This window comes from Nonomuraea muscovyensis (genome assembly GCF_014207745.1).
Classification (GTDB): Bacteria; Actinomycetota; Actinomycetes; order Streptosporangiales; family Streptosporangiaceae; genus Nonomuraea; species Nonomuraea muscovyensis.
On sequence record NZ_JACHJB010000001.1, the window covers coordinates 1923982 to 1980338 of the forward strand.

The following is a 56357-nucleotide window of genomic DNA, read 5'->3' on the forward strand; positions in this document are numbered from 1 at the left end:
AGAGGGCCACGCCTAGGACGAAGATCTTCCGCAGTCGCATCGGGCGCCTAACTTCGAGGGGGTGATCGTCTGGCATTTAGCACGATATCGGGATGATCAACGGCATTCAATGAGATCAATGCCTTTGGTAAGACTGTTCTGACCTGGAGTGGCCGTCCCAGTCACCGCCGGATATTCACGCGACAATCGCGCGCCCTGACCGGCAGAATGAGCCCGTTTGGGCTGGATAGGGGGCTGCCAGGTGCACGGTTTTCTTCGCGATCTCGGGCTGTTGCGGGACCGGCGGTTCACGCTGCTGCTGGCGGCGCGGACGATCTCGGTCCTCGGCACCGCGTTCGCACCGGTGGCGCTCGCGTTCGGCATCCTCGACCTGCCCGGCGCCGACGCCACCACGCTGTCGGTCGTGCTCACCGCCGAGGCGCTGCCGATGGTGCTGTTCATGCTGGTGGGCGGGGTGATCGCCGACCGGTTGCCACGGCACCGGGTGATGATGGTGAGCGAGCTGGTCAACGCGCTGGCGTTCGCCGCCCTGGGCGTGATGCTGCTCAGCGGCTGGACTCCGCTGCCGGTCATGGCCGCGGCCGCGGCCGTCAGCGGGCTGGCCACGGCGGTGATGTATCCGGCGCTGACCGGGATCATCCCCGAGGTGGTGCCTGCCGACCGGCTGCAGACCGGCAACGCGCTGCTCGGCCTCGGAGCCAACACCTCACGGGTGCTCGGGGCGGTGCTGGGCGGAGCCACCGTGACGCTGGTGGGCGGCGGGTGGGCGCTGGCCGCCAGCGCCGTGCTGTTCGCGATCGGCGGGGTGCTGATCGCGGCGCTGCGGATGACGCGGGCGGAGCGTCCGGCCGGCGAACGCCACTCGGTGCTGGGAGACCTGCGCGACGGCTGGCGCGAGTTCTCCTCCCGGCAGTGGATCTGGGTGGTGGTCGCGCAGTTCTCCATCATGGTGATGGCCATCCAGGCCGGCCACGGGGTGCTCGGGCCGCTGATCGCGAAGGAGAGTCTGGGCGGGGCGCCGGCCTGGTCGGCGTTCCTGGCGGGTGAGGCGGTGGGCACGATCGCCGGGGTCGCCGTGTCGCTGCGCGTGCGGCCCAGACGCCCGATCCTCGTCGGGGTCCTGCTCTGCCTGCCGTCCGCGCTGCCGTATGTGCTGCTGGGCCTGGCGGCGCCGCTGTGGGCGATCGTGGCGGCGGCGTTCGTGCTGGGCGTCTGCTTCGACGTCTTCGGCGTGCTGTGGCAGACGACGATGCAGCGTGAGGTGCCGGCGGAGTCGCTGTCGCGGGTCAGCTCGTACGACGCGCTGGGGTCGCTGATGTTCGGGCCGATCGGCCTCATGCTGGCCGGGCCGGTGGCGCACTGGGCGGGCACCCGGACGGCGCTGCTCGCCTGCGGCGCCCTGGTGGTGCTGTCCACGCTGGCGGCGCTGCTGTCGCCGGGGGTGCGCAACCTGCGCGCCCCCGCGTCCACCGCCGCCGCCGAACCCGTGTCAGGCTGACGCGCCCCGGACGGCCCGGCGCTCGCGGAAGTAGGCGTTGGCCCGCGGCTGGAACATCAGCGTCACGGCGCCGAGCACCGCCAGCAGGTGCAGCGACCGGCTGCCCATGAACACCCAGTCCACGACCCCGGCCTCGGCCAGCGCCGCCCCGAGCGAGCCGCCGTCGAGCAGCCAACGGGCGGGCTCGACGACCAGCGACAGCGTGCCGAACACGCCCAGGGTCACGCCGAGGGTCCAGCGCGCCCAGTTCGCGCCCGCCCGCATCCGCAGCGCGAGGAGCACGGCCGCCGTGAAGACGGCCAGGCGGAACGCGATGCCGGGCAGCAGCTCGCCGAGGGCGGCGCCGTCCGCCAGCGCCCCGGCGACCATCAGCGTGGCCTCGAACGCGCCGGCAGCCACGGCGAACAGCCACAGCATCGCGGCGGTGCGCACGACGGGCGGCGGGTCGGCCGGGGCGGCGGTCGCGGGGGTGGACGAGGGGGCGTGCGTGATCATGGCGGGCTCCAGGAGAGTCGGTCGGCTATGGCAGAAGTCTGCGCCGCCCGGCCCGCCGGATCATGCCCGTCGCCCCCCGAATCCGCGGTATGGCAGGCCCTACCGGACCTCTCCGCTCGTCCGCAGCCCGCGCGAGGGCAGCCGCTCGTGCAGTCCGAAGCGCGCCTCCGGCTCGTGGTCGCCGCCCAGGACGCCCGCCACGTACGCGGCCAGCGCGGGGGCGTGCTTGAAGCCGTGCCCGGAGTCGCCGCCGAGCAGCCACACCCCCGGGGACGCCTCAGCGATGATCCATTCGGCGTCTGGGGTGAGGGCGTACTGGCAGACCTGGCTGAACAGCACCGGCGCGGTCGCCAGCGACGGGAACCTGCGCCGCAGGTAGCCCCTGATCCGCTCCACGCTCCCGGCGTCCACGACCCGCTCGCCGTGCTCCGGCTCGTACGGCCCGCCCTCGGCGTCGGAGGTGGCCTTCGCGCCGACCCCGTCCACGTCGCCGTGCCCGTAGGCGGAGGCCCCGTAGTCGACCCAGGCGGGCATGCCCGGCGTGGTCCAGGCCGGGGGGACCGCGAAGTGCAGCGTGTCCTGCTTGGTCACGGTCAGCGGCAGGTCGAACAGCTCGGGCAGCCACGCGCCACACGCCCACACCACCCGGTCGGCCCGCAGCACCTCGCCGCCGAGGTCCACGGCGCACCCGTAGGGCGTGTCGGCCCCCGGCACCGGCACGGCGCGGGCCCGCATCAGCCGGACCCCGGCCGCCGCCGCGAGCCGGGCGGTCACCTGGGTGGCCCGCCGGGCGCGGATCACTCCCGCGTGCGGCTCCCAGAGCAGGAAGCTGAGGTCGTCGCCCCGGAACTCGGGGAAGAACCGGGCGCCGTCGGCCGGGTCCAGCACCTCGCACGGGATGTCCAGATTTTTCAGGACCCGGGCACTGGTGCTCTCCCAGCCGTCCGGCGTTCCGGCGAACCACATCATGCCCGCCTCGTGATACAGCTCCTCGCCGGCCCGCTCGCCCAGCCGCCGCCAGCCCTCGCGCGCCTGCCACGCCATCCGGGCGTACCAGTCGTCGCCGCCGTGCGAGCAGCGCAGCAGCCGGGTCTCCCCCGCGCTCGCCTGCCGCACGTGTCCGGGCTGGTGCTGCTCGACCAGCGTGACCTTCCAGCCGGTTTCGGCCAGCCGCAACGCCAGCGACGAGCCCCAAATACCCGCTCCGACCACTATGACCGATTTCATGGGACCACCGTGGCCGTAACGCCCGCCCCGCCGCAAGAGTCAGGCGATGAACAGCGTCACGACCACGCCCGAGCAGTTGCCCGCCACGCAGATGCGCACCGGCACCCGGGACACGCCCGCGGCGGTGGGAATGCCGCCGACCTGGCCGTCGGGGCCGATGGAGACGCCGCGGGGCAGCGTGCGGGCGTTCGTCACGGTGAACGTGGGCGGCACGCCGGACGGGCCGCCCTCGACGCCGATGTGGCCGTCGAGCCGCATCCCCACCCGGCCGGGGAAGGTGAGCTGGCGGGGCCGCCAGCTCACGTAGTCGTAGACCAGCAGGGTGACGGGCTGCTCGACGCACTTGGCGCCGTCGCACAGCCGGACCGGCTCGGTGAAGGAGCCGGGAATGCGCGGTTTGCCGCGCAGGTTGCCCTGCGCGTCGAGCTCGACGCCGGGCGCCAGGCGGGTGGGCTTGATGACGACGTCGTCCTCGTACGGCAGGAGCCGGTCCTTCACCTCGATGCCCACGGTGACGTAGAAGGTGTCGACCACCACGTGCGCGGGCGGCGGCTCCGGATCGGCGGGCATGCGCATGGCCGCGGCCCGCACCGGCTCCCGCGGGCGCGTCTCGCCGGCCACGCGCATGCCCGCCTCGCCCGCCACGTGGACGCCCGCCTCGCGGGCCTGCCCGGAGATGTGCTCGCGGACAGGGGACAGCACGGGAATCATGGTGCACACGACCAGCGCGGCGATCAGGAGTGTCGGCATCCATACCCCTCGGTCGACCTCCCAGCTACCTACCCGCATCACCGCGGAGGGTCACCTCCGGCTCACCCATAGATAATCGGTGCATGGCCGCCGAATCCGCCCAGACGCTGGAGCGCGGGCTCCGCCTGCTGAGACTGCTCGCCGACGGCAAGGGCGGGCGCACCCCGACCGAGCTGAGCAGCGAGCTGTCGCTGAGCCGGCCCGTGATCTACCGGTTGCTCACCACGCTGACGAGCGAGGGGTTCGCCCGGCGTGACGCCGAGGGGCGGGTGCATCTCGGGTTCGGGGTGCTGGTGCTGGCGCAGGCCGTACAACCGCTGCTGCGGGCGGCGGCGCTGCCCGCGCTGCGGCGGCTGGCCGAGCAGGTGGGCGCGACCGCGCACCTGACCGTGGCGGAGGGCGACGACGGGCTGGCCGTGGCGGTGGTCGAGCCGTCCTGGACGCATCTGCACGTCGCCTACCGGGAGGGCGCACGCCATCCCCTGGCCAAAGGCGCGGCGGGGCGGGCGATCCTGGCGCTGCGCGAGGGGCGGACGGACTATCTCGTCACAGAGGGGCAGTTGCAGGAGGGAGCCCGGGGCATCGCCGCTCCGGTGACCGGGCTGCCGTGGCTGGAGGCGTCGGTGGGGGTGGTGACGTTCGGACCGCTGGACGAGGCGGCGGGACCGCGTGTGGTGGAGGCGGCGGCGGAGCTGGCCGCCGCCCTGGGTTGACAGGGAATCCCCCGTATACGACGGTATTCACAGATAAAGGACATAAGCGTCCGATAATCGGACACTGCTGGGGAGGCCGGATGCCGTACTACCGCGTCGTGGGCGAGGTGCCCCGCAAGCGCCACGTCCAGTTCAGGCGGCCCGACGGCGGACTGTACGCCGAGGAGCTGATGGGCGAGGAGGGCTTCTCGTCCGACTCGTCCCTGCTGTACCACCGACACCTCCCGACCGCGATCGTCAAGGCCGAGGCGGTCACCCCGGCCGCCGAGACACGCCTGGAACCCAACGTGCCGCTCTCCCCGCGGCACTTCCGCACCCAGGACCTGCACAGCGCCGGCGACCTGGTGAACGGCCGGATGCCGCTGGCCGGCAACGGCGACGTCCGGTTGTCGTACGCCACCAGCGACCGGCCCAGCGAGCTCTACCGCAACTCGATGGGCGACGAGTGCGTGTACGTCCAGAGCGGGCGGGCCAGGTTCGAGTCCACGTACGGGGTGATCGAGGCCGGCCCCGGCGACTACGTCGTCATCCCCACCGGCACCATCCACCGCTGGGTGCCCGACGGGCCGGTCAACGTGCTGACCATCGAGGCCGCCGGGCACATCAGGCCGCCCAAGCGCTACCTGTCGCAGTACGGCCAGTTCCTGGAGCACGCCCCCTACTGCGAGCGCGACCTGCGCGCCCCCGCCGAGCCGTTCACCGTCGAGGGCGAGGAGGTGCCGGTGCTGGTGCGCACCCGGGGCGGGCTGACCAGGCTCGTCTACCGCAACCACCCGTTCGACGTGGTCGGCTGGGACGGCTGCCTGTATCCGTACGCCTTCAACATCGAGGACTTCGAGCCGATCGTGAAGAAGACGCACGCGCCGCCGCCCGTCCACCAGACGTTCGAGGGGCCCGGGTTCGTCGTCTGCTCGTTCTGCCCGCGCCCGCTGGACTTCCACCCCGACTCGGTCCCGATCCCCTACAACCACCACAACGTCGACTCCGACGAGTTCATGTTCTACGTGGGCGGCGACTACACCGCGCGCAAGGGCTCCGGTATCGACGTCGGCTCGGTCTCGCTGCACCCGGCCGGGTTCACCCACGGGCCGCAGCCCGGCGCGGTCGAGGCGGTCATCGACGCGGTCGGCCGCGGCGTCACCACCACCAGCGAGATGGCCGTGATGGTCGACACCTTCCGCCCGCTCGACCTCGGGCCGGCCGCACTGGCCTGCGAGGACTCCGGCTACGCCTGGACCTGGTCACGATGAGCCCGATCCTTTTCACCGCCCTGGTGGACGACGCGGGCCTGTTCCCGCCGACGTCCCTGCACATGGACGAGGCGCTGGCCAGGCACCGGCGCGACGAGGAGCGCGGGAGCGCGGTGCTGGCCCAGCGCTTCCTGTGCCCCGCCAGCCGCCTCGACGGGCTGCGCCGCGAGGACTACGTGCCCCGGCGCATCGGCCTCATCGTGGACACGCCCGAGGTGCCGCCCTTCGACGACCTGCCGGTGGACCTGGTCGAGATCCGGCCGGCGGACGACACGCCCGTCGCGGTCGTCGCCAGGCGCGTGGCCGCGCGGCTGCCCCACGGGGTCCGCCTGTTCGTGGAGGTGCCGGCGCGTGCGGTCTCCGGCGACGTGCCGGAGGGCGTCGGGCTCAAGGTGCGCTGCGGCGGCCTGACCGGCGACGCGTTCCCGCCGGTCGAGCACCTGGCGGCGTTCATCCGGTCGTGCGCCGACCGGGAGCTGCCGTTCAAGGCCACCGCCGGGCTGCACCACGCCGTACGCCACTTCGACCCGTCGCTGGGCGTCGACCGGCACGGGTTCCTCAACCTCGTGCTGGCCGTCTGCGAGGCCGTGGAGCAGCGCGACCCGGCGCCCGTGCTGCGCACCACCGACGCCGACCGCCTGGTGCGGCACGCGCGCTCCGTGCCCGCCGACACCGCCAAGCACGCCCGCGAGCTGCTGGTGAGCTACGGCTCGTGCAGCACCGCCACGCCGCTGGCCGACCTGAAGCAGCTCGGACTCATCGAGGAGGACGCGTGAGCTGGGGAGTCGACAACCTGCCCTACGGGGTGTTCTCCCGGCAGGGGCAGGCGCCCCGGGTGGGGGTGCGCCACGGCGACCGGGTGCTCGACCTGGCCGCCGCGCTGCACGACGAGGTGTTCGCCGCCCCCTCGCTCAACCCGTTCATGGCCCGCGGGCGCACCGCCTGGCACGACACCAGGGCGCTGCTGCAGGAGAAGCTGACCACCGACCTGTCGGTGGTCGAGGCCCACCTCGTCCCGCTGGACCAGGTGACGATGCACCTGCCGTTCGAGGTGGCCGACTACGTCGACTTCTACTGCTCGCTCGACCACGCCTCCAACATCGGCAGGATGTTCCGGCCCGACTCCGAGCCGCTGCTGCCCAACTGGCGGCACCTCCCGGTGGGCTACCACGGCCGGGCGGGCACGGTCGTGGTGTCAGGCACGCCGGTCAGGCGGCCGCGCGGCCAGGTCCGGGCGGGCGTGTTCGGGCCGAGCGGCAAGCTGGACATCGAGGCGGAGCTGGGGTTCGTGGTGGGCGTGCCGACCGAGCTGGGCGCCCCGGCCGGCGCGTTCGAGGACCACGTGTTCGGGGTGACGCTGGTCAACGACTGGAGCGCGCGCGACATCCAGGCCTGGGAGTACGTGCCGCTCGGGCCGTTCCTCGGCAAGTCGTTCGCCACGTCCGTCTCGCCGTGGGTGACCCCGCTTGAGGCGCTGCCCCGGATCCCCGGCCGGCCGCAGGAGCCCGAGCCCCTCGACTACCTGCGCCGGCAGGGCGACTGGGGGCTGGACATCGAGCTGGAGGTGCGGATCAACGACGAGGTCGTCTCCCGCCCGCCGTACGCGACCATGTACTGGACACCGGACCAGATGCTCGCCCACATGACGGCGAACGGCGCCTCGTTGCGCGTCGGCGACCTGTTCGCCAGCGGCACGGTCTCCGGGCCGCGGCGCGAGGAGCGCGGCTCCCTCATCGAGATCACCTGGAACGGCACCGAACCGATCAAGCTGTCGAGCGGCGAGACCAGGACGTTCCTGGAGGACGGCGACACCGTGACCATCCGCGCGACGGCCGGCGACATCACTCTGGGCGAGGTGTCCGGCACCATCGTGTAGATCACCGCGTGTGCTCGCGTCGTGACTCACCGATACCCTGGACTCCCCTTCCCGGAGAGCAGGAGTGAGATGCGGCGCGCCACGGTGATCGTTCACTGTGCCCTTGTAGTCACCGTTCTGAGCGTGTTCGGCACGGCCGGCTGCGGGTCGGTGACCGCGCGGGCGCCGGCTCCCGCGCCGCCGTCCGTGCGGGTCTGGCCGTCCTTCGACGGCAGGAACGCCCGCACCGACCGCGGGATGGTGGTCCGGGCGCGGGGCGGCACGCTCGACGCCGTGCTCGCGTACGCCGGGGGGCAGCCGGTGCCTGGCCACCTCGACGCGACCCGCACCATCTGGCGCTCCGACTGGGCGCTGAAGCCCGGCACGGAGCACACGGTGACGGCCACCGCCACCCGTCCCGGCGCCCCCTCGACGGTGGCCATGGGCCGCTTCCGCACCCGCACGCCGCAGCGCACGTTCCGGGTCGCCTCGGCCGTCCCGCTGCCCGGGGAGACCGTGGGGGTCGGCATGCCGATCATCCTCACGTTCGACGCGCCGGTGCGCGACAGGGCGGCCGTCGAGCGGGCCCTGGAGGTGCGGGCCGAGCGGCCCGTCGAGGGCGCGTGGCGGTGGGTCGGCGACACCCAGGCGGTCTACCGCCCCCGCGAGTTCTGGCCCGCCAGGCAGCGGGTCACCGTCGTCGCCCACCTGGCCGGCGTCCGCGCCGGCCCCGGCGTGTACGGCGCCGCCGACCGCTCGCTCACCTTCACCGTCGGCCGCGCCCAGACCAGCACCGTCGACACCCGCACCCACCAGATGACGGTCCGGCGCGACGGCCGGGTCGCGCAGCGCATGGCCATCAGCGCCGGCATGGCCACCACCCGCGAATACACCACGACCAGCGGCGTCCACCTGACCATGGACAAGGGCAACCCGGTGCGCATGGTCTCGCCCGGCCGCAGCAAGGGCGACCCCGGATACTACGACCTGCTGATCGACCACGCGGTCCGCATCTCCAACAGCGGCGAGTACGTCCACGCCAAGGACAACGTGTGGGCCCAGGGCCGCGTCAACGTCAGCCACGGCTGCATCAACTCCCGGCCCGACCAGGCCGCCTGGTTCTACGCCGGTTCGCTGCGCGGCGACCCGGTGACGATCACCGGCACCGACCGCGAGCTCGAATGGGACAACGGCTGGGGCTACTGGCAGCTCCCGTGGGAGGAGTGGGTGAAGGGCAGCGCTCTGCACGCGCCGGACGCCGCACAGCGGCCCGCGCCGGCCACGCCCGCGCAGCCTCTGCCACAGCGCTGAATCCGCGGCTACGGTGAGGTAAAAGGGGAACTAATCGCATACCCGGGCCCGTTATACCAAGAGGAGGGCCGGAGCATGGATGAATGGGTCATCTGGGTGATCCTCGCGCTCGTCCTCGGCGTCGCGGAGATCTTCACCCTCACCGCATCTCTCGGGATGCTCGGCGTGGCCGCGCTCCTGACGGCGGCGGGCGCCGCCATCGGACTGCCGGTCCCCCTCCAGTTGCTCGTGTTCGCCCTGTCGTCGACCGCGGGCCTGTTCGTGGTCCGGCCGCTCGCCCTGCGGCACATCCGCCAGCCGCAGCTCAGCCGCTTCGGCGTCGAGGCTCTGGTGGGCAAGCCTGCGTACGTGCTGTCGGAGGTCACCGGGCGCGACGGCAGGATCCGCATCGGGGGCGAGGAGTGGTCGGCCCGTGCCTATGACGAGACCCTGGTGATCCCGGAAGGGGCGACCGTCGACGTCATCGAGATCGAAGGGGCCACAGCCCTCGTCTACCCCAGGGAGTGATCATGGATCCGCTGTTGCTGGTCGGGCTGTTCGTCATCCTCTTCGCGGTGTTCACCGTGCTCAAGGCCGTACGCATCGTGCCGCAGGCCCGGGCGCGCAACGTCGAGCGGCTGGGCCGCTACCACCGGACGCTCAAGCCGGGCCTGAACTTCGTCATCCCCTACGTCGACCGCGTCTACCCCATGATCGACCTGCGTGAGCAGGTCGTCTCCTTCCGCCCGCAGCCGGTCATCACCGAGGACAACCTGGTCGTCGAGATCGACACGGTGCTCTACTTCCAGGTGACCGACCCCCGCGCCGCGGCCTACGAGATCGCCAACTACATCCAGGCCATCGAGCAGCTCACCGTCACCACCATGCGTAACGTGATCGGCTCGATGGACCTGGAGAAGACACTCACCTCGCGCGACACCATCAACAGCCAGCTGCGCGGCGTCCTCGACGAGGCCACCGGCAAGTGGGGCATCCGCGTCAACCGCGTCGAGGTCAAGGCCATCGACCCGCCCAAGACCATCAAGGACGCGATGGAGAAGCAGATGCGGGCCGAGCGCGACAAGCGGGCCGCCATCCTCAACGCCGAAGGTCAGCGCCAGTCGCAGATCCTCACGGCCGAGGGCGACAAGCAGAGCCGCATCCTGCGGGCCGAGGGCCAGCGCTCCGCCGCCATCCTGGAGGCCGAGGGCCAGTCGCGGGCGATCGACCAGGTCTTCCAGGCCGTCCACCGCAACGACCCCGACCCCAAGCTGCTGGCCTACCAGTACCTCCAGGTGCTGCCGCAGCTCGCCCAGGGCTCCGGCAACACGTTCTGGGTGATCCCGAGCGAGGTCACCTCGGCCCTGCAGGGCGTCTCCAAGGCGTTCACGGAGGCCCTGCCGCAGTCGCCGGCCACCCGCGACGAGGTCCCGCACAGCGCGGAGATGGACGCGGAGATCGCCAGGGCCTCGGAGGCCGCGGCCGAGGCGGTGGCGGACGCCCAGGAGGCCGAGAGCCCCAACGGCCCCCGCCAGCTCACCCAGGCCGCCCCCGACCCGTTCCCCACCCTGGCCGAGGAGCAGGACAGGTCACGTCAGGAACACTGACCGGGTGCCGGCCGGTCAGGCGACTTCGAGCAGGCGACGCACCTGTGTCTCCCGGTGCGTCGCCCTGGCCCGGCAGGCCAGCTTGACGGCCGCGTCGGCCAGCGCGATGTCGCGGTTGACCTCGGGGATGTCGTCCCCCATCGCGGTCCGCAGCCAGGTGGAGATCTCGCCCCACGAGTAGACGCTGATGTTGTCGGCCTCGACGAGCGGCGGCGGGAACCCGCCGGGGCCTCGCTGACCGCTCGCCAACTGCCGCAGGCTCGCCTGTGTCCGCCCCCCGTGCCGCCGCGCCGCGTCGCCCAGCGTCACCGCGTCGTCGTGATCCACGCTGATGGCCCACAGGCCGTCCACACTCCGGATCTCGACGAGCACGGACATGATGGCCTCAAGCAGGCTGCCCGCTTCGCGGTCGCACATGAGAAAGGTGCTGCCGTCCGGTCCGCCCGCCACCGCACAGTCATCCAGCCCCGCCTCGTAGAGAAGATCGGCCTCCTGGTCTGTGGGCGCCCGATTCAGCGTGACGCGGAAATCCCACGTGCTCATGACTCCTCCTCGCTCTTGCCGCACCGAGCGTGACCGATCGCCCACGCCACGACGGCCTTCGCATGGTTGCCCGCGTTGCGGGGCGTGGACCACACTTTGAAGGGCGTGGCACCGCATATGCATCGCACCCAGCCCCACCGGTGCCCATTGTGGCTTTCGACCACTGTCAACGTCGGGATCTCGCGCACCCTCCTGAAGGCCGCGTTGATCTCGTTGTGCTGGTGTCTTCCTCGACCGACCATGTTCTAATCCTGCAACAGTGTTGCACAGGTAGAACGCCATATCCAGCACTGGAGCCCCAACTACATGGCAGCGCCCACGCTCGGGCCGGCCGCCGGCCGTTTCATGACCGTCCGCCTGCCCCCGCCCTCCGCCGGCCGGACACTGCTCGACCTGGCCAGGATCGGCTGACCGGCTCTCACTCCACCTGGCCGCGGTCGAAGTAGGCGGCCAGGTCGGCGTCGAGGGGCGGGACGTCGAACGGCATGCCGCCGTCGCGCAACGACATCGTGGCCATGTAGCCGGCCGCCACGCTCATCCGGGCGGCCACCGGCGAGGTGTCGGTCGCCCCGCCCTCCCGGACGAACCTGAGCCACTCGGTGACGATGGCCGTGTCCGCGCCGCCGTGGCCGCCCTGCGCGTCGGGCACCCGGTAGGTGACGTCGGCGTCGGGGCGGTAGTCGGTGGGGCCGGTGTTCCACACCTTGACGGTGTCGCCGGGGCGGTCGCCGAAGTTCTCCAGCCGCCCCTCGGTGCCGATCACCGTGTAGTTGCGCACGTAGTCGGGCGTGAAGTGGCACTGCTGGTAGGCGGCGATGACGCCGTTGTCGAGGCGCATGTTCATCACCGACACGTCCTCGACGTCCACGACGTGGTGCAGGCCGGTGCGGCGGGCGGGCGGCCAGTCGAACTCGCGCAGCCACCCCTCGGGCCGCGGCGTGCCGGGCTCGCGGCGTGGCAGGTCGCCGTAGAGCATCAGGTCGCCGAAGGCGTTGACGCGGCTGGTGTAGCCACCGGCCAGCCAGTGGATCACGTCGAGGTCGTGCGCGGCCTTCTGCAGGAGCAGACCGGTGGTGCGGGCGCGGTCGGCGTGCCAGTCCTTGTAGTAGTAGTCGCCGCCGTAGGAGACGAAGTGGCGCACCCAGACGGTCTTCGGCTCGCCGATGTCGCCCCGCTGGACGATGTCGCGCATCAGCCGGACCACGCCCATGTGCCGCATGTTGTGGCCGACGTACAGCCTGGTCCCGGTACGGCGGGCCGCGCGCAGCACGCGGTCGCAGCCCTCGACGCTGATGGCGAGGGGCTTTTCCAGGTAGACGGCCTTGCCGGCCTCCAGGAAGTCGATGGCGACGCTCTCGTGCGTGTCGTCGGGCGTCAGCACGAGGACGGCGTCGAGGTCGTCGCGTTCCACCAGGCGGCGGTGGTCGTCGGTGAGGAACTCCGCCTCGAACCGCCCGGCCTGCGCCTTGAGCGCCGCCGGGTCGCTGTCGCACAGCGCGGTCACCACGGCGCCCCGCCCGGGGCGGTGCGCCGCCAGCGCGAGGTTGGCGCGGAGGCCGAGGCCGACGACTCCGATCCGCAGGTCTTCCACGTTCGTCCTTTCTCGGATGGTACGGACCCTACTTCGAGCCGGTGAAGGCGATGCCCTCGATGAGTTGCCGCTGCATGACGAGGAAGAGCACCACGACGGGCGCGCTGGCCATCAGCGAGCCGGCCATGAGCACCGGATAGTCGGTCATGTGCTCGCCCTGCAGGGCCGACAGACCGGCCGACAGCGGCATGCTCTCGGGGTCGGTGTTGACGATGAGCGGCCACATCAGGTCGTTCCACGACCACAGCACGGTGAGCACGCCGAGCGCCATCAGGCCCGGCCTGGCCAGCGGCAGCATCACGCTCCAGAAGATCCGCAGCGGGTTGGCGCCGTCCAGCCGGGCGGCCTCCTCGACCTCGGCGGGCAGCGTCATGAAGAACTGCCGCATCATGAACGTGCCGAACGCGCTGAACATGCCGGGCGCGATCAGCCCCGGCAGGGTGTTGAGCCAGCCGAGGCTCTGCACGATCTGGTACTGCGGGATGAGGAAGAGCTGGCCCGGCACCATGAGCACCGACAGCAGCGCGATGAAGAGCACGTCCCGGCCGGGGAAGCGCAGCCGGGCGAAGGCGTAGGCCGCGAGCGAGCAGAACAGGAGCTGGGCCAGCGTCCGCCCGGCGGTCATCACCACGGTGTTGCCGAACTGCTGGAGGAACGGCGTCTCGTCGAGGACCTTCGCGAAGTTGGACCACTCGAACGACGGGATCCACACCGGCGGTGTCCTGGTGGCCTCGGTGAAGGTCTTCAGCGAGGTGAGCACCTGCCAGAAGAACGGCATCACCATCGCGGCCGCACCGACGGCGAGGACCAGGTGGACGGGCCAGAGCCGGCCGTTACGCATAGTGCACCCACCTCTTCTGGACCCGGAACTGGACGACGGTCAGCACCAGGGTGATGGCCATGAGCACGACGGCCATGGCCGCCGCGTACCCCTTGGCGCCCTCCTCGAAGGCGCGGGAGAAGAACAGCGAGACGATGGTCTGCGTCTCCTCCCGGGCCGGGTTGCCCCGGCGCAGCATCAGGTAGACCAGGTCGAACATCTGCAGGCCGTTGATCACGCTGAGCACGGACACGAAGAACACGCTGGGCGACAGCAGGGGCAGCGTGACCCGGAAGAACTGCCTGACCCGCCCGGCCCCGTCGATCGAGGCCGCCTCGTACAGGTGGCGCGGGATGGCCTGCAGGCCCGCCATGAAGATGACCGCGTTGTAGCCGACCTGCGTCCAGACGCCCACGGCGACGAGCGCGTACAGGGCGGTGGACGGGTTCGCGATCCACGAGGTGCCCTCGACGCCGACGAGCGAGAGCAGGTAGTTGACCAGCCCGTAGTCGCCGTTGTAGAGCCAGGTCCAGATCATCGCGACGGCGGCCGGCATGGTGACGACGGGCAGGAAGTACAGGGTCCGGTAGAGCGAGACCAGCTTCAGCCCCCGGGTGCCGAGCAGCGCGGCCACGGCGATGGACAGCGGGATGCCGAGCAGGCTCAGCCCGCCGTAGACGAAGGTGTTGCGCAGCGCCCTGAGGTTGGCGGGGTCGGTGAGGACCTGCTCGTAGTTGCGCAGGCCGATCCAGGTGGCGTCGCCGAACAGCGTCCACTCGGTGAAGCTGTAGTAGACGGACTGCGCGACCGGCCACAGGTAGAACAGGCCGAGGCCGAGCACGAGCGGCGCGATCATCGCGTAGCCCCAGACCCAGTCGCGGTCGCGCAGCCTGCGACGGGTGGCGGGGCGGGCGGCCGCCTCGGCGGCGACCGCCCTTCCGAGGGTGCTCACTTCTCCTGCGACAGGGCCGCGTTCATGGTGGCCGCGAACTCGCGGGCGATCGCCTCCACGTCCTGCCCGTCGGAGAACGCCTTGGTGATCGCGTCGGTCTCGGGCCGCGCCCAGGCGGCGGTGTTCTTCGAGACGGGGTACGGCCGGGCGTCGGGAAGCTGGTCGATGAACGCCTGGAGGTTCAGCTTGGGCATCGACTTGACCCAGGAGTCCTGCAGGCCCTCGTAGGCCGGGATGACGGCCCCCGACTCGGCCTGGATGCGGTTGGCCTGCTCGGAGCCGAGGAACTTGAGGAACTCCCACGCCTGCTCGGGGTGCTCGGTCTTGGCGTAGATGACGTTGGCCAGTCCGTGGATGACGGTGGCCTTGCCCTTGGGGCCGGCGGGCAGCGGGGCGACGTCGGCGTTCAGGCCCTCGGTCTTGTTGTACTGGGCGGCGTCGTACGAGCCGTCGTACCACATGGCGAGCTTGCCGCTCTTGAACATCTCGATGGGGTCGTTGTCGGTCATCTGCTGGACCGTGGGCGACAGCTTCCGGTCGAGGAGGTCCTTCCAGAACTTCAGGCCCTCGATGGTGGCCGGGTCGTCGTAGCCGGACTTCTTCTTGTCCTCGGAGATGACGTGGCCGCCGGCTTGGAAGATCGTGTTGTAGTACAGCTCCTGCGACCAGGCCATCGCGCCGATGCCGTGGACGCCCTTGGCCGGGTCGGTCAACCGCTTGGCCGCGTCGCGCACGTCGTCCCAGGTCCAGGAGGCGTCGGGGTACTTCACCCCGGCGGCGTCGAAGAGGTCCTTGTTGTACCAGAGGCCGATGGTGTCGAAGTCCTTGGGGATGCCGTACTGCTTGCCGTCGAGGGTGTAGAGGTCGACCAGCGACTTCGGGTACTTCCCGAGGTCCAGCTTGTCCTTGGCGATCCGGTCGGAGAGCGGCAGCAGCGCGCCCTGGGAGGCGTAGAGGCCGATGCGCGGGCCGTTCATCCAGAAGACGTCGGGGGCGGTGCCACCGGCGGCGGCGGTCTGCAGCTTGGTCCAGTACTCCTTGTTCGGGGTGAACTGGAGCTTGACCTCGATGTCCGGGTGCGCCTTGGTGAACTCCTCGGTGATCTTGCGCATGGCCGCGCCCTGGTTCTCCTCGTCCCAGTACGCGTACGTCAGCGTCACCTTGCCGCCGGCGTCCGCCCCGTCAGACGAGGAGCATCCCGCGAGTCCCGCCACGAGCGCACCGGCGCACACCAGCGCCCACACCTTGCCTGTCATGTCGTCCCCATCTGTCGGGTTTGTGCGAGTGACTGGAAGGTAGCGCTCATTTATGAAAACAACTAGAGATAATCGAGCACGATCATGCAGAAGATGCACGCACGCGACACGACCGTGATGGCTCCGTGACAGAATTAGCTAAGAGATCTACGAAAAGAGCTGGCTGTCGGCCCGGTCGAGGGCCCACCGGGCGGCGCCGAGCGCGACGCAGTCGTTGCCCAGGCCGGAGGCGACCACCTTCGGCGGGTAGAGGCACACCTCGTCGAAGTACGCCTGGATCGGGGCGACCAGCAGGTCACCCGCCCGCGCCAGGCTGCCGCCCACCACCACCAGCTCGGGGTCGAGCGGGTTGACCAGGGTCAGCAGGCCCTCGCCCAGGTGGCGGGCGAACGCCGTGACCGCCGCCAGCGCCCGCGCGTCGCCGCCGCGCGCCCGTTCGACGGCGAACCTGGCGGCCTGCTGGTGCGAGCGCAGCTCACCCGGTTCGGCCGCCATCGCGTAGTCGGTGACGTGCTTGAAGGCCTGCCAGTGGTCGCGGGCCTGCCGCCCGATCTCGCCGGCGGCCGCGTGGGCGCCCCGGACCGGCCGGCCGCCGATCAGCAGGGCCAGCCCGAGCCGGCGGCCGGTGAAGAGGTAGACCACGTCGTCGTGGCCTTTCGCCGCGCCGCGCCAGTGCTCGGCGCGCAGCGCCAGGCGCATGTCGTTCTCCACCAGCACGGGCGGCGCGAGCCGCCGGTCCAGCTCGCCCTGCAGGTCGAGGCCGGTCCAGCCGGGCAGGATGACGCTCTTGACCACCCGGCCGGCGCCGTCGACCACGCCGGTCGTGCCCACCCCCACGGCGGCCAGGCCGGCGACGTCCACCCCCGCCTGCGCGGCGACCGTGGCGACCAGGCGGGCGACGGCGTCGAGCCGGTCGCCGACCGGTGTCTCCGCGTGGGCCGGCACCCGGTGGGCGGCGACGATCGTCCCGTTGAGGTCGGCCACCATGGCACGCAGGTTGGACGCGCCGATGCCCACGCCCACCACGTGCCCGGCCGAGGCCCGGAACCTGAACCGCTTGGCGGGCCTGCCGCGCTGCCGGTCGCCGGGGTCCTCGCCGCACTCCTCGGCCCAGCCCTCCGCCAGCAGGTCCTCGACGATCACCTCGGCCGTCGGCCTGGAGACGCGGGCGGCCCTGGCCAGCTCGCTCAGCGTGGCCACCCCGGCCTCCCGCAGGATGCGCAGGACGGCGGCGGAGTTGAGCCTGCGCAGGAGGGAGGCGTCGCCGCTCTGCTGTCGCACCGAAACCTCCAGGGAGACCGTCAGGTCCTGTCATCCTACTTAACGAAACCCTGTTGCTTAATCGCAGGAGGCCGCCGCGCCCGGGATGCGGCGTGAAGCCGAGCTGTGGGGGCACTTAAGAATCCCTCGATGGACATGCCCCAGGGGGACCGGGCACAGTGCGTTAGGTTCGACATGGGGGGAGATGAGGCCATGAAAGCGCTGGTCAAGGAGAGGGCCGAGGCCGGCCTCTGGCTGGTCGACGTGCCGGAGCCCACGCCGGGGCCGGGCGAGGTGCTGATCAGGGTCCTGCGTACCGGCATCTGCGGCACCGACCTCCATATCCGGAAATTTGATGACTGGGCGCGGCACACCCTGAAGCTTCCCCTCATCGTCGGGCACGAGTTCAGCGGCGAGGTCGTCGAGGTCGCCCCCGGCGTGGAGAACGTCGCCGTCGGCGACCTGGTGAGCGGCGAGGGTCACATCGTCTGCGGCACCTGCCGCAACTGCATGGCCGGCCGCCGCCACCTGTGCCGCAACACCGTCGGCCTCGGCGTGCACCGCGACGGGGCGTTCGCCGAGTACATCACGCTGCCCGCCTCGAACGTCTGGGTGCACCGCACCCCCGTCGACCCCGACGTGGCCGCGATCTTCGACCCGTTCGGCAACGCCGTGCACACCGCGCTGTCGTTCCCCCTCGTCGGCGAGGACGTGCTGATCACCGGAGCCGGCCCGATCGGCCTGATGGCGGCGGCGGTGGCCACCCACGTGGGCGCGCGCAACGTCGTGATCACCGACGTCAGCGACGAACGGCTCGACCTCGCCGCCAAGCTGGGCGTCACGCTGGCGCTCAACGTGCGGCGCGGCTCCGTCGCCGACGGCATGCGGCGGCTCGGCATGCGCGAGGGCTTCGACGTCGGCCTGGAGATGTCGGGCAACCCGCAGGCGATGCGCGACATGATCGCCAACATGACCCACGGCGGGAAGATCGCCATGCTCGGCCTGCCCGCCGAGGAGTTCGCGATCGACTGGGCCACGGTCGTCACCTCGATGATCACCATCAAGGGCATCTACGGCCGCGAGATGTTCGAGACCTGGTACAACATGTCGGTCCTGCTGGAGAAGGGGCTCGACCTGTCCCCGGTGATCACCGACCGGTTCGCCTACCACGACTTCGACGCCGCCTTCGACACGGCGGCGAGCGGCCGCACCGGCAAGGTCATCCTGGACTGGAGCGGAGGAGCTCGGCCGGAGAGAGCGAGGAACGAGCCAACGAAGGCCGAAGCGGCCGCGACCATGAACACGAGCGGAGGAGCTCGGCCGGAAAGAGCGAGGAACGAGCCAACGAAGGCCGAAGCGGCCGCGACCATGAACACGGGCGGAGGAGCTCGGCCGGAAAGAGCGAGGAACGAGCCGACGAAGGCCGAAGCGGCCGCGACCATGAACAGGAGCGCTTGATGTTCACGAACGTGCGCGAGCAACTGCGTACGACGCTCGACGAGATCACCGAAGCCGGGCTGCTCAAGCCCGAGCGGGTGATCACCACCCCCCAGAGCTCCAACGTGAGCGTGGCCGGGCGCGAGGTGCTGAACTTCTGCGCCAACAACTACCTCGGCCTGGCCGACCACCCGGCCGTCGTCGAGGCGGCCAAGGAGGCGCTCGACCGGTGGGGGTTCGGCATGGCCTCGGTCCGGTTCATCTGCGGCACCCAGCAGGTGCACAAGGATCTGGAGACGCGCCTGTCGGAGTTCCTCGGCATGGAGGACACCGTCCTGTACAGCTCGTGCTTCGACGCGAACGGCGGCGTGTTCGAGACGCTGCTCGACGCGCAGGACGCGGTGATCTCCGACGCGCTCAACCACGCGAGCATCATCGACGGCATCCGGCTGTCCAAGGCGCGGCGCCTGCGCTACGCCAACCGCGACATGGCCGAGCTGGAGGCCCGGCTCAAGGAGGCCGGTGACGCGCGGCGCAGGCTGATCGTCACCGACGGCGTGTTCTCCATGGACGGCTACCTCGCGCCGCTGCCGGAGATCTGCGACCTGGCCGACCGCTACGACGCGATGGTCATGGTGGACGACTCCCACGCCGTCGGCTTCGTCGGGCCCACCGGGCGGGGCACTCCCGAGCTGCACGGCGTGACCGACCGGATCGACATCATCACCGGCACCCTCGGCAAGGCGCTCGGCGGCGCCAGCGGCGGCTACGTCTCCGGCCGCAAGGAGATCTGCGAGCTGCTGCGCCAGCGCTCGCGGCCCTACCTGTTCTCCAACTCCCTGGCCCCCGTGATCGCCGCGGCCTCGCTGCGCATCCTCGACCTGCTGGAGACCTCCGGCGAGGCGCGCGAGCAGCTCCGGTCCAACACGGCCCGCTTCCGCGGCGAGATGGCGCGGGCCGGGTTCGACATCCTGCCGGGCGACCACCCGATCGTGCCCGTCATGATCGGCGACGCGGCGGAGGCGGCGGCCATGGCGGACCGGCTGCTGGACCTCGGCATCTACGTGATCGGGTTCTCCTTCCCGGTGGTGCCGCACGGGCAGGCCCGGATCCGGGTGCAGCTCTCGGCGGCCCACTCGGCCGAGGACGTGGACCGCGCGGTGGCGGCGTTCGTCCAGGCACGCGGCTGACCCGCGCCGCCGGAACCCGCGGATATCCTCGCTGCGTGATAGACACGCGGCGCCTGCGCACGCTGCGGGCGGTGGCCGACCACGGCACGGTCACCGCCGCGGCCGCCGCCCTGCACCTGACCCCGTCCGCCGTCTCGCAGCAGCTCGTCGCGCTCGAACACGAGGTGGGCCACCGGCTGTTCACCCGCGACGGGCGGGGCGTCCGGCTCACCGCTGTGGGCAAGATCATGCTCCGGCACGCCAACGAGGTGCTCGCCCAGCTCGAACGCGCCGAGGCCGAGGTGGCCGCGTACGCGACGGGCTCGGCCGGCGAGGTGACCGTGGCGTGCTTCGCGACGGCGATCAGCGCGGTGCTGTCCCCCGCGATCGCCGTGCTCCGCGAGAAGGCGCCCGGCCTGCAGGTGCGGGTCCGCGACGCCGAGGGGGACCAGGGTCTGGCCATGCTGCTGGACGGCGAGGCCGACCTGACGGTCGCGGTCGAGTACCGCGGCGCCCCCGACGTCACCGACCGGCGCCTTGCCCTGCTCCCCCTGTACGCCGAGCCGTTCGACCTGGTGCTCCCCCACGACCACCCGCTCGCCACCACCGGCGACGACCGCGCGGTGGCGCTCGCGGACCTGGGCGGCGAGACGTGGATCGGCCCCTACCCGGGCAACCCGGTGCACGACGTGATCGCCTTCGCCTGCGAGCAGGCGGGCTTCACCCCGCGCTTCGCGCACTGCTCGGACGACTTCCGCGCGGTGGTCGCTCTGGTGGCGGCGGGCGCGGGAGTGGCGCTGGTGCCACGGCTGGCGCTGCGCGACATGGCCCTGTCCGGCGTCGTCGTCCGGCCCGCGCCCGGCCCGGAACGGCGGGTCTTCGCCGCCGTGCGCCGCGGCGCCGACTCCCACCCCCTCCTCGTCCCGCTGCTCGACACCCTGCACACCGTCGCGGCGGACCTCGGCGAGGGGTGACGGCCCCGCCCCGCGGCAGGCCGCCACCCGTGACCGTCAGCCGATGGCGTACGCGCGTGAAGTCCTCTTGTCGGACGCTCACCGCAGGAGCCGGCCGAGGACGGCGGAGGCGAGTGCCGCGTCGAGCGCTCCGACACCGGTGAGGTCGGCGACCGTGATCGCCGTGTCCAGCCGGTCGAGGGGCGCTTTGAGCAGCAGTCCGGCCGCGATGTCGCTGTCCTGGGCGGCGGCCCCGGCGCGGACGGCGTGGCCGAAGTCACCGTGGTCGAGGCACTGGGCGTGGTCGTCGGTCGCGATGAGCTGTGCGCGGTGAAAGAGCGCCGGAGGCAGCTCGTTCTTGTGCGGCATGTCCGTGCCGATGCCGGTCACGTGCGCGCCCTCGCGAACCTGGGCGGCATCCAGGACGGGGACCGTTGCCGGAGTCGTGGTGATGATCATGTCGGCGGCGGCCGCCTCCTGTGCCGATGCGGGCCGGGCGCGCAGGCCGCGGGCGTCGAGCTCATCGCACAGGGCGTTGGCTCTGTGCGGGTTGCGGCCGTGGACCAGCACCGTACCGACCGGGCGGAGCTTGGCCAGCCAGGATGTCTGGAGGCGGGCTTGTTCGCCGGTGCCGAAGACGGCCAGTGTGACGGCGCCGGGCCTGGCCATGGCATCGGTGATCAGCGCGCCTGCGGCAGCGGTGCGCCAGGCGGTCAGCAGACCGCGATCATCGAGGAGCGCGCGCACCTGTCCGGTGCGGGCGCTGACGACGCAGACGAGACCGTGGTTGGACGGAAGGCCGAGGCCGGGGTTGCCGTAGAAGCCGGTCGCGATCTTGACGGTGAAGTCGGTGGAGCCGGTGATCCAGCCGGCTTTGACGTGGCAGTCCCCGTCGGCTTCGGGGAATTCCATGTGCAGCGGCGGCGGCACGCTGGTGCGGCCTTCGGCGTGGGCGATCAGCGCGTCACGGACGGTGTCGAGGACCAGTCGCGAGGTGGCCGCCTGCTTGATGGCGGCCGTGTCGAGAACGGGGAAAGTCATCGGCGTGCCCGCATCCACTCGGCGAAGGCTGCCAGGCCTTCCTGTGGGTTGTGGCGGCCGATGCCGATGCGGAACCGGTCGGCGGGGGTGGCGGTGAGTTCGGAGCGGTAGATGCTCGCCGGCAGCAGCAGGACGCCGGCTTCCGCCACCAGGCGGGCGCAGAATTCCTCCACCCCGTCGGCGCCGAGGTAACGGGGGTAGGCGACGCATCCGCCGTCCGGCGCCCGCCATGCGAAGTCGTCTGCGAACTCGGCGAAGAACGCCTCGAACGCCGGCAGGTTGGACCTGATCAGGGCCCGGTTGCGGTCCAGGATCGTCCCACGGGCCTTCAGCGCGATGCGGGCCAGGACCTCGCTGGGCGCGGAGTTGCAGATGGTGGTGTAGTGCTTGGCCCGCTCCAGGCGTGAGCGCAGCGCGCGGTCGCGGCAGGTGATCCAGCCGATGCGCAGCCCGGGCAGGCCCAGGGACTTCGAGGTCACGTTCAAGGACAGCGCGCGCTCGGACAGGTCGGCGGCTTGCGGCAAGGTGCGGGCCGGGTCGCGCTCGAGGCCGCGGTAGACCTCGTCGCTGAACAGATGGATGCCGCGTTCGTCGCACAGGCGGGCCAGCGCGGTGAGGTCAGCGGCGTCGATGACCTTGCCAGTGGGGTTGTTGGGGAAGTTCACCGAGACGACCCGGGTGTTCGGCCGGATCGCCGCCGCCACCTCGTCGAGGTCCAGGGCCCAGTCCCGATCTGCGTCGAGGGCCACGCCGGCGACCTCGCACAGCGCCAGCGGCACGGTCTCGGCGGCCTGGTAGTTCGGGGTCACCACCACCGCGTGGTCACCCGCGTCGAGCAGCACGTTCATCGCCAGGTAGAGGGCTTCCTCGGCGCCCGCGAAGCAGATGACGTCGTCTGCGTCAGCGTGCTCGTACGTCTGGGCGATCACCTCGCGCAGGGCCGGGTCGCCGAAGGTCTCGGTGTAGCCCAGGGACAGGTTCTCGAAGGCGTCGCGGTCCTTGTCGTCGGCCAGCCCGAGCAGCTCGCCGAGTGTCATGGTCTGGACGTCGGAGGCGGTCAGGTGGTGGCGGGCAGTGAACTCCCAGCGGGAGAAGTACGTCTCCAGGCGGAAGTCGGGTAGCCGGGTCATGGTTGTCAGTCCTTTGCGCTTGGCTCTCTGAGCTCGGCCAGCAGGCCATAGACGGTGGACCGGGACACTCGCAGCGCCCCGGCGACGACCGGGACGGCGCGGCGCACCGCGAAGACCCGGGCCTCATCCAGCCGACCGAGGATGGCCAGGCGGTCCGGGCGGGTCATGCGCTCGAGGGGGCGACCCGTCTCGCGGACGTAGCCACCGATCACCTGCTGGATCCGCTCGGACCAGTCCTGCTCGAACAACGGCTCGGGGCGCCGCACGGCCGGTGCGCCGAAGGCGGACAAGACCGCCGCGGCCTGTTCCAGCGGCGTGCGGTCGAGATTGATGCACAGCACCGCCGACGGCCGCTCCTGCGCGTCCCGCAGGACCGCGCTGACCGAGGACAGACGACGGCCGTCGGCGAGCAGTTTCTCGTACGGCCCGTACACGTCCTGCGCCGACGGGTCGAGCTCGTCCAGTTCGCCGAGCAGCGAAGGATCCCCCCGGCCGCGAGAGGCCATGGGGTTCCAGATCTCCAGGACCCGGTCGGTCACCGGATCATGCAGGACGACCTCGGCGTACGGACCGAGCAACAGCGCGACGGCCTGGCACACCGGCGCCCATTTCCGCACACGAGGGTCCCGCCCCTCTTCCACCATCCCCATGTTTGGACTATATGTCCCGATTGGACAAAAGGTCCACCATCCGGTCATCTGCGCCGAGTCGGCCGAAAGTGCGGTCGCGGACAGCGAGACCCGACTTGTGGTCGATGTCCCGCACCGGGCCGCATCTGCAGGATGAGGCCCCATGCCCTATGAAGATCACGCTCCGGGACCGAACGCCGGAGCCCCCGGTGTCCCCTTCGCCCGCGCAGCGGCGAAGGCATGGGAGGCTCCGCGATGACCTCCCCCGGCCGGCCGCGTATCGCCGCGCTCGACGTTCTGCGCGGGTTCACGCTGTGCGAGATCCTGCTCGCCAACATCCAGCTGATAGCCGACGACAGCACCGCCGTCGTGACGCAGCCCATGGGCGACTGGGACCCCTGGCTCGGGCTCCCGGTCTTCTCCCTGCTGTTCGGCATCGGGTTCTCGCTGCTGCTGGACTCCGCCACGGACCGCGTCCCCCGCCCACGGCTGATCCTGCTGCGCCGGCTTCTGGCGCTGCTCGCGATCGGCCTCGTGCACATGCTGCTGTGGCCGGGCGAGGTCCTGACCCGCTACGCCATCGTCGGCTTGCTGGTGCTGCTGCCCTCGACCTGGCTGCCGCGGTGGGCCGTGGCCGGCCTCTCCGCCGCGCTCGTGACGGTCGCGGTGATCAGCGGAGGTGGGCCCCTGCTGATCGCCGGGCTGTTCCTGCTGGGCTCGGCACTGGTCCGCTACGGGGTGATCGAGCAGATCGAGCGGTCCACCCGAGGGCCGGTCCTGCTGGGACTGGTCTTCGCGGCGGGACTGGCCTCCGCCCTGTGGGTACAGGCCGGCATGCGGGCCGTGGGGGCCACGACGTACCTGTCTTCCACGTCCACCCTGGCCGATCTGCTGCTCGCCGGTGTGTACGTGTGCGTCCTGCTGGTCCTGCTCAGAACGCCGCTGCGACCCGCGCTGCAGTTCGTCTTCGCGCCACTGGGCCGGATGGCACTGACCAATTACCTGACCGCCACGCTTCTCGTGCTGGCGGCCAGCCACCTCCTCGGCCTGCCGATCGGCCGATCCCTGACGACGGCGTACTGGACCGCGGGAGCCATTCTCACGGCCCAGTGGCTGTTCTCCACCCTCTGGCTGCGCCGCTACCGCCAGGGTCCCCTCGAATGGCTCTGGCGCTGGGCCACCTGGGCCCACCGCTCAGCCCTGCGCATCCCCACGAGCTGAGCCCAATCTCCACCGGCCGAGACCTGAGGCGGCCGGTGCTCCGGGGCCGTGGCACCACGTGTGGTCAGCTGACGGCCGGCGGCCCCGGTGGCCGGGGCCGCCGGCGGGTCAGGCGCGCCCGCCGTCCTTGACGGACAGGATCGAGGCGGTCTGGAACTTCTTGTGGCCCTTGCCGTCGGCCTTGACCACGGCCCACCACCGTGCCATCGCCCCGGCCGCCGTCGCAGGGATCTTCGTCCACGCTTCGTCCGAAGCCGGGGCCTGGACATTGGACGCTTCACGCCGGGGAGCCGGGCACCCCCACGTCGCCGCATCGGATAATCGCAGAGGCGCCGGGCCGGGGGGAGGCGCCACAGGTGGTCGGGCGGACGGAAGGTGAACGCGACGTGGAGGCCGACAAGAGGGGGAAGCGGCGGGGGCGGCAGCCGATCGGGCCCGATCCGGAGGCGGGCGCGGTGGGCGCGTTCGCCGCGCGGCTGCTCCGGCTGAAGCAGGAGGCGGGCGACCCGTCGTACGCGGAGATGGCCTCGCGGCTCGGCGCGGCCGCCTCGAAGTCGTCCCTGGCCAGCGCGGCGCGCGGGCAGAGGTTACCGACCTGGGAGACGACGTGGGAGTTCGTCCGGGTGCTCGCGGTCGACCGGCTGGGGCGCGACCCGGGGGAGACCGAGCGCGAGTGGCGGGACCTGTGGGAGCGCGCCAGGGTCGAGCCGGTGGACGAGCCCGTGAACGAGCCCGTGGACGAGCCGGCCGAGGTCGAGGGCGCACCGAGGACCGCGCGGCGCGGCCAGGTCCTCGTCTACGTCATGTCCTCGGTGGCGGTCGTCACGGCCGGCCTCACCGTGCTCCATCTCGCCCTGCGGGAGGACCGGCGCGAAACCCCGCCCGCGCCCGCGCCCACGGCGAGCGTCATCCCGAGAGACGATTCCGAGTTTCTCGGCGACGTCACCTATCCGGACGGCTCGAAAGTCCGGACGAATTCCACGTTCACCAAGACCTGGCGGGTGCGCAACACCGGAACCATTCCGTGGGAAGGCCGGCTGCTGGCCCGCGTGAACGCCGATCCATGCAAATCACCCGAGACGGTCGCCATTCCGCCGACCGCGCCCGGCCACACGGTGGATCTCTCGGTCCGGGTACGCGCTCCCGGCAAACCCGGGAAGTGCCGTATCTACTACAAGATGACCGACGCGCAGGGCAGGGTGCTGTTCCCGCTCAAGCGCCCGGTGTTTCTGGACGTTCGGGTCGTCGGCTCCTGACCTGCGGGTTCATTTGTCCAACAAGGTCTTGGACGTCCTGTGGACGGACATCCCCTGTCGGGGCGCCGGGCCCGCTGCCACGATGGCGAAGTCCCGGCGCACGCCGTTTCCTGCCACGGCGTGCGCCGATTCTCCAACGAAAGGGAATGCACAGTGACCAAGGTGACCCGCTCACTGGCGATCGCGGCCGGCACGGTTTCCGTGCTGATGACGATCGGCGGCGGCATGGCGCAGGCCGCCGTTTCGACGGCGTCCACCCAGACCGCCGCGAGGGTCGTCTGCAACGCCCCGGGGACCGGCAACACCACCGTCTGGGGGAAGTGCTGGAACAACGGCAACAAGACCGGAAAAGCGCGCCTGGTGTACTGGTGCAAGAACATGATCGGCAACGGTTCCAAGCAGCACAGCACCGGCTGGAAGAGCGTCAAGCCCGGCAAGACGGTGAAGTTCGTGGGCGAGTGCACGTTCAAGGCCCGCAACCCCGCCTTCCACATCGGCTGACCTCGGACGGTGCGCCCCCATCCCTCCGCACGCGACTGACGCCGGCGTGACCGCCGGCCCCTCCCCCACATGCACCATCCCTGCCCGGACGGGGGCGCCGGGCAGGGATGGTGCATGTGCTGTTTCCCGGCCTGCGCGAAACGCGATGAAACACCCCGCCGTTGCCGGACATCTGCTCAGGTGTGGCCAACCACCTGAAAGAAGATGACATGAGGCCCCCTGGGCCGGAACGGCGTTTCGAGGAGCTCTACCTGGCGCACTACCCGGCCGTCGCCGCCTACGTCAGGCGGCGGACCGACTCCCCGGACGACACCGCCGACGTGATCGCCGAGACGTTCACGACGGCCTGGCGCCGCCTGGCCGACATCCCCTCCGGCGACCAGGCCCGGTTGTGGCTCTACGGGGTCGCCCGGCGCACCCTCGCCAACCACTTCCGCTCCGAGGAGCGCCGCTCCGCGCTGGCCGTACGGCTGCGTGAGGAGCTGACCACCTCGGCGCGGCCGGTCGCCGACCGCGAGCGGGACGCCGCCCACCAGGCGTTCAGGCGGCTCTCGCCGGACGACAGGGAGCTCCTGTCGCTGGTCGGCTGGGAAGGGCTGACCACTCCCGAGATCGCCCAGGTGCTCGGCTGCTCGCGCGGCGCGGTGCGGCTGCGCCTGCACCGGGCCCGCAAGCGGCTCGCCCGGGAACTGGCCGCCAGCCACCTCGACCTCACCACGTACGGCATGCGCGCCGTGGCTCTCGCGGAGGGAAACTCATGAACACCGACATCGACCGCGTCGTCGCCCACCTCGCCCCCGACCCGGGTCCCGGCATGACCGAGGGGGCCCACGCGCTGATGCGCGAGATCATCACGACCGAGCCCGGCCCCGAGGCCCGGCCCGCGCGCAGGAGAGGGCCGGTGCTGCGCCTGGCGCTGCCGGGCGTCGCCCTGGCCACGGCCGCGTTCGTGGCGCTGAGCCGGCTGCTGCCGACGGGGCTCGGCTTCGGCCCCGGCCCTGCCGCGGCGCTCGACATCAGGCAGGAGGACGGCTACTACGTCGTCGAGGTCCAGGACCTGTACGCCGATCCGGACCGCTACCAGGAGCAGCTCCAGGCGGCGGGCCTGGACGTGACGCTCCGGGTCATCCCCTCGACTCCGTCGTTCGTGGGCACCATCATCCCCACCTCGCCCTCCGAGGAGCGGGAGCTCGACGAGATCAAGACCATCGACCAGCCAGGCGACTGCGACAGGCTGGGCGGGTGCCCGATCGGGATGAAGATCCCCGTGGACTTCGAGGGACCGGCCCAGATCACCCTCGGGCGCGAGGCCAGGTCCGGGGAGCAGTACGAGATCGTCGCCTCGTTCGACGTCCTCGGCGAGCCCATGCACTGCGTGCCGTACCGCGGCAAGACCGTGGCCGAGGTGCGGGAGCTGCTGGCGCAGCGCGGGCTGACCGTCCAGAAGTTCAACGTCACGAACCCCGACATCGACGAGGAGGCCGTTATGAGGGCATCGGTGCCGGACTCCTGGCACGTCAACGGGGGCTACCTGCGTGAGCCCGGCAAGGCGACCCTCGCGGTGAGCGAGGAGCCGGAGGAGTCCGACGGCGGCGGCCTCCGCGACTGCCGCACCCCCCAGGGCTCCTGAGCCGGCCGTCGGCGGGCCTCACTGCCGGCTGAGCACCTCGATCAGGCTGGTGAGGCTGTCCTGGCCGTGTCCCGCCGCGATGCCGCGGCGGAAGACGGCCAGGGCCGCCGCCGGGAGGGAGGCGTCCACGCCGGACGCCTCCACGGTGTGCACGACGTGCTCCAGGCTGGCCGCGCCCATGGTGAGGGTGTCCACGTCGCCCTGGTGGGCGCCCGCGTCGATCCGCGGGGCGTAGAACTCCAGGAAATAGCGGAAGTCCATGGTCTTGACGGCGTGGGGCAGGAACTGTTCGGCCGGGATGCCGTTGGCCCGGGCGACCGCCTGGGCGTGCACGTAGCCCAGCAGGCCGGTCCAGAACATGTCCATCCCGATCTGGTAGTACAGCGCGGCCAGGCCCGGGTCCTCGCCGAGGTGGTCGATGCCGGTCAGCACCTCGAGCGCCGGCCGGTGCGCCTCGATCGCCACTGCGGGGCCGCTGTAGTACGTCATCGCCTCCGGCGTGCCGATGCCCGGCGGCGGCACCTGCACGCCGCCGGTGATCTGCACCGCCCCGCGCTCGGCCAGCCACGCGGCGGCCTCGCGGGCCCGGCCGGGCGTGTCGGAGGTCAGGTTCGCCACCGTACGGCCGGCCAGGGCCGTGGCGGGGGCCTGCTCCAGGATGGCGAACACGGCGTCGTAGTCGGTCAGGCTCATCACGACCAGGTCGTTGGCCGTCAGGGCGGCCTCGACGCTCGCCGCCCGCTTCGCACCGCGGGCGACCACCTGGTCGGCCCGGCCCGGCGTGCGGTTCCACACGGTCAGGTCGTAGCCGCCGTCCAGGTACGCGCCGGCCATCGCCTGTCCCATGGGGCCCAGGCCGATCAGGGTCACGGACTTCGGGTTCATCGCTGTCTCCTCGGACTAGAACGAACGCTCTATCTAGTGGATGGACGCTAGCACATCACTAGAACGAACGCTCTATCCAGTAGGCTGGGCGCATGACGGCCAAGCACGAGATCGGCACCCGCGAGCGGATCGTCCAGGCGACGTCCCGCCTGATGCAGCGGCGGGGATACGGCGCGACCGGCCTCAAGGAGATCTCCCGGGAGGCTCAGGCCACTCTCGGCTCTGTCTACCACTTCTTCCCGGGCGGCAAGCAGGAGCTGGCCGTCGCGGCGATCCGCCACGGCGAGCAGGAGTTCGCCGAGCTGCTGCGCGAGACACTCGACCGGGAGGACGACCCCGGTGCGGCGATCGTGGCGTGCAGCCGGGAGCTGGCCACCGGGCTGCGCGAGTCCGGCTGGCTCGACGGTTGCCCGATCACCACCACGGCGCTGGAGAGCGCCGGGGTCGCCCCCGACATCCAGCGGGCCGCCGCGGAGGCGTTCGCGAGCTGGCGCGCCCTGGTCCGCGACAGGCTCATCCGGGCCGGCTTCGCCGATGACGTCGCCGACGAGCTGGCTCACACCGTCGTCAACACGCTGGAGGGCGCGGAGATGTCGGCCCAGGTGTCCCAGAGCGAGGCGCCCCTGGAGATCGCCGGCAGGCACCTGGCCCGCCTCATCGACTCCTACCGCTGAGCGTCAGGCGCGGGCCCGCTCCACGGCGGCGCGGAACCGGGCGTACCTGTCGAGTTCGGCCTCCACGGGCTGGAGCACGTACGCGGCGCCGACCTCGCCGATGGCCGCGCGCAGGGCCCTGGCCGTCCGGCGGGCGCGGCGGCGGCCGCCCACCCAGGCCGCCAGACGGGCGAGCAGGGCGACCACCACCCCGGCCAGCGCCCCGCCCACGAGGAGCACGGTCGGCCACGGCACCTCCCCCAGGGTGGGCACCGGCGGCTCCGGCAGTTGCAGGTAGTCCAGCCCGAACAGCGCCCCCAGCCAGACCGCCCCGGCCACCATGGCCGCGAAGATCAGCCACTGGAGCCCGCCGACGGCCTTCCACCAGCGGGGCCGTCTGGTGGCCCGGGACGAGGTGACGCCGACGGTCCGGTCCACGGTGTCGGCCAGCTCCCGCGACCGGGCGCGGGCCGCCTGCCGCACCGCCGCCGCCCACGGGCCGGGCAGCCCGCTCGCCGCCGCGTCGCCGACGTCCCTGATCGCCGTGTCCACCTGCGCCTGCTGGACGGCCGACGCGGCCGGTACGGAGGTGCGGCCCACGACCTGCCCGTCGTCGCCGGAGGTCACGGGCCCGCCTCGTACGCCGCCCGCGGGAAGGGGCGCGGCGCCGATGCGCAGCCTGCGCAGCGGGTCGGGCCTGAGGCGGCGGACCCACCGGGTGACCGGCCAGCCGGTGGCGACCACGGCCCGGTGCCGGTGTCCCTTGGCCACGGCCTCCAGCACGAGCGGCACGCCGGCGGCCTGCTCCAGCGCCACCGTGAGCCGCCGCCCCAACCGCGCCGCGACGTCACCCGCACCGGCCTCGGGCAACTCGGCCGCCCGCACGGCCTCCCGCCCCGCCTCCAGCACCGGGGTTTCCGCGCCTTGCGCACGCGACGCGCGGGACGGGTTCCTGGCCGCCGCCGAGGCACCGGCGCCGAGGTGGCCGTGGTCACCCGCCATACCCGCAAGGCCCCCCGAGCGGGTGGAGGCGGTGGCGAGCAGGTCGGCGGCCGTGGTGACGTCCGCCGAGAGGCGGGCGCTCCACGAGCGGCGGTCCGAGACGCGGCCCGCCAGCAGGGACCGCACATCGTCCAGGCCGGTCCCGGTGCGGGCGGACGTGGCGAGGACGGGGACGTCGTGCAGGCCGTCCTCGCCGAGGAGGCGGCGCAGGTCGCGCAGGCAGCGGTCGACGGCGGCGGGCGGCAGGCGGTCGACCTGGTTGAGCACCACGACCATGACGTCGCGGTGGGCGGCCAGCGGGCGCAGGTAACGCTCGTGCAGGGCCGCATCGGCGTACTTCTGCGGGTCCAGCACCCACACCAGCAGGTCCACCAGCTCCACGAGCCGGTCCACTTCCAGCCGGTGGGCGAGCTGGATCGAGTCGTGGTCAGGGAGGTCCAGCAGGATAAGTCCGGAAAAATCAGGACTGGCATCGGCCGCCGGGTGCCGCCCGAAGACGTCCAACCAGTCAAGCAGCGGCCCCGCGCCCCGGCCTGTGCCGTCGTCCGTGTCCGCGCTGCCCTTGTTCGCGCCGTCCTTGTCAGTGTCGAAGTCAGTGCCGTCCTTGTCAGTGCCGTCCTTGTCAGGGCCGTCCTTGTCAGGGCCGTCCCAGACCACGGCCTGGGCCGCCGACGTCGTGGGCCGGGTGACGCCCACCGCCGCCACGTCCGCTCCGGCCAGCGCGTTGAACAGCGACGACTTGCCGCTCCCCGTGGCCCCCGCGAGCGCCGCCACCGTGTGCTCGACCGAGAGGCTGCGCCGCGCCCCGGCCCGTTCGGCCACCGCCCGAGCACCGGCCACCGCCTCGCCGGGCAGCCGCCCCTCCGCCAGCGTGGCCGCCTCCGCAAGGGCCTCGAGCCGCGAGTCCAGCGACGGCCCCTCCTTGCGGCGCAGCAGCTTCACGACCCCTCCGTGGCCGGGCCGGCCGGCAGTTCCCTGCGGTGCTCGCGCACCGAGTACGCCGCCGCCAGCAGCTCGTCGGCCGTGCCCGGCGGCGGCTCGATCGCCTCCAGCAGTGTCATGTACCGCCCCGCCTCCTCCTCCATCAACCCCCGCACCCGCTCCCGCAGATCCTCCCGGGCCCGGACGGTCAGCGCCCGCACCGCCTGGTCGCCGAAGATGGCCTCCAGCAGCTTCTGCGACAGCACGCTGGTCCCGCCGGCGATGCCCACCTCGATCCCGGTCAGCCCGCCGGTCGAGGCGAAGACGGCCAGCATGAGCAGCAGCCCCGCCCCGTTCACCCCGAAGGACGCCACCCGCGCCGTGGTACGCCGCTCCCCGCCTTCCTGGCGTACCAGGTCGAGGACGAACTCCTGCCAGGCGCGCACCGCCGACTCGGCCCGCTTGGCGAGGTCGGGCGAGGCCCGGCCGAGCCGGGCGGCGTCCACGGCGCCGAGGCCGTCGAGCAGCCCGGGACCGCCGGGCGCGGCCGACCAGCCGTTGAGGCAGCGTTCGGCGGCGGCGTCGGCCGCGCCCCTGATCAGGGTCTCGACCCCGCTCTCCAGCGCGTCGCGCAGCTCGGCGGCGGGCACCCGCCCGGTGAAGAACCCGACGAGCCGGTCGCGCAGCCATCCCACTCTGCTCTCCAGCGACCGCATCAGGTCACCGGTGCCGATGAAGTCCTGCCAGCGGGCCAGCACCTCGCCCCGCAGCAGCGACCCGTCGCGCATGCCCTCGTCGAAGTCGGCCAGCGCCCCGGCGTAGGCGCGGTCGACGATGGAGCGCAGCCCGTCGAACCCGGCCCGCTGCCGTTCCACCGCCGCCGCCAGCTCGGGCACCCGGCCGGCCAGGCTGTCGAGCGCGCCGGACAGCGTCTGCCGCACCACGCGCGCCCGTTCGGCGGCGTCGGCGGCGAGCCCGGACAGCCACCGGGTGATCGGCTCGACCATGGGGGCCGGCAGGCGCGCCTTCTCGGACGGCAGCGCGGCCTCCGGCACCGTGAACAGCCGGGTCCCGTCGAGCCGGTTGGCGACGAGCAGGCGTTCGAGGTCGCGGGTGACCGGTTCGAGGGCCTCGGCCGGCACCCGGTCGAGCACCACGGCCAGCGCGGTGCTCCGCTCGCGGGCCGAGCGCAGGAAGCTCCACGGCACCTCGTCGGCGTACCGGGCGGCGGTGGTGACGAACAGCCACAGGTCGGCGGCGGCGAGGAGCTGCGCGGCCAGCTCCCGGTTGGCGGTGACCACCGAGTCGATGTCGGGCGCGTCGAGCAGCGCGAGCCCGGGGCCGAGCGCTGCGGACGTCACCACGCGCAGCGCGGCCGCGGAGCCGCCGCTCGTCCGGGACAGGCCGGGCAGCACGTTGGGCCCCATGAACCAGTCGAGGTCGGCCGGGCTGGCCACGAGCGTGGGCACCAGCGTGGTGGGCCGCAGCACCCCCGGCTCGGTCACGTCGGCGCCGACCAGCGAGTTGACCAGCGTGGACTTGCCCGCGCCGGTGGAGCCGCCCACCACGGCGAGCAGCGGGGCGTCGATCGCCCGCAGCCGTGGCAGGAGGTAGTCGTCGAGCTGCCCGGCGATCTCCCGGTGCATGCGACGGTCGTCGTCCACCGCCCCGATGGCGAGCGGGAACAGCTCGCCGTCGAGCCGGCGGCGCAACCCCTCCAACGCCTCCAGCAGGTCCATGCCATCTAGTTAGCCCGCAGGCGGCTCCCTAAGCACATATCCGACACTCCGTAGGGTGTGAATCAGTCGCGGCTCGCTCGCGTCGACCTTGCGCCGCAGGTAGGAGACGTACGACTCGACGACGCCGGCGTCTCCGCCGAAGTCGTAGTTCCACACGTGGTCGAGGATCTGCGCCTTGGACAGCACCCGGCCGGCGTTGGCCATGAAGTAGTGCAGCAGCTTGTACTCGGTGGGCGACAGCCGCACCGGCCTGGCGGCCCGCCACACCTCGCCCGTGTCCTCGTCGAGCTCCAGGTCGGCCACCCGCAACCGGCTGGCCGGCGCGCCCTCCCCGCGGGTACGGCGCAGCACCGCGCGGATCCTGGCCTGCACCTCTTCGAGGCTGAACGGCTTGGTCACATAGTCGTCGCCCACGCCCAGCCCGTGGATCTTGTCCTCGGTGGCGTCGCGGGCGGTCAGGAACAGCACGGGAGCGGTGATCCGCCTGGCCACCTCGAACCCGTCGAGGTCGGGCAGCATCACGTCCAGCACCACCAGGTCGGGCGAGGCCCGCTCGGCCACCTCGACGGCTTCGTGCCCGTCGGCGGCGGTGAGCACCTCGAACCCGGAGAAGCGCAGGCTGGCGGACAGCAGGTCCCGGATGCTGGGCTCGTCGTCCACCACCATGATCAACGCCTCGGGTTTAGTCACCTACATAGCGTGACCCAGGCACCTGAGGACTAGCTGAAGGCTCACTCCAAAGCGAGTGGGAGTTCGACCCGGAACGTGCATCCCGCGCCCGGTTCGGTGTCCAGGCTCACGGTGCCGTCGTGGGCCCGCACCAGAGCCTGCACGATCGCCAGGCCGAGGCCGCTGCCCCGGTCGTCGCCGGAGCGGCGGCGCGAGCGGGCCGAGTCGGCCCGGTAGAACCGCTCGAACACCTTCTCGGCCTGTTCGGGCGTGAGGCCAGGACCCTTGTCGGCCACCTCCAGGAACACCGTGTGGGGGCCGGCTCCGACACGGACCGTGACCGGGGTGCCCTTGTCGGTGTGGATGAGGGCGTTGCTCATCAGGTTGGCGATGACCTGGCGCAGCCGCACCTCGTCGCCGGAGACGATCAGCGCGGCGCCGCCGACGACGTCGAGGTTGACGACCCGCTCGGGGTCGAGGATGCGCGCGTCGTGCACGGCCTCGGCGGCCAGCGCCAGCATGTCCACGGGCCGCATCGTCAGCGGGCGCTGCTGGTCCACCCGGGCGAGCAGCAGCAGGTCGTCCACGAGCAGGCTCATCCGCCCGGCGGCCTTCTCCACGCGCTGCATCAGCTCGGCGGGGTCGGCGCCGGGGTTCTGCCTGGCGTACTCGGCGAAGCCGCGGATGGAGGTCAGCGGCGTGCGCAGTTCGTGGGAGGCGTCGCCGACGAACTGCCGCATCCGGTCCTCGGACCGCCGGGCCGCCGCCTCGGAGGCCGAGCGGGCCACGAACGCGGTCTCGATCTGGGCGAGCATCCCGTTGAGCGACCTGGCCAGCCGCCCCACCTCGGTACGGGGGTCGCCGTCGGGCACCCGGCGGCTCAGCTCGCCCCGGGCGATGGCCTCGGCGGTCCGCTCGATCTGGGCGAGCGGGCGCAGGCTGCGCCGGACGCTGGTGACGCCCACGACGGCCAGGATGAGCAGGATGCCGCTGCCGCCGAGCATCTCGATGAGGGCGAGCCGGCGGGTGATCTCACTCACCTCGGTCAGGTCGGCGGCGACGACGAACGCGGCGTGCGGGCTGGTGGCGTGCAGCACCCGCCACTCGCCGGTGCCGTTGGCGGCCGGCGCGGTGTAGATGTCCGGCTGCGGCGTGGTGGACAGCACCGGCTTGGACTTGAGGTCGACGTCGCGGTCCACCTGCAGCGGGGTGAGCCGCCCGCCGGGCGCGTCCTGCACGAGCACGATCGTGTCGGACTCGATGAGGATCTGCTTGTCGCCGGGCTTGCGGCCCTTCTGGCGGCGCTGGAAGTCGTACTCCAGCTTCTTGTGCATGCGTACGGCGACCAGCCTGACCTGGGTGTCCACCCGGTCCATGAGGTAGCCGTGCAGGACCGAGACGCTCACCAGGCCGATGAAGGTCAGCCCCAGCGCGAGCAGCGCCAGCATGGCGGCGATCAGCTTGATCCTGAGCGGCAACCCGGACATCAGGCACCCGGCGGCAGGCGGAGCACGTATCCCACCCCGCGCAGGGTGTGGATGAGACGCGGGCTGCGGTTGTCGATCTTGCGGCGGAGCACCGACACGTACGACTCGACGATGCCGACCTCGCCTCGGAAGTCGTAGTCCCAGACGTGGTGCAGGATCTGCGGCTTGGACAGCACCCGGCCGGCGTTGGCCATGAAGTAGCGCAGCAGCTTGAACTCGGTCGGCGACAGCGACACCGCCCGGCCGCCGCGCCACACCTCGTGGCTCTCCTCGTCCAGCTCGATGTCGGCGAACGTCAGCCGGGGCGGCGGCGCGGGAGCCTCGCCGCCGGTGCGGCGGAGCACCGCGTGGATACGGGCGACCACCTCCTCCAGGCTGAACGGCTTGGTCACGTAGTCGTCGCCGCCGATCGTGAGCCCGCGGATCTTGTCCTCGGTCTCGTCGCGGGCGGTCAGGAAGACCACGGGCGTGTGGGTCCCCCCGCCGCGCAGCCGCCGGACGATCTCGAAGCCGTCGAGGTCGGGCAGCATCACGTCGAGCACGATGAGGTCGGGCCGGTGCCGCTGCACGGCGGCGACGGCGTCCAGGCCGCTCTTGGCCGTGGTCACGTCGAACCCCGCGAACCTGAGGCTCGCGGCGAGGAGTTCGAGGATGTTCGGGTCGTCCTCGACGATCAACAGGCGCGGTTCCATCCCCCCAAGGATGCCCTCATCGGACGGATGCCGGAACAAGACTGGCGATATGCCGCGCAATGGCCAGGCTGGATGTGGCGGCCGGGGAGGGGGCGTTGCGCACGAGCACCACCCTGCCGTGCACGTCCACGGCGAAGTCGTCGAGCAGGCCGCCGTCCCTGCCGACCGCCTGCGCGCGCACGCCGCCCGCGGCCCGGTGCAGGTCGGCGGCGGTGAGCTCGGGGACGTAGCGCTGAGCCGCGTGGAGGAAGGCGCCCTTGGCCAGCGAGCCGCGGACCTCACGCAGGCCGGTGCGCCAGTGCCGGCGGGCCATGCGCAGGGTGCCCGGCCAGCCGAGAATCTGCCGGAAGTTTCTGACGTCCCGCCATCCGTAGCCCTCGTAGGCGAGCGCCAGCACGGCGTTCGGGCCGACGAGGACCTCCCCGCCGATGTGCCGGGTCAGGTGGACGCCGAGGAACGGGTAGCGCGGGTCGGGCACCGGGTAGATCAGGCCGCGCACCAGTTCCCTGGCGGCGCCGGACAGCGCGTAGTACTCGCCGCGGAACGGCACGATCCTGACGTCCCCCGGCCGCCCGGCCATCGCGGCGACCGCGTCGGTGCCGAGCCCGGCGCAGACCACCAGCCGGTCGAAGGCGAGGCGCCGGCCGGCCGCCAGCACCTCCACGCCTCCGGCGGTCTCCCGCACCGCCCGCACCGGGTGCGCCAGCCGTACCGACCCGCCCAGCTCGGCCACGTCGAGCGCGAGCCGCCGGGCGACGGCGGCGAAGTCGGTGATCGCGGTGTGCGGCGAATGGACGGCCGCCACACCGACGGCGTGCGGCTCGACCTCGCGCAGCCCGAGCGCGTCCAGCTCGACGATCCCCGGCACGCCGTTGGCGCGGGCGCGCTCGGCCAGCGCGCGCAGCAGCGGCCGCTCCGCGCGGGTGCTCGCCACGACGAGCTTGCCGACCTCCTCGTACGGCAGGGCGTGCCGCGCGCAGTAGTCCTTCAGCAGCGCCACGCCCTCGCGGCACAGCCGCGCCTTCAGCGAGCCGGGCGGGTAGTAGATGCCCGCGTGCACGACACCGCTGTTGTGCCCGGTCTGGTGGGCCGCGACCTGGTGCTCCTTGTCGAGCACGGTCACCTCGGCGCCCCTGGCGCCGGCCAGCTCGCGAGCCACGGCGAGACCGACGATCCCCGCCCCGACGACTCCGATCTTCTCCGTCACAGCGCCAGTCTGCCGACTTCGCGCCGGGTTTCGGGGCGTAGCCGCCGCAATGTAGCCGAAACCGTGTCTTTGACCGGGCGTGCCGCGTGCACACGGACCTGGCCGGATGGCGGCGAATCGAACGTGAGTACGATGGCCGCATGTACGTCCCGCCGGAGTGGCCCGCCGAGGTACGGCCGCCCAGCGTTCCCGACTGGGAGACCTCGGCCGTGGCCTGGCTGCTCGACGCCGTGCCGCCCGACTATCGCGCGTACGAGGTGCTCAGGCGGCATCCGATCGCGCTGGCCCGGATGGCCCGCCACCACGTCCACTCGGCCGTGGAGGCCGCCCGCGCCGGCTATCGGGGCGCGGCCGTCGAGCTCAAGGGCCACCTGCCGCCACACGCCATCGAGGCCGTGCTCGACGCCTACCGCCAGGAGGGCCCGCGCCTGGTGCGCCTGTCACGCTCGATCGAGGTGGTGGAGCGCGCCCTGCGCGGCGACATGTTCACCGCGACCATGCGCCGCCGCCCGTGACGCCTCACCTGGTGCGCCTGGCGATGCCCCCGATCACGGCGGTGGCCAGCAGCCCGGCCAGCACCAGGATCATGACGTCGCGCGCGCTCAGCCCGCCTCGCTCCCGCTCGTCCCGCTCGCCTGCGGCCTTCTTCGCGTCGGCGGACCGGTCGGACGGGCCCTCCTGCCGCGACGACCGTTCCGACGGGCGCTCCGACGCGCGTTCCGACGGCCGGTCGGTGGAGCGGTCGGCGGGCGCGCGCGCCTGGAGCGCGCGGTCCGGGAGGGGCACGCGGTAGAGCGGGCTGGCCGGGCCCTCGCTGCCCACCAGCAACGCGCGCCCGTCGGAGGCGAACGCGATCGTCTCGGCCTGTTTCAGCTCCGGCATCGTCACCTTGGCGATGGTCTCGCCGGACGGTTTGAAGAGGGTGGCGGAGAAGTAGGTGCGGATGACGTACGACGAGCCGTCGGGGGCGTAGGCGGCGTCGGTGGCCATGAGCGGCGCGGCGGCGACCTTGCGCAGGACGTTCACCCGGTCGGTGCGCAGCGTCTTGGGAGCGACGTACACCGAGCCGGCGAACTCCTTCGAGACCACGTACAGCCGGCCCGTCCGGGGGTGCGCCATGATGCCCTCGGCGTTGCGCCCGCCGTCCTCGTAGCGGAACCGGTAGCGCACCGCCGTGACCGTGGCGTCGCGCAGCGTCGGCGGCTCCATGACCTTGTAGATCGAGATGTCGGGCCAGGCGCCGTCGAGGTTGTCGCCGATGTCGGCGAACCAGAGCACGCCGCGCCCGGTCGTGAGGTCCCTGCGGGCGGCCATGGCCTCCCAGTCGCGGGCCTCGGCGCCCCGCACGCGGAAGGTCGCCCTGGTGCGGCCGTCCGCGCCGACCGCGTAGAACTTCGGCTCCGCCGAGGAGTCGTTGTGGGTGTAGTAGACGCCCGGATGGGTGGGCGACACGGCCAGGCCGCTGGACTCGGTGATCTCCCGGTCCCGGAACGTGAAGAGTTTCTCGCCGGTGTCGTCGGCGGAGGCGGCCAGAGCCCGGACGCCCTGAGCGGCCTGAACCTGAACGGCCTGAACGTCCTGAGCGGCCTGCGCCTGAACGGTCTGAGCCGCCTGAGCCTGGGCGGCCTGAGCGGCCGGGACGGCTGCGACGGCACACGTCACGGCGCACGTCACGCAGGCCACGGCGAGCGTTCGCTGCAGAAGATCCCCCACGCCGCCATCATGCCCCAACCGGCACCCGGCCGACCCTCGCGCTGTGCCGGTGGAAGCCCGTGCCCTGGAGCACGACCAGTCCCGCGTTGGCGACGGCCACGGCCACCCACAGCCCCGCGATCCCCCACCCGGCGGCCACGGGCACGGCGGCGAGGACGAGCAGCCCGTACCCGGCGGCGAAGTAGCGCAGGCTCGCCGCCGACCGCTTGAGCCCGGTCAGCCCGATGCCCTGGACGGCCTGCGTCCCGTCGGCGGCCGAGGCGAGCAGCATCAGCGGCAGCAGCGCGACGACCCGCTCGCGCACCCCGGCGTCGTCGGTGAACAGCGACGGCACGGCGTCGCCGGAGAGCAGCAGCGCCAGCGCGGCGACGCCGGTGCCGGCCAGGGCGAGCAGCGCGGCGGCCCGGTTGGCCCGCCGCGCCTCGGCCGGGGTGCCCGCGCGCGCCACCTCGGGCAGCGCCGCCTGCGCCACGGAGACCGACGCCACCAGGATGAGTCCGGTGAGCGTGCCGAGAACGGCGTGGGCGGCGGCGTCGCGGGTGTTCGTCGTGCCGGCCGCGAACGTGATGACGCCCAGCCCGCCGAACTTGATCAGCACTGTGGCCGCCAGCGGGAGGCTCACCCGGGCCAGCCGGGCGATCTCGGCCACCCGCGGCCGGCCCTGTCCCACCCGGACGCCGAGCACGCGGCGCAGGGCCAGGTTCGACACGGTCACGGCCGCCAGGCCCGACAGCAGCCAGGCGATCCCCACCCCGGTCAGGCCCAGCGGCGGCACCAGCGCGACCGCGCAGCCGATGATCACCGCCGTGCCCGCCAGGCTGGACCAGAGCACCGGCCGGCCGCGCCCGAACGCGACGAGCACCGTGGTGGCGCCGCCTCCGGAGGCGTGCACGAGCAGGGAGAGGGCCAGCAGGTAGGGCAGCGGGCCCAGCTCGGCCACGACCTCGCCGGGCACGCCGGCCGCGCCCGCCAGCGCGGGCACGGCGAGCACGGCGAGAGCGCCGGCCGTACCGACGAGGAAGGTGAGCCAGCGCGCGTCGCGCAGGACGGGCACGGCGGCGGCCGGGTCGTCGCGGTGGGGTGCGACGAACGGCGAGAGCCCGCGCAACGCGCCCACGACGGCGGCGGTGGCGGGGGTGAGCACGGCGGTCATGACCGCGAAGGCCGCGAGGGTGACGGTGTCGTGCCGGCCGAGCACCGCGGTCACCACCAGGGTCCCGACCATGCCCGTGACCATGGAGAGGAACAGGGGCACCGCCGCGCGCAGGATGCCCTTGATCACCCGGGTCACCCTACTAGCCTGGAGTGCACTCCAGGTGCTTAGCCTGAAGAGCATGGACTACGTGAACCTCGGACGCAGCGGGCTCAAGGTGAGCCCGCTCTGCCTCGGCACGATGAACTTCGGCCCCGTGACCAGCGAGGAAGACTCCTTCGCGATCATGGACCGGGCTCACGAGTTGGGCTTGAACTTCTTCGACACAGCAAACGTCTACGGCTGGAAGCAGGGCGAGGGGATCACCGAGAAGATCCTCGGCAACTGGTTCGCCAAGGGTGGCGGTCGCAGGGAGAAGACCGTCATCGCGACCAAGCTCTACGGGTCGATGGGCGACTGGCCCAACGACAACCTGCTGTCCGCGCTGAACATCCGCCGCGCCTGCGACGCCTCGCTCAAGCGGATGCAGACCGACTACATCGACATCTACCAGGCCCACCACGTCGACCGGAACACCCCGTTCGACGAGTTCTGGGAGGCCATGGAGGTGCTGCGCCAGCAGGGCAAGATCCTGTACGTCGGCTCGTCCAACTTCGCGGGCTGGCACGTCGCCAAGGCCCAGGAGACCGCGGCCCGGCGCGGCACGTTCGGCCTGGTCAGCGAGCAGTCGCACTACAACCTGCTGACCCGGGCGGTGGAGCTGGAGGTGCTGCCCGCCTGCGAGGACTACGGCCTCGGCGTCATCCCGTGGAGCCCGCTGGCCGGTGGCCTGCTCGGCGGCGTGCTGCGCAAGACCGACAAGGGCCGCTCCGCGACCGAGAACATGGTCAAGGAGCTCGACAAGCACCGCGACAAGATCGAGCAGTTCGAGAAGTTCTGCGACGAGCTGGGCGAGGAGCCGGCGTACGTGGCGCTGGCGTGGCTGCTCACGCGGCCGGCGGTCACCGCGCCGATCATCGGCCCGCGCACGATCGAGCAGCTCGACGGCACCATGCGGACCCTGGAGATCAGGCTGGACGAGCAGGCGCTGGCCCGGCTCGACGAGATCTTCCCGGGGCACCGGACGGCGCCGGAGGACTACGCCTGGTAGTCGCCCGCCGGGTCAGCTCAGCAACGCGCCGACGACCACGATGAGCAGGAGCAGGCCGAGGACGACGGGCAGCAGCCAGGAGCGAGGACGGTCCACGTGCTGGAGCCTAATCGGGCCGGGAGGGTGCCAGCACCCATTCGGCCAGTGACTCGTACCTCACGTGGGCGCCCTGGTGGCTGCGGACGAGCCGGACGGACTCCGCCCGCCACGGCGAGCCGCTGAACCACTCCAGCGACTCGACCAGCGGGCGGAGGTCCGTCTCCGCCTTGGCCCTGGCCAGGGTGAGGTGCGGGTGGAATCGCTTGTCGTCGGTCTGCGCGGCGCCGGCCCGGCGGGCTCCCGCCCGGACCGAGTCGGCCAGCCGGGTCATCGGGTCGCCGGACAGCCCGGCCCAGAAGACGCGGGCCCGCCGCAGCGACGAGAACGCCCCGAACCCGGTGAAGGCCAGGTCCAGGGCCGCGTGCCGGCGCACGGCCCGCGCCAGGCGCGTCTCCAGCTCGGGCAGGGCGCTCTCGGGCACCTCGCCGAAGAACCCCAGCGTGATGTGCCAGGTGGCGCGCTCGGGCCAGCGCAGGCCGGGCACCTGCCCGACGTGCGGCGCGATCGCGCGCTCGATCTCGTCGAGCACCCCCGCAGGCGGCACGACGGCCGCGAAGAGCCTCATGCCATCCGATTCTGCAACCCGCCGGGTCAGGCCGCGAGCGCCATCGGCCCGCGCACGCGCGCCCCGATCAACCGGGTCAGCAGCACGGCCAGCCCGACGCCCACCAGCACGAGCATGCCGGAGAGCATCACACCGGCTCGCGGCCCGCCCAGCTCGGACAGCCACCCGACCAGCGGCGCGCCGATCGGGGCGCCGCCGGTGAACACCAGCATGTAGATGCCCATCACCCGGCCCCGCATCTCGGGCGAGGTGGCGAGCTGGACGCCGGCGTTCGCGGCCGTGTTGACCGTGATGAGCGCGACCCCGGTCGGGATCAACAGCAGCAGGTAGGCCGGGTAGAACGGGGCCAGCCCCGTCGCCACCTGGAACAGCCCGAACCCGATCGCGCCGGCCATGAGCAGCCTGCGAGACGGCCGGGCCCGCCGGGCGGCGAGCAGGGCCCCGCCGAGCGCGCCCACGGCGAACATGCTGGACGCCAGGCCGAACGAGGACGCCCCCGCGTGGAAGACCTCGCGGGCCATGAGCGCGATCGACATCGAGAACGACTGCGCGAACATCGAGACGAACCCGATCAGCAGCACCGGCATGAGCAGTTCCTCGCGCTCCAGCACGTAGCGCAGCCCCTCGCGGAGCTGGCCCTTGGCGCGCGGCACCGGGTCGGACAGATGGAGCTCCGACTTGCGCATGAAGACCAGGCTGGAGATGACGCCGGCGAACGTGAGCGCGTTGATCAGGAACAGCGGCCCGGTGCCCCCGAGCACGTAGATCAGCACACCGGCGATGGCCGGGCCGACCACGCGGGCCAGGTTGAAGATCGAGCTGTTGAGCGCGATCGCGTTGGACAGGTCCTGCCGGCCGACCATCTCGACCACGAACGCCTGCCGGGTCGGCACCTCGACGCAGGAGATCAGGCCGAGGACGAACGCCATCACGTACACGTGCCAGACCTGCGCGGCGCCGGTCATCGTCAGCACGCCGATCGTCAGCGCGAGCCCGGCCATCAGCGACTGGGCGGCTATGAGGATGGGGCGCTTGGGGTAGCGGTCGGCGAGCACGCCGCCGAACATCCCGAAGAACAGCATGGGGAGGAACTGCAGCGCGGTCGCCATGCCGAGGGCCGCCGCGCTGCCACCGGTGAGCTCCAGCACCAGCCAGTCCTGGGCTGTGCGCTGTAGCCAGGTGCCGACGTTGGAGACGGCACCGCCGGCCGCGAACATGCGGTAGTTGCGAATCTTGAGCGACCGGAACATCCCGGTCCTGGGTTGTTCGGGCTCTATATCCTGCTGAGCTTCTCCAGTATGGGCGCCGCCTGCCTGAGGATGGCCCGCTCCTCTGGTGTCAGCTCCTTCAGCCGCTGCGTCAGCCACGCTTCCTTGCGGCGTCGCTCCTCCTTCAGCAGCTTCTGGGCGGCCTCGGTCACGGTCACGGTCACCTGGCGCCGGTCGGTCGAGTGCGGGGTGCGCGACACCAGGCCGCGCTCCTCGAGCGCCGCGATCACGCGCGTCATCGAGGGCGGCTGCACCTTCTCGAGCTCGGCCAACTCGCCGGGGGTTATCCCGGAGTGCCGTTCCACCGCGGCGAGCGTCGCGAACTGCGTGGGAGTCAGCGAGTGGGCCGCCGCCTGTCGTCGTAGGCGCCTGGTCAACCGCGCCAGCGACACGCGCAGGGCGGATGCCAGGCCTGCGTCGCTGCGCAGGCTTGTCTGTGGGGTGTTGGTTAGCATGAGTCATTACCTTTGCTAACTATACGGCATGGCAAGATATTTCCCCGATCCTTCGTCGTCTCACCTTGTGATACACCGAGGCCGCCCCCCGCGCGAGAGGGCGGCCTCGACCGGTGTCAGAGCCCGAGCAGCGCCTTGATCGGGCCGAGCGCGAAGTAGAGCACGAAGAGCAGCGTGACCACCCACAGCAGCGGGTGGATCTCCCGCGCCTTGCCCCGCACGATCTTGATGAACACGTAGCTGATGAAGCCGGCGCCGACGCCGTTCGAGATCGAGTACGTGAACGGCATGACCACGATGGTGAGGAACGCCGGGATGGCGATCTCGTAGTCGGTGAAGTCGATCTCGCGCACCGAGGTCATCATGAGGAAGCCCACCACGACCAGGGCCGGCGCCGCGGCCTCGTGCGGCACGATCACGACCAGCGGCGCGAAGAAGATGGCGCCCAGGAACAGCAGACCGGTCACCACGCTGGCCAGGCCGGTGCGCGCGCCCTCGCCGACGCCGGCCGCCGACTCGATGTAGGTGGTGTTGGACGACACCGAGCCCGCGCCGCCGACGGCCGCGCCGAGCGAGTCGACGAGCAGGATCTCCTTCGTGCGCGGCAGCGTCCCGTCCTCCCGGAGCAGCCCGGCCTGGCGGCCGACGCCGACCATGGTGCCCATGGTGTCGAAGAAGTCGGTGATGAGCAGGGTGAACACGAAGAGCACGGCGAGCAGCACCGACACCTGGCTGAACGCGCCGAACGGGTCGAACTCGGTGAAGAGCGTCAAGGGGTTGTGGAAGCCGATGATCTCACTCGGCTTGGGCACGGTGGGCTGGTTGAGCTGCCAGCCGCCGGGGTTCTCGGCGGAGAACCTGCCGACCCGTGCGACGAGCTCGACGATCACCGCCAGCACGGTCGTGCTCACGATGCCGATGAGGATGGCGCCCTTGACCCTGCGCGCCACCAGCCCTGCCGTGACGAGCAGGCCCACCAGGAAGACGAAGATCGGCCAGGAGGTGAGGCTGCCGCCGATGCCCATCTCCAGGGCCGGACCACCGGTCGCACGACGGACGAAGCCCGCGTCGACGAAGCCGATCAGCGCGATGAACAAGCCGATGCCCACGCTGATCGCGGTCTTCAACTCGGTGGGGATCGCGTGGAAGACCGCCACCCGGAAGCCGGTCAGCACCAGGACGCCGATGATGACGCCTTCGAGGAACACCAGCCCCATGGCGGCTTCCCAGGTCATCACGGGGGCGATGCTGAAGGCCACGAACGCGTTGATGCCGAGCCCGGCCGCCATCGCGAAGGGCACCCGGGCGACCGTCCCCATGAGGATGGTCATGACGCCGGCCACGAAGGCCGTGCCCGCCGCCACGAGCGCCACGTTCGGCCCCGCCGTGCCGTCGCCGATGTACTGCTTCTGGACGTCCTGGGCCGTGGCGATGATGATCGGATTCAGCACGACGATGTAGGCCATCGTGAAGAACGTGGCGAGCCCGCCCCGTATCTCACGGGAGAAGGTGGACTCACGTGCGCTGATGCCGAAGAAATGATCGAGTCTGCTCTTCAAGTCACTCACGCGCGAAGCGTAGACGGGACCTTACGGTACGCCAAAAGTGCTGGTGACCGTATCGAGACCTGATTGGAAGCTAGGGTGGACGTGTGAAGCAGGAGTGGCACCCCGATCCCGAGCCGATCGAGACCAACGACACGGCCACCGTCGCCGTCGGCATCGGCCTGTGGGTGCTCGCGCTCGTCGCCCTGCTGATCTTCCGTCCCGCTCCGGAGCACTCGTGGTGGATCTGGACGTGCGTCGCCGGCGTGGTCCTCGGCCTGATGGGACTGGCGTACGTGCGCAGGCGCGAATCCCAGCGGGAGGTTCCCGGCGACAGGTGACATTCGTCATCCCCGACTCATCCCGGAAGTCAGCGACAAGAGCTGTTAGACGCCACTACCTGCGTAAAACCGGCTTCGGCATGCTGATGGGCATGAAGAAGACCCTGCTCACCTTCGTCCTGTGCGCGACCGCTCTCGCCGGATGCGGCAGCGCGGAAGACCCCGCCAAGCCCGCCGCCGACCCCGCCGCGAAGAGCACCGACCGGTCGCCCGGCCGGCCGGCCGAGGACACGGGCACGGTCGCCTGGAGCACGTGCACGGGCCTGACCGGCCCCGACGGCAAGCCCGCCGCGCCTGACCCGTCCGTCGAGTGCGGCACCATCAAGGTGCCGCTCGACTACGCCAAGCCCGACGGCGAGCAGATCGGCCTGGCGCTGATCCGCGTCAAGGCCACCACCGACGACAGGCTCGGCTCCCTGGTGTTCAACTTCGGCGGGCCGGGCGGCTCCGGGGTCGACACCCTGGCCCTGGCCGCCAAGGCGTTCGCCGGGCTGGGCACCCGCTACGACCTCGTCAGCTTCGACCCGCGCGGCGTCGACCGCAGCGCCGGCGTCAGGTGCGGCGGCGAGGTCGAACGCCTCCTCGCCGCCGGCTCCGACGCCGACGGCGAGAAGCTGACCAAGCAGTTCACCGCCGCCTGCGAGAAGGACTCCGGCAAGATCCTGCCGTACGTCGGCACCGTCAACGCCGCCAAGGACCTCGAACGGCTGCGCGCCGCGCTCGGCGACGACCAGCTCAACTACTTCGGCCTCTCGTACGGCACGCACCTCGGCGCCGTCTACGCCACCCACTTCCCGAAGAACGTCGGCAGGTTCGTCCTCGACAGCGCCTACGACCCGACGGTGACGTTCGAGGAGCGGGCCGTCACCCAGGCGACCGGCTTCGCCACCTCCTTCGAGGCGTTCGCCAAGGACTGCGTCGCGCAGGGCTGCGACCTCGGCAGGACCACCGCCGAGGTGAAGGCGAACGTCGAGGCGCTGGTGGAGGGGCTGAAGACCAAGCCGCTCAAGGTCGGCTCGCGCACCCTCACCCACGGTCTCGGCCAGCTCGCCGTCATCACCCCGTTGTACGCCAAGGCCACCTGGCCGATGCTGGAGCAGGCCGCCGCGTCCGCGATGAAGGGCGACGGCGCCACGCTGCTGGCGCTGGCCGACTCCTACACCGGCCGCAAGCCCGACGGCACGTACTCGACCATGCTCACCAGCCTGCAGGCGATCAACTGCGTCGACAGCGCCGAGCGCCCCGGCCGCGCCGAGACCGCCGCGATCAACAAGAAGGTCGAGAAGGTCTTCCCCGTCCTCGCCAGCGAGACCCCGGTCATGGCCTGCTCGTACTGGCCGGCGAAGGGCGACGACGAGGCCAAGCGGATCGACGCCACCGGCTCGGCCCCGATCGTCGTCATCGGCGGCAAGGGCGACCCGGCCACGCCGTACCAGTGGGCGGTCAGCCTGAACAAGCTGCTCAAGACCGGTGTCCTGATCACCTACGAGGGCGAGGGCCACGGCGCCTACCTCAGCGGCAGCTCGTGCATCATGCGCCTGGTCGACACGTACGTCCTGAGCGGCAAGGTCCCGGCCGCGAACACCTCCTGCCCCGCCGCCTGACCGCACCCCTCCGACCGCCGCCCCGCCTGAGCACGGCCCGTCCGGCCAGGCCCCGCCTGATCACAGGCTGCCTGATGAGGCCCCGCCTGATCACGGCCCGCCTGAGCACCCCCCGGCGCCGCCACCTCCGAGGTGACGGCGCCGTCCGGCGTCCCGGCGGCGGGAAGCGTGCGCACGGGACCTGGGGACAGGCCGCGAAACAGCGGCCTCAGGACAGGTCGGCCTCGGCGAGCAGGAGGGGGACGGCGGCAGGGTCGCGCAGCAGGGCCGCCACGGCGAGCCGGTCGTTCCACTGCCCGGTGGCCCAGGCCAGCCCGCGCGCCAGGCCATCCATCCCGGTGCAGTGCACGGCGCCCTCGAAGAACCGCCACGTGCACGCCACCCCGTCCACCAGCAGCTTCTCGTGCTCGACGTAGGTCTCGGGGGCCGTCGGGAGCAGGGAGCGGACCTCGGGCGGCACCGGCCGGACGGCGCCCTCGGAGGTGACCTCGCCGGTGGCCAGCTCGCCGGCGAGCGGCAGGTCGAGCAGCTCCGACAGCGCCTCGGCCAGGTCGTAGGGGGCGAGCACCAGCGGCCGGTCGGCGACGAGCTGCAACAGGTCGGGCGCCTCCACCACGACGGCGTCGTCGGCCGGGGCCACCACGATGTCGCCGTGCAGCACCGCGCGCACCCGGGAGGGCGGCGCCACCCGCTCCGGCTCGACGCCCGCCAGCGCCATCCACAGGGCGCGCAACTGGGCCCGGTCGACCTCGACGGACTCGTCGGCCATCAGGTCGAGCAGCTCCTCGGGACCGCCGTGGGAGGCCAGCAGCTCGGCCAGCGTGGTGCGCACACCCAGCATGGCCAGCGCGCCCTCATCGAGCCCGGCGGGCGCGTCGGCGTAGAGGCCCTGCAGCAGCGGATCGGCGCCGGGCAGCCGCAGCTCGCGCGGCCGGCGGCCGTCGAGCACGGGGTGCCCGGCCAGCCACCACGCGGTGTAGGACGGCACCTCGACGCCGCCGACGCGCAGCGGGTGCAGCGCGGCCCGCAACGGCGGCCTGGTGAGCAGCGCCAGCGCGGCCGGCCAGTCGGCGACCAGCTCCAGGTCGCGCACGGCCGCGAACTCCGCCACGACGGGCGGCACGTCGAGGTCGGGCAGCAGGTCGATGACGTGGTCGAGCCACTCGTCCTCGCCGTCGAGGTCGTGGTCGCAGTCGTCGTGGTCGAGCAGCACGTCGGAGTCGTGGGCCACGGCGAACCCGTCGAGCACGCCCACCGCCGCCAGCACCCGCGAGCCGTAGGTCTCCACCAGGTCGGCGGCCACCACGCCGAGGTGGCTGTCGGGCTCGACCAGCTTGGCCAGCGCGCCCTCCCCCAGCATGAGCTCGCCCGCCGGGTAGAGCTCGCCGTCGGCGCCGCGCAGCGCCAGCGCGGCCAGCCCCGGCGCCTCGCCGGGAGCGAGGCCGGCGGCCTCGACCAGCGACAGCACGGCCCGCGCGACAGGCTCCGGATCGGGGCTGTCGAGCGACTGGGTGACCGCCTCCTTGGTGAGCGGGTCGTCGAGGATGGTGCGCGGGGTCGCCTCGGCCGCCCCGAGCCGCAGCAGGGCCGGGTGGGCGGCGTCGGGGTGGACGATGCGCAGCCCGAGCGGCGTCAGGTCGAGCCCGCCGTGCCCGTCGAGCCGCAGGATGAGCGTGCCGCGCGGGCCCCGGACCAGGCGGCCGTCGGCCAGCGGCACCGGCAGCGCGCCGAGCGACTCGGGGTCGTCGGCGGGCAGCACCTCGTACAGCGAGCGCCACCACGACGGCTCGCGGCCCTCGACCGCCTCCCCCGACAGCAGGTCGACGACCTCGGCCAGCTCGACCCGGCGCACGCCCAGCGAGACCATCGCCGGGTGCCGGGCGGGCCAGCCGGTGGGCAGCAGGCCGGGCACGAAGTGGGCGACCGCGGCCAGCAGCTCGGCCGAGCCGGCCACCACGGCCGCCTCGCGGCCCGTGACCACCCAGCCGTCGCCCTGCGGCTCCCTGGCCGGATGCTCGACGCGCCACTCGGCGTCGGGCTCGTAGACCTCGGCGTCGGCGAACGACGGCGTCTGCACGGCCGGCGCCGGCGCCGACAGCGCGGGCAGCAGCGGCGTGTCGGGCAACCGCAGCAGGATGGCGCGGCGGATGCGGGCGTCGAGCTCGCCCTTGCCCATGAGCGCGGGCACCAGGTCGAGCAGCCTGGGGGTGCGCGGCAGCTCGCGCAGCAGCCTGACGTAGGCGTCGGCGACCTTGTCGACGAGGAAGTCGCTCAGCGGGCCCTTGGCCACGTGCCGCCGGTCGGTGGCCATCGGGAAGGAGGCGATGAGCAGGGCGGGCAGGTCGAGCGGCTCGTCGCTGGGCGTCGGCGCGTGCACCACCGGCGGCACCGTCGCGGGCAGCGGCCCCGGCTCGCCGGTGCCGGTGTGGGGGACGGCCCAGCGGACCGACCAGTAGGGCCGGGTGCGCTCCTCGGTCGGCCGGTCGGCGAAGAGCGCCGCCACCTCCTCGGGCGTGAACTCGCCCGAGTCCGACACCACGTGCCAGCCGTCGGCCACCACCGTGCGGACCTCGCCGTCGAGGTCGATCTCGATGGCCGTCAGCGCGGGCATGCCCAGCGGCAGCGCCGGGCTGGTCTCCGCCAGCATCCGGCGCACCGCCGCAACCGCCGCTTCGTCGCGCAGCGGCAGCCGGACCAACGTGTCGAACCCGTCGGGCACGTCCATCGGGTCGGCCGCGAACGGCAGACGCAGCAGCGGCACGTGGCCGGACCGGGAGTCCAGCTCGCCGGCGAGCTCCGGCACCGTGGACACCAGCGCGGCCGTCTCCTCGCGCGACCAGCGCACCGCCCGCGCGCCGCGCGAGCCGACGGCCGGCGCGTCGCAGACCGACACGACCGCGGCGAACCCGACACCGAACCGGCCGGCCGCACCCGCCTCGCCGCGTTTGCCGGAGACGCGGAGCGTCGACAGGCTCTCCACGCCGGTGGCGTCGAGGGGGGCGCCCGTGTTGGCGGCTGTCAGCACGTCGCCGCGCAGGGTCAGCCGGAGCACCCCGGGCACGCCGGCGCGCAGGGCCGCGTCGGCGGCGTTCTGGGCGAGCTCGACGATCAGCCGGTCACGGTAGCCGCCGAGGGCGAAGTCCTCCTCGGCGTTGGCGTCCTCGCGGAAACGGGCGGGCGAGGCCGTCCACGCGGCGAGCACGGCGGCCCGCATCCGGTCGGTGCCAAAGGTGTCGGTCATCGATCACGATCCTGGTTGAGGGTAGGGGGGCCACCGTAGGTTAGCGGCCCGCGCCGACACTCCCCGACCCATTGGCGGATCAGGAGTGGCCGAGCTCCTCGTCGGCCCGCTCGTCCACCGAGCCCGTCTCCTCCTCCATCAGGTCGAACCCCAGGTCGTCGAGGATCGGGGTGGCCTGCTCGACGGGGGGCGGCATGACGGCGGCCTCGGAGTGCGCGCCGCAGCCGTGGTCGGCGGCGACCACCTTGCCGTCGTCGGGCGCGTACTCATTGGCGCAGACCCCGAACGCCTGCCTCAGCCCACCCGACAGCAGCAAGTAGAAGCCGCAGGTGGAGCACTGCGCGGGAGCGGCGTGTGCGATCGGAGTGTGCGGCCCGTGCTCGCCCGAGTGCCAGCGACTGGCAGCCCGGTCCCTGCCGATGGCCGAGAGCACACGTGCCCGGCCCAGGCCGTACTCGAAAACCATCTGGCGGTCCGCGTCGTCGCCGGTGTCGGTGAAACCGGGCGCGAGCCGGTCGTCGTCCTCGTGGGTCGGCAGCAGGTCGCCGACGCCGAGGTCGCCCGGACGCAGCCGCTCGCTCCACGGCAGCCACTCGGGCGCCAGCAGCGCCCCGGGGCCCGGCAGCAGGACCGCCTCGCTGACCGTGACCTTCTTGGCCCGGGAGGCGCGGGTCACGGTGATCGCCCACCGCCAGCCACGGTAGGCCCGGTCGAGACAGGCGAAGAAGTGGGTGACGATCCGGTCGCCCTCGGACTCGTGGCCCAGGTGCTCTCCGGGCGCGCCGGGCCGCGCGAGCTCCTCGGCGGCGGCGCGCGCCAGATCGACCGCGGCGACACAGGCCTGGTCGGGGGCGGAGACGCGGGTCCTGGTCCGGCTCATCGGCCCGCCTCCGGCGAAAGGTGCTGTTCGCTCACACTTCATTCTCACCCATGGCCGGACCCGAAGGTGCCGACAGCGGCGGATCCACCTCCCCCGAAATCGGACGGAACACCCACACGATCACGAGTCTGGCGCGCGCGCCCGCCGACACGAGGGTGCCGAGGGTCGCCGTCGGCGGCGGGCGATCGGGTAAGACTGGTAGGCGTGGACGGTGGCTGGGACAAGGCGCGCGAGGTCTCGCGGCGCGTCGGGCGGGGCATCGCCGACGCGGGCCGCGCCGGCGCACGGGCCGGCCGGGCCACCGCCGGCGGCACCAGGCGGGCGGGCGTGGCCACGGCTCGCGGCGCCCGGCAGGCCGGGCTGGCGACGGCCAGGGGCGCCCGTTCGGTCGGCCGGGCCACCCGCCGCCTCACCCACGCGGGCGGCGCCGGCCGCACCGGGCTGGGCCGCCTGATCGAGCTGACCGCCGGGCACAGCGTGGGCGACACGCTGGTCACGGTGGCCCTCGCCAGCACGGTGTTCTTCGGGGTGCCCGTCGGCGAGGCGCGTGGCCCGGTGGCGCTCTACCTGGTCATCACGATGCTGCCGTTCGCGCTGCTGGCGCCGTTCGTCGGGCCGATCCTCGACCGCTTCAGGTCGGGCCGCCGCTACGTGATGGCGGGCACGCTGTTCGGCCGCGGGCTGCTGTGCTTCGCGATGGCGGCCGCGGTGGGGCCGGGCGACCTGGTGACGTTGTTCGGCGGGGCGCTGGGCGTGCTGGTGCTGTCGAAGGCGTACAACGTGTCACGCGCGGCGATCATGCCGAGCGTGCTGCCCGCCGACATCACGCTGGTGTCGGCCAACGCCCGCGTCGCGCTGTTCTCGCTGGTGTCGGCGGGCGTGGTGGTGCCGGTGGGCGCGGGCCTGGCGGCCTGGCTCGGCAGCGCCCCCGTGCTGCGCATCGCGATGGTGGTGTTCCTGCTGGTCGGGGTGTTCGCCGTCCGGCTGCCGCGACACGTCGACGCGCCCGACCTGGAGGAGGACGGCGATGAGGGCCGCGCGCCCCGGTGGCGGACCTTGCTGCAGGTCGGGCCGGCGGTGGCCGAGGCGGTGTGGGCCAACGTCGCGATCCGCCTGTTCTCCGGCTTCCTGCTGTTCTTCCTGCTCTTCCTGGTGCAGGACGGCCAGGTGCCGTGGCTGGCCGGGCCCGCGCCGCTGTTCGACGTGCCGCGGACGATCGCGCTGCTCGCCGCGGCGGCCGGGCTGGGGGGCCTGGTCGGCGCGGTCGTCGCCAACCGGGCGCGCGACCACTCGCCGCAGGTGATCGTGCTGCTCACGCTGGCCCTCACCAGCGTGACGACGATCGTGACCGCGGTGTTCTTCGGCCTGTGGACGGCCTTCGCCATCTCCGTCGTCACGGCGTTCGCGCAGGAGCTCGGCAAGCTCGCGCTCGACGCGATCGTGCAGCGGGAGATCGGCGAGGAGGTGCGCTCGTCGACGTTCGGCGTGGTGGAGGCGCTGCTCCAGCTCGCGTGGGTGTTCGGCGGGCTGGTCGGGCTCGTGCTGTCGCTGACCGAGAGCGGCGTGGCCGGGCTGGTCACGCTCGCCGTGGCGCTGACGGCCGCCCTGGGCTGGCTGGTGATCCGCCGCCGTGCCCGCCTGCGCGCCGTCCGCGAGCGGATCGACGCGACCGTACGGGCGGAGCGCCCGGAGCCCCGCGACACCCTCGACCCGACCAAGCCCCTCACCAACCCGAACACCTAACGCCGGACCGGACGCGGGGCGGGTGAGGGCGCGGCGTCAGGCGTCGAGGTCGTCGGCGACGGCCCGCAGCACCTGGGCGATCTTCTTGGCGTGGGCCGCGTCAGGGTGCTTGCCCCGCTGGTAGGAGGTGGACACCCCGTCGAGGAGCTTGATCAGGTCCTCGACGATGACGACCATCTCGTCGGGCTTCTTCCGCTTGCCCTTGGGCTTCGTCTTGGCCAGCGTCGGGGGCTGCTCCAGGATCCGGACGGAGAGGGCCTGCTGACCGCGCCGGCCCTCCGCCACGCCGAACTCGACCTTCTGGCCGGGCTTCAGTGGCCCGGCGCCGGCGGGCAGCGCGGAGGAATGCACGAATACCTCACCGCCGTCGTCACGGGTGAGGAAGCCGAAACCCTTGTCGGCGTCGTACCACTTGACCTTGCCACTCGGCACAGGAGGGACCTCGTTCGGAGCAGTCGTCAGGGAATGAATGCGATGTAAAGGTTATGCCCCCAAGCGCTCGGGGGCGACCGGGTAAACGGCGGGATCACCCGCGTCGGCCGGAGGGCCACCAGCCGGAATACCAGGCGGCGAACTCGGTCAGATCGCCCAGCGCCACATCGGTTCCGTGATCACGCAGCTCCTCCACCGTGTAGGGGCCGGTCGCGACCGTCACGCTGACGGCGCCGCCCGCCCGCGCCGCCTCGATGTCGGCGACATGGTCACCAACATAGGCCGCGGCGCCGAAGCGCGCGAGTGCCGATCCCTTGGCCGCACCGAAGAGCGAGCCGACGACCTCGTCCACCTCGAACCCGAGCAGTTCGACCGTGCTGGCCGCGTCGCGCACGTTCTTGCCGGTCACGACGATGACCCGGCCGCCGGCGGCGCGCACGGCCCGGACGGCCTCCGCCGCCCCGGCCATCGCGGTGGTGGCCGGTAAGGCCAGCCGCGGGTACAGCTCCCTGAACAGCGCGGCGGCGGCGGGCACCTCCTCCGGCGGCAGCCAGTTGGCCAGCTCGTGCTCCAGCGGCGGCCCGAGCCGGGCGATGACCGCGGTGCTGTCGATCGGCACCCCGAGGCGCCCCGACACCTCGTCGAAGACGGCCGCGATGCCCGTCCGCGTGTCAGCCAAGGTCAAGTCAAGATCGAAACCCACCGATATCCCCACAGAGTGCAGCATGCCAAACGGGCGCCGGGGCCGCCCAACGCCCCCTCGGAGCGCCGCACCGTGACGACTACGCTCCTCACGGAGGTGTCGTCAGGACATGACCAGATCGTCAGAGGCCCACGGCCCGTCGGCCACACCCGGCACACGCGCGCCCGCGAGCACCCGGGAGCGGATCATCCGCGAGGCCCTGCGGCTGTTCGCCGAGCGGGGCTACTCCGCCACGTCGGTGGCCGAGATCGAGGCCGCCTCGGGGCTGTCGCCCGGCGCGGGCGGCCTGTATCGCCACTTCAGGTCGAAGTACGAACTGCTGGCCGCGGCGATCAACGAGCACGCCGCACGCACGCGCACGCAGGTGGCCGAGAGCCTGGCCGTGCTGGGCGACATGGAGGACTCCGTCGATGTGGAGGCGCGGCTGTCGCGCCTGTGCCGGGCCGGGCTGGCCAAGGTGGGCGAGGAGTCGGAGCTCACCCGGGTGTTCTTCCGCGACCTCAGCCAGTTCCCCGAGCTGGTGGCGGTGGTGCGCGAGGGGCTGCTGCAGCCCATGTTCGACGCCTTCACGACGTGGTTCCGGACCCAGCCCGAGTACACCGGCGCCGATGCCGACTGGAACGGCGTCGCCGCGGTGCTCGGCGGGGCGGTGGTCCAGTACCGGCTGTTCCAGGAGACCGTGGGCGACAGCCCGGGCCACGTGGACAAGGACCGGTTCGTCGCGGCATGGGTGCGGCTGGCCGCCGGCCTGCTGCCCAGCCGCGCGCCGGTGAGCTGACCCGCCGCCGGCGCGCGGGCTCCGCTGCGCCGATCAGGCGGGACATACCATGGCATCGATGGAGTTCACGGAGTGGATCAGGGGGCGTACCGACGACCAGTTGCGGGCGCTCGTCTCCGCGCGCCCCGAGCTGATCACTCCGGTGCCCGCCCACCTTGAGGGCCTCGCGTCGCGGGCGGGCAGCCCGTCGGCGATCGGCAGGGCGCTCGACCGGCTCGACCGTTTCACGCTGGCGGTCGTGGAGACGCTCGCCGTGCTCGACGGCCCCGTGCAGGCGGCGGCGCTGCGCGAGGTGGTGGGCCGCGCGCTCGCGGGCGGCGAGCCGGAGCCGGCGCTGTCGGCCGCGCTCGACCGGCTGCGCGACCTGGCCCTCGTCTACGGCCCCGACGATGGGCCCGACGACGGGCTCGACCTGGCCCCCGGCGTGCGCAAGGTGCTCGACGACCCGGCGGGCCTCGGGCCGGCGGCCGTGGAGGTGTTCCGCCACCACCCGCCCGAGCAGCTCGACGAGATGGCCGACGACGTCGCCCCCGGCACGCCGGGCACCGGCAGGGAACGCCTGGCCGCCGCGCTCGCCGACCCGGCCGGGCTCCTCGGAGAGGTCTCCGACGAGGCCAGGGCGGCCCTCGACCAGCTCGCCTGGGGCCCGCCGACGGGCCGGGTGCCCAACGCCCGGCGCGAGGTGCGCAAAGGTTCCGCCCGTTCCCCCATCGAGCAGCTCCTGGCGCGCGGCCTGCTGGCGGCGACGGGCGAGGAGAGCGTGACGCTGCCCCGCGAGGTGGGGCTGCACCTGCGCGGCGGCCGGGTGCACCGCGACCTGCTGGCCGTGCCCCCCGCGCTGGAGGGCACGACCCGCGACCAGAAGCAGGCCGACCGGACGGCCGCCGGGCAGGCGTTCACGTTCGTCAGGTCGGTCGAGGAGCTGTGCGAACGGTGGAGCATCAACCCGCCGGGCGTGCTGCGCACCGGCGGGCTCGGCGTGCGCGACATGAAGCGCACCGCGACCGACCTCGACCTGCCCGAATGGGCGGCGGCGCTGGTCGTGGAGGTGGCGCACGCGGCGGGGCTGGTCGCGGCGGGCGGCAGCGTGGACGGCGAGTGGCTGCCGACGAGCGGCTACGACCTGTGGCGGGTCCGCTCGACGGCCGACCGGTGGGTGGTGCTGGCGCAGACCTGGCTGCACATGGACCGGGTTCCCGGGCTGGTGGGCGAGCGCGACGCCCCTGATCAACAGCGCGACCGGCCGCTCAACGCCCTGCACCCCGACCTGCGCAGGTCGTCGGCCGCTCCGGTGCGCTCGGCCGCGCTCGGCGTGCTCGCCGCCGCACCCGGCCTCGCGCCCTCCGCCGGCTCGGTGCT

54 protein-coding genes (2 of these 54 only partly in view) are annotated in these 56357 nt (G+C 72.4%); 24 read left to right on the forward strand and 30 right to left on the reverse strand.

From position 1 onward, the window contains the following. Window positions 1–40: the start of a hypothetical protein gene (locus FHU36_RS08990; protein ID WP_185083283.1), read on the reverse strand. The gene continues 1256 nt to the left of window position 1, outside the view; 40 of the gene's 1296 nt are visible here — the first part of the coding sequence; the start codon lies at window positions 38–40; its stop codon lies beyond the left edge, outside the window. A gap of 201 nt (window positions 41–241) precedes the next feature. Here FHU36_RS08990 and FHU36_RS08995 point away from each other — a divergent pair, with 201 nt between their 5' ends. Next, complete coding sequence (locus tag FHU36_RS08995) at window positions 242–1498, forward strand: MFS transporter (RefSeq protein ID WP_185083284.1); 1257 nt, start codon at window positions 242–244, stop codon at window positions 1496–1498. Here FHU36_RS08995 and FHU36_RS09000 read toward each other — a convergent pair. The 3 genes from FHU36_RS09000 to FHU36_RS09010 form a co-directional block, all read right to left on the reverse strand. Continuing rightward, window positions 1490–1993, reverse strand: coding sequence for a hypothetical protein (locus FHU36_RS09000; protein ID WP_185083285.1), 504 nt, complete (start codon window positions 1991–1993; stop codon window positions 1490–1492). The genes FHU36_RS08995 and FHU36_RS09000 overlap by 9 nt on opposite strands. 99 nt (window positions 1994–2092) lie before the next feature. Further along, window positions 2093–3220 (reverse strand): NAD(P)/FAD-dependent oxidoreductase, encoded by a 1128-nt coding sequence (locus FHU36_RS09005; protein WP_185083286.1) that lies wholly within the window; start codon window positions 3218–3220, stop codon window positions 2093–2095. Between the two features lie 39 nt (window positions 3221–3259). Beyond that, window positions 3260–3970, reverse strand: a complete 711-nt coding sequence (locus FHU36_RS09010) for a hypothetical protein (RefSeq protein WP_185083287.1) — start codon at window positions 3968–3970, stop codon at window positions 3260–3262. Between the two features lie 83 nt (window positions 3971–4053). Here FHU36_RS09010 and FHU36_RS09015 point away from each other — a divergent pair, with 83 nt between their 5' ends. From FHU36_RS09015 to FHU36_RS09045, 7 genes are all read left to right on the forward strand, one after another. After that, complete coding sequence (locus FHU36_RS09015) at window positions 4054–4683, forward strand: helix-turn-helix domain-containing protein (protein ID WP_185083288.1); 630 nt, start codon at window positions 4054–4056, stop codon at window positions 4681–4683. A gap of 80 nt (window positions 4684–4763) precedes the next feature. Next, on the forward strand, window positions 4764–5933 hold the full coding sequence (locus FHU36_RS09020; protein ID WP_185083289.1) for a homogentisate 1,2-dioxygenase: 1170 nt from the start codon (window positions 4764–4766) through the stop codon (window positions 5931–5933). Continuing rightward, complete coding sequence (locus FHU36_RS09025) at window positions 5930–6709, forward strand: hypothetical protein (protein WP_246502003.1); 780 nt, start codon at window positions 5930–5932, stop codon at window positions 6707–6709. The genes FHU36_RS09020 and FHU36_RS09025 overlap by 4 nt, the downstream gene beginning before the upstream one ends. Then, a complete protein-coding gene (gene fahA / locus FHU36_RS09030; RefSeq protein WP_185083290.1) occupies window positions 6706–7809 on the forward strand; it encodes a fumarylacetoacetase in 1104 nt (367 codons plus the stop codon). Before FHU36_RS09025 ends, fahA begins: the two co-directional genes overlap by 4 nt. A gap of 123 nt (window positions 7810–7932) precedes the next feature. Beyond that, window positions 7933–9099 (forward strand): L,D-transpeptidase, encoded by a 1167-nt coding sequence (locus FHU36_RS09035; protein WP_312891502.1) that lies wholly within the window; start codon window positions 7933–7935, stop codon window positions 9097–9099. A 75-nt stretch (window positions 9100–9174) separates the two neighbouring features. After that, window positions 9175–9606 carry an NfeD family protein gene (locus FHU36_RS09040; RefSeq protein WP_185083292.1) on the forward strand — a complete coding sequence of 144 codons (432 nt, stop codon included), beginning with the start codon at window positions 9175–9177 and terminating at the stop codon, window positions 9604–9606. A gap of 2 nt (window positions 9607–9608) precedes the next feature. Next, window positions 9609–10685, forward strand: a complete 1077-nt coding sequence (locus tag FHU36_RS09045; protein WP_185083293.1) for an SPFH domain-containing protein — start codon at window positions 9609–9611, stop codon at window positions 10683–10685. Between the two features lie 15 nt (window positions 10686–10700). Here FHU36_RS09045 and FHU36_RS09050 read toward each other — a convergent pair whose 3' ends face one another. The 6 genes from FHU36_RS09050 to FHU36_RS09075 form a co-directional block, all read right to left on the reverse strand. Beyond that, the gene (locus FHU36_RS09050; protein WP_185083294.1) at window positions 10701–11228 is read right to left on the reverse strand and encodes a hypothetical protein; all 528 of its coding nucleotides are present in this window, start codon (window positions 11226–11228) and stop codon (window positions 10701–10703) included. 418 nt (window positions 11229–11646) lie between these two features. Beyond that, complete coding sequence (locus FHU36_RS09055) at window positions 11647–12819, reverse strand: Gfo/Idh/MocA family protein (protein WP_185083295.1); 1173 nt, start codon at window positions 12817–12819, stop codon at window positions 11647–11649. 28 nt (window positions 12820–12847) lie between these two features. Beyond that, window positions 12848–13660 (reverse strand): carbohydrate ABC transporter permease, encoded by an 813-nt coding sequence (locus tag FHU36_RS09060; RefSeq protein ID WP_185083296.1) that lies wholly within the window; start codon window positions 13658–13660, stop codon window positions 12848–12850. Further along, window positions 13653–14591, reverse strand: a complete 939-nt coding sequence (locus tag FHU36_RS09065; RefSeq protein ID WP_312891503.1) for a carbohydrate ABC transporter permease — start codon at window positions 14589–14591, stop codon at window positions 13653–13655. The genes FHU36_RS09060 and FHU36_RS09065 overlap by 8 nt, the downstream gene beginning before the upstream one ends. Beyond that, window positions 14588–15847, reverse strand: a complete 1260-nt coding sequence (locus tag FHU36_RS09070) for an ABC transporter substrate-binding protein (protein ID WP_185083297.1) — start codon at window positions 15845–15847, stop codon at window positions 14588–14590. The genes FHU36_RS09065 and FHU36_RS09070 overlap by 4 nt, the downstream gene beginning before the upstream one ends. A gap of 147 nt (window positions 15848–15994) precedes the next feature. After that, window positions 15995–17128, reverse strand: a complete 1134-nt coding sequence (locus FHU36_RS09075) for an ROK family transcriptional regulator (protein WP_185083298.1) — start codon at window positions 17126–17128, stop codon at window positions 15995–15997. A gap of 192 nt (window positions 17129–17320) precedes the next feature. On the opposite strand from FHU36_RS09075, the gene tdh reads away from it, so the two are divergent. From tdh to FHU36_RS09090, 3 genes are read left to right on the forward strand one after another with little or no spacing between them, the layout of a single operon-like run. Then, entirely contained in the window at window positions 17321–18565 is a 1245-nt protein-coding gene (gene tdh / locus FHU36_RS09080; RefSeq protein ID WP_246502004.1) for an L-threonine 3-dehydrogenase, read from the forward strand. After that, window positions 18565–19734: a glycine C-acetyltransferase gene (locus FHU36_RS09085; protein WP_185083299.1), complete on the forward strand. Its 1170-nt coding sequence runs from the start codon at window positions 18565–18567 to the stop codon at window positions 19732–19734. The genes tdh and FHU36_RS09085 overlap by 1 nt, the downstream gene beginning before the upstream one ends. 35 nt (window positions 19735–19769) lie before the next feature. Further along, entirely contained in the window at window positions 19770–20687 is a 918-nt protein-coding gene (locus tag FHU36_RS09090) for a LysR family transcriptional regulator (protein ID WP_185083300.1), read from the forward strand. Window positions 20688–20765: 78 nt separating this feature from the next. Here FHU36_RS09090 and FHU36_RS09095 read toward each other — a convergent pair whose 3' ends face one another. From FHU36_RS09095 to FHU36_RS09105, 3 genes are read right to left on the reverse strand one after another with little or no spacing between them, the layout of a single operon-like run. Next, window positions 20766–21707 (reverse strand): ornithine cyclodeaminase family protein, encoded by a 942-nt coding sequence (locus FHU36_RS09095; RefSeq protein ID WP_185083301.1) that lies wholly within the window; start codon window positions 21705–21707, stop codon window positions 20766–20768. Beyond that, window positions 21704–22837 (reverse strand): aminotransferase class I/II-fold pyridoxal phosphate-dependent enzyme, encoded by a 1134-nt coding sequence (locus FHU36_RS09100; RefSeq protein ID WP_185083302.1) that lies wholly within the window; start codon window positions 22835–22837, stop codon window positions 21704–21706. The genes FHU36_RS09095 and FHU36_RS09100 overlap by 4 nt, the downstream gene beginning before the upstream one ends. A gap of 5 nt (window positions 22838–22842) precedes the next feature. Further along, window positions 22843–23481, reverse strand: coding sequence for a helix-turn-helix transcriptional regulator (locus FHU36_RS09105; protein WP_221495812.1), 639 nt, complete (start codon window positions 23479–23481; stop codon window positions 22843–22845). A 240-nt stretch (window positions 23482–23721) separates the two neighbouring features. Between FHU36_RS09105 and FHU36_RS09110 the strand changes: the two genes are divergently transcribed. The 5 genes from FHU36_RS09110 to FHU36_RS09130 all read left to right on the forward strand — a co-directional run bounded on the left by FHU36_RS09110 (window position 23722) and on the right by FHU36_RS09130 (window position 28074). Then, complete coding sequence (locus tag FHU36_RS09110) at window positions 23722–24687, forward strand: DUF418 domain-containing protein (RefSeq protein ID WP_246502005.1); 966 nt, start codon at window positions 23722–23724, stop codon at window positions 24685–24687. Between the two features lie 386 nt (window positions 24688–25073). Then, on the forward strand, window positions 25074–25943 hold the full coding sequence (locus FHU36_RS46270; RefSeq protein WP_221495813.1) for an NBR1-Ig-like domain-containing protein: 870 nt from the start codon (window positions 25074–25076) through the stop codon (window positions 25941–25943). A 162-nt stretch (window positions 25944–26105) separates the two neighbouring features. Beyond that, window positions 26106–26444, forward strand: coding sequence for a hypothetical protein (locus FHU36_RS09120; protein WP_185083305.1), 339 nt, complete (start codon window positions 26106–26108; stop codon window positions 26442–26444). Between the two features lie 209 nt (window positions 26445–26653). Further along, window positions 26654–27205, forward strand: a complete 552-nt coding sequence (locus tag FHU36_RS09125) for an RNA polymerase sigma factor (RefSeq protein WP_185083306.1) — start codon at window positions 26654–26656, stop codon at window positions 27203–27205. Continuing rightward, window positions 27202–28074 (forward strand): DUF3313 domain-containing protein, encoded by an 873-nt coding sequence (locus FHU36_RS09130; protein ID WP_185083307.1) that lies wholly within the window; start codon window positions 27202–27204, stop codon window positions 28072–28074. The genes FHU36_RS09125 and FHU36_RS09130 overlap by 4 nt, the downstream gene beginning before the upstream one ends. A gap of 18 nt (window positions 28075–28092) precedes the next feature. Here the strand turns inward: FHU36_RS09130 and FHU36_RS45520 are convergent, their stop codons facing one another. Then, complete coding sequence (locus tag FHU36_RS45520; protein WP_185083308.1) at window positions 28093–28959, reverse strand: NAD(P)-dependent oxidoreductase; 867 nt, start codon at window positions 28957–28959, stop codon at window positions 28093–28095. Between the two features lie 92 nt (window positions 28960–29051). On the opposite strand from FHU36_RS45520, the gene FHU36_RS09140 reads away from it, so the two are divergent. Then, complete coding sequence (locus FHU36_RS09140) at window positions 29052–29633, forward strand: TetR/AcrR family transcriptional regulator (RefSeq protein ID WP_185083309.1); 582 nt, start codon at window positions 29052–29054, stop codon at window positions 29631–29633. A 3-nt stretch (window positions 29634–29636) separates the two neighbouring features. Here the strand turns inward: FHU36_RS09140 and FHU36_RS09145 are convergent, their stop codons facing one another. The 6 genes from FHU36_RS09145 to lhgD all read right to left on the reverse strand — a co-directional run bounded on the left by FHU36_RS09145 (window position 29637) and on the right by lhgD (window position 37329). After that, the gene (locus FHU36_RS09145; protein ID WP_312891504.1) at window positions 29637–31556 is read right to left on the reverse strand and encodes a GTPase; all 1920 of its coding nucleotides are present in this window, start codon (window positions 31554–31556) and stop codon (window positions 29637–29639) included. Beyond that, window positions 31553–33274: a GTPase family protein gene (locus FHU36_RS43435; protein WP_221495814.1), complete on the reverse strand. Its 1722-nt coding sequence runs from the start codon at window positions 33272–33274 to the stop codon at window positions 31553–31555. The genes FHU36_RS09145 and FHU36_RS43435 overlap by 4 nt, the downstream gene beginning before the upstream one ends. 9 nt (window positions 33275–33283) lie before the next feature. Then, window positions 33284–33940 (reverse strand): response regulator transcription factor, encoded by a 657-nt coding sequence (locus FHU36_RS09150; RefSeq protein ID WP_221496196.1) that lies wholly within the window; start codon window positions 33938–33940, stop codon window positions 33284–33286. 65 nt (window positions 33941–34005) lie between these two features. Continuing rightward, on the reverse strand, window positions 34006–35430 hold the full coding sequence (locus FHU36_RS09155; protein ID WP_185083312.1) for a sensor histidine kinase: 1425 nt from the start codon (window positions 35428–35430) through the stop codon (window positions 34006–34008). Next, on the reverse strand, window positions 35430–36122 hold the full coding sequence (locus FHU36_RS09160; protein ID WP_185083313.1) for a response regulator transcription factor: 693 nt from the start codon (window positions 36120–36122) through the stop codon (window positions 35430–35432). The genes FHU36_RS09155 and FHU36_RS09160 overlap by 1 nt, the downstream gene beginning before the upstream one ends. Before the next feature lie 16 nt (window positions 36123–36138). Then, window positions 36139–37329 (reverse strand): L-2-hydroxyglutarate dehydrogenase, encoded by a 1191-nt coding sequence (lhgD, locus tag FHU36_RS09165; RefSeq protein WP_185083314.1) that lies wholly within the window; start codon window positions 37327–37329, stop codon window positions 36139–36141. Window positions 37330–37469: 140 nt separating this feature from the next. Here lhgD and FHU36_RS09170 point away from each other — a divergent pair, with 140 nt between their 5' ends. Beyond that, window positions 37470–37844: a hypothetical protein gene (locus tag FHU36_RS09170; RefSeq protein ID WP_185083315.1), complete on the forward strand. Its 375-nt coding sequence runs from the start codon at window positions 37470–37472 to the stop codon at window positions 37842–37844. A gap of 4 nt (window positions 37845–37848) precedes the next feature. On the opposite strand, the gene FHU36_RS09175 is transcribed toward FHU36_RS09170, so the two are convergent. Together FHU36_RS09175 and FHU36_RS09180 are read right to left on the reverse strand one after the other, a co-directional pair. Further along, window positions 37849–39042 (reverse strand): hypothetical protein, encoded by a 1194-nt coding sequence (locus FHU36_RS09175; RefSeq protein WP_312891505.1) that lies wholly within the window; start codon window positions 39040–39042, stop codon window positions 37849–37851. Between the two features lie 7 nt (window positions 39043–39049). Continuing rightward, window positions 39050–40333, reverse strand: coding sequence for an MATE family efflux transporter (locus FHU36_RS09180; protein ID WP_185083316.1), 1284 nt, complete (start codon window positions 40331–40333; stop codon window positions 39050–39052). A 43-nt stretch (window positions 40334–40376) separates the two neighbouring features. On the opposite strand from FHU36_RS09180, the gene FHU36_RS09185 reads away from it, so the two are divergent. Then, complete coding sequence (locus FHU36_RS09185; RefSeq protein ID WP_185083317.1) at window positions 40377–41345, forward strand: aldo/keto reductase; 969 nt, start codon at window positions 40377–40379, stop codon at window positions 41343–41345. Between the two features lie 106 nt (window positions 41346–41451). Here FHU36_RS09185 and thpR read toward each other — a convergent pair whose 3' ends face one another. The 4 genes from thpR to FHU36_RS09205 all read right to left on the reverse strand — a co-directional run bounded on the left by thpR (window position 41452) and on the right by FHU36_RS09205 (window position 45300). After that, the gene (thpR, locus tag FHU36_RS09190; protein ID WP_185083318.1) at window positions 41452–42009 is read right to left on the reverse strand and encodes an RNA 2',3'-cyclic phosphodiesterase; all 558 of its coding nucleotides are present in this window, start codon (window positions 42007–42009) and stop codon (window positions 41452–41454) included. A gap of 26 nt (window positions 42010–42035) precedes the next feature. Next, window positions 42036–43259, reverse strand: a complete 1224-nt coding sequence (locus FHU36_RS09195) for an MFS transporter (protein ID WP_185083319.1) — start codon at window positions 43257–43259, stop codon at window positions 42036–42038. 23 nt (window positions 43260–43282) lie between these two features. Further along, window positions 43283–43732 carry a MarR family winged helix-turn-helix transcriptional regulator gene (locus FHU36_RS09200; protein ID WP_101789272.1) on the reverse strand — a complete coding sequence of 150 codons (450 nt, stop codon included), beginning with the start codon at window positions 43730–43732 and terminating at the stop codon, window positions 43283–43285. Between the two features lie 116 nt (window positions 43733–43848). Further along, window positions 43849–45300, reverse strand: a complete 1452-nt coding sequence (locus FHU36_RS09205; RefSeq protein ID WP_312891506.1) for an NCS2 family permease — start codon at window positions 45298–45300, stop codon at window positions 43849–43851. A gap of 83 nt (window positions 45301–45383) precedes the next feature. Between FHU36_RS09205 and FHU36_RS44245 the strand changes: the two genes are divergently transcribed. Together FHU36_RS44245 and FHU36_RS09215 are read left to right on the forward strand one after the other, a co-directional pair. Then, window positions 45384–45617, forward strand: coding sequence for a DUF2530 domain-containing protein (locus tag FHU36_RS44245; protein WP_185083320.1), 234 nt, complete (start codon window positions 45384–45386; stop codon window positions 45615–45617). A gap of 92 nt (window positions 45618–45709) precedes the next feature. Then, window positions 45710–47221 carry an alpha/beta hydrolase gene (locus FHU36_RS09215; protein WP_185083321.1) on the forward strand — a complete coding sequence of 504 codons (1512 nt, stop codon included), beginning with the start codon at window positions 45710–45712 and terminating at the stop codon, window positions 47219–47221. A 208-nt stretch (window positions 47222–47429) separates the two neighbouring features. Here FHU36_RS09215 and FHU36_RS09220 read toward each other — a convergent pair whose 3' ends face one another. Both FHU36_RS09220 and FHU36_RS09225 read right to left on the reverse strand, forming a co-directional pair. After that, on the reverse strand, window positions 47430–50462 hold the full coding sequence (locus FHU36_RS09220; protein WP_185083322.1) for a sacsin N-terminal ATP-binding-like domain-containing protein: 3033 nt from the start codon (window positions 50460–50462) through the stop codon (window positions 47430–47432). A 79-nt stretch (window positions 50463–50541) separates the two neighbouring features. Continuing rightward, complete coding sequence (locus FHU36_RS09225) at window positions 50542–51342, reverse strand: DUF3027 domain-containing protein (RefSeq protein ID WP_185083323.1); 801 nt, start codon at window positions 51340–51342, stop codon at window positions 50542–50544. Between the two features lie 204 nt (window positions 51343–51546). On the opposite strand from FHU36_RS09225, the gene FHU36_RS09230 reads away from it, so the two are divergent. Then, a complete protein-coding gene (locus tag FHU36_RS09230) occupies window positions 51547–53085 on the forward strand; it encodes an MFS transporter (RefSeq protein WP_185083324.1) in 1539 nt (512 codons plus the stop codon). A gap of 36 nt (window positions 53086–53121) precedes the next feature. On the opposite strand, the gene FHU36_RS09235 is transcribed toward FHU36_RS09230, so the two are convergent. Continuing rightward, entirely contained in the window at window positions 53122–53517 is a 396-nt protein-coding gene (locus FHU36_RS09235) for a cold-shock protein (RefSeq protein WP_101789277.1), read from the reverse strand. Window positions 53518–53611: 94 nt separating this feature from the next. Next, a complete protein-coding gene (locus FHU36_RS09240) occupies window positions 53612–54244 on the reverse strand; it encodes an HAD family hydrolase (RefSeq protein WP_185083325.1) in 633 nt (210 codons plus the stop codon). Window positions 54245–54329: 85 nt separating this feature from the next. Here FHU36_RS09240 and FHU36_RS09245 point away from each other — a divergent pair, with 85 nt between their 5' ends. Continuing rightward, a complete protein-coding gene (locus FHU36_RS09245; RefSeq protein ID WP_185083326.1) occupies window positions 54330–54998 on the forward strand; it encodes a TetR/AcrR family transcriptional regulator in 669 nt (222 codons plus the stop codon). Window positions 54999–55056: 58 nt separating this feature from the next. Continuing rightward, window positions 55057–56357 carry the 5' portion of a helicase-associated domain-containing protein gene (locus tag FHU36_RS09250; RefSeq protein ID WP_185083327.1) on the forward strand. 1057 nt of this gene lie beyond the right edge of the window, so the window shows 1301 of its 2358 coding nt (coding positions 1–1301); its start codon is at window positions 55057–55059; the stop codon falls past the right edge of the window.

Bases quoted from the DNA above. Each gene is read 5' to 3' on its own strand.
- FHU36_RS09000 (WP_185083285.1), bottom strand. From the start codon at position 1,993: ATGATCACGCACGCCCCCTCGTCCACCCCCGCGACCGCCGCCCCGGCC.
- FHU36_RS09005 (WP_185083286.1), bottom strand. From the start codon at position 3,220: ATGAAATCGGTCATAGTGGTCGGAGCGGGTATTTGGGGCTCGTCGCTG.
- FHU36_RS09010 (WP_185083287.1), bottom strand. From the start codon at position 3,970: ATGCCGACACTCCTGATCGCCGCGCTGGTCGTGTGCACCATGATTCCC.
- FHU36_RS09015 (WP_185083288.1), top strand. From the start codon at position 4,054: ATGGCCGCCGAATCCGCCCAGACGCTGGAGCGCGGGCTCCGCCTGCTG.
- FHU36_RS09020 (WP_185083289.1), top strand. From the start codon at position 4,764: ATGCCGTACTACCGCGTCGTGGGCGAGGTGCCCCGCAAGCGCCACGTC.
- FHU36_RS09025 (WP_246502003.1), top strand. From the start codon at position 5,930: ATGAGCCCGATCCTTTTCACCGCCCTGGTGGACGACGCGGGCCTGTTC.
- FHU36_RS09040 (WP_185083292.1), top strand. From the start codon at position 9,175: ATGGATGAATGGGTCATCTGGGTGATCCTCGCGCTCGTCCTCGGCGTC.
- FHU36_RS09045 (WP_185083293.1), top strand. From the start codon at position 9,609: ATGGATCCGCTGTTGCTGGTCGGGCTGTTCGTCATCCTCTTCGCGGTG.
- FHU36_RS09050 (WP_185083294.1), bottom strand. From the start codon at position 11,228: ATGAGCACGTGGGATTTCCGCGTCACGCTGAATCGGGCGCCCACAGAC.
- FHU36_RS09060 (WP_185083296.1), bottom strand. From the start codon at position 13,660: ATGCGTAACGGCCGGCTCTGGCCCGTCCACCTGGTCCTCGCCGTCGGT.
- FHU36_RS09070 (WP_185083297.1), bottom strand. From the start codon at position 15,847: ATGACAGGCAAGGTGTGGGCGCTGGTGTGCGCCGGTGCGCTCGTGGCG.
- tdh (WP_246502004.1), top strand. From the start codon at position 17,321: ATGAAAGCGCTGGTCAAGGAGAGGGCCGAGGCCGGCCTCTGGCTGGTC.
- FHU36_RS09085 (WP_185083299.1), top strand. From the start codon at position 18,565: ATGTTCACGAACGTGCGCGAGCAACTGCGTACGACGCTCGACGAGATC.
- FHU36_RS09095 (WP_185083301.1), bottom strand. From the start codon at position 21,707: ATGACTTTCCCCGTTCTCGACACGGCCGCCATCAAGCAGGCGGCCACC.
- FHU36_RS09100 (WP_185083302.1), bottom strand. From the start codon at position 22,837: ATGACCCGGCTACCCGACTTCCGCCTGGAGACGTACTTCTCCCGCTGG.
- FHU36_RS09105 (WP_221495812.1), bottom strand. From the start codon at position 23,481: ATGGTGGAAGAGGGGCGGGACCCTCGTGTGCGGAAATGGGCGCCGGTG.
- FHU36_RS09110 (WP_246502005.1), top strand. From the start codon at position 23,722: ATGACCTCCCCCGGCCGGCCGCGTATCGCCGCGCTCGACGTTCTGCGC.
- FHU36_RS09125 (WP_185083306.1), top strand. From the start codon at position 26,654: ATGAGGCCCCCTGGGCCGGAACGGCGTTTCGAGGAGCTCTACCTGGCG.
- FHU36_RS09130 (WP_185083307.1), top strand. From the start codon at position 27,202: ATGAACACCGACATCGACCGCGTCGTCGCCCACCTCGCCCCCGACCCG.
- FHU36_RS45520 (WP_185083308.1), bottom strand. From the start codon at position 28,959: ATGAACCCGAAGTCCGTGACCCTGATCGGCCTGGGCCCCATGGGACAG.
- FHU36_RS09140 (WP_185083309.1), top strand. From the start codon at position 29,052: ATGACGGCCAAGCACGAGATCGGCACCCGCGAGCGGATCGTCCAGGCG.
- FHU36_RS43435 (WP_221495814.1), bottom strand. From the start codon at position 33,274: ATGGACCTGCTGGAGGCGTTGGAGGGGTTGCGCCGCCGGCTCGACGGC.
- FHU36_RS09150 (WP_221496196.1), bottom strand. From the start codon at position 33,940: ATGGTGGTGGACGACGAGCCCAGCATCCGGGACCTGCTGTCCGCCAGC.
- FHU36_RS09155 (WP_185083312.1), bottom strand. From the start codon at position 35,430: ATGTCCGGGTTGCCGCTCAGGATCAAGCTGATCGCCGCCATGCTGGCG.
- FHU36_RS09160 (WP_185083313.1), bottom strand. From the start codon at position 36,122: ATGGAACCGCGCCTGTTGATCGTCGAGGACGACCCGAACATCCTCGAA.
- FHU36_RS09170 (WP_185083315.1), top strand. From the start codon at position 37,470: ATGTACGTCCCGCCGGAGTGGCCCGCCGAGGTACGGCCGCCCAGCGTT.
- FHU36_RS09185 (WP_185083317.1), top strand. From the start codon at position 40,377: ATGGACTACGTGAACCTCGGACGCAGCGGGCTCAAGGTGAGCCCGCTC.
- thpR (WP_185083318.1), bottom strand. From the start codon at position 42,009: ATGAGGCTCTTCGCGGCCGTCGTGCCGCCTGCGGGGGTGCTCGACGAG.
- FHU36_RS09195 (WP_185083319.1), bottom strand. From the start codon at position 43,259: ATGTTCCGGTCGCTCAAGATTCGCAACTACCGCATGTTCGCGGCCGGC.
- FHU36_RS09200 (WP_101789272.1), bottom strand. From the start codon at position 43,732: ATGCTAACCAACACCCCACAGACAAGCCTGCGCAGCGACGCAGGCCTG.
- FHU36_RS09215 (WP_185083321.1), top strand. From the start codon at position 45,710: ATGAAGAAGACCCTGCTCACCTTCGTCCTGTGCGCGACCGCTCTCGCC.
- FHU36_RS09220 (WP_185083322.1), bottom strand. From the start codon at position 50,462: ATGACCGACACCTTTGGCACCGACCGGATGCGGGCCGCCGTGCTCGCC.
- FHU36_RS09225 (WP_185083323.1), bottom strand. From the start codon at position 51,342: ATGAGCCGGACCAGGACCCGCGTCTCCGCCCCCGACCAGGCCTGTGTC.
- FHU36_RS09240 (WP_185083325.1), bottom strand. From the start codon at position 54,244: ATGCTGCACTCTGTGGGGATATCGGTGGGTTTCGATCTTGACTTGACC.
- FHU36_RS09245 (WP_185083326.1), top strand. From the start codon at position 54,330: ATGACCAGATCGTCAGAGGCCCACGGCCCGTCGGCCACACCCGGCACA.